This is a genomic window from Paractinoplanes toevensis (assembly GCF_018332695.1).
GTDB classification, from domain to species: Bacteria; Actinomycetota; Actinomycetes; order Mycobacteriales; family Micromonosporaceae; genus Actinoplanes; species Actinoplanes toevensis.
The window spans coordinates 1-55,263 of the sequence record NZ_BOQN01000017.1; the positions used below are offsets into that span (position 1 = coordinate 1).

54 protein-coding genes and 1 pseudogene (1 of these 55 only partly in view) are annotated in these 55,263 nt (G+C 71.3%); 37 read left to right on the forward strand and 18 right to left on the reverse strand.

The features are described 5' to 3' along the window. Positions 1-1,894: AAA family ATPase (locus Ato02nite_RS07120; protein WP_213005592.1), on the reverse strand; the 1,894-nt coding region annotated here is incomplete at its 3' end. A 406-nt stretch (positions 1,895-2,300) separates the two neighbouring features. Here Ato02nite_RS07120 and Ato02nite_RS07125 point away from each other — a divergent pair. The 4 genes from Ato02nite_RS07125 to Ato02nite_RS07140 are packed head-to-tail and all read left to right on the forward strand — an operon-like array spanning position 2,301 to position 6,551. Continuing rightward, positions 2,301-3,092, forward strand: a complete 792-nt coding sequence (locus Ato02nite_RS07125; RefSeq protein ID WP_213005593.1) for a 2-amino-3,7-dideoxy-D-threo-hept-6-ulosonate synthase — start codon at positions 2,301-2,303, stop codon at positions 3,090-3,092. After that, the gene (locus Ato02nite_RS07130) at positions 3,089-4,183 is read left to right on the forward strand and encodes a 3-dehydroquinate synthase II (protein WP_213005594.1); all 1,095 of its coding nucleotides are present in this window, start codon (positions 3,089-3,091) and stop codon (positions 4,181-4,183) included. The genes Ato02nite_RS07125 and Ato02nite_RS07130 overlap by 4 nt, the downstream gene beginning before the upstream one ends. Beyond that, entirely contained in the window at positions 4,173-5,444 is a 1,272-nt protein-coding gene (locus Ato02nite_RS07135; protein WP_213005595.1) for an AMP-binding protein, read from the forward strand. The genes Ato02nite_RS07130 and Ato02nite_RS07135 overlap by 11 nt, the downstream gene beginning before the upstream one ends. Before the next feature lie 12 nt (positions 5,445-5,456). Further along, entirely contained in the window at positions 5,457-6,551 is a 1,095-nt protein-coding gene (locus Ato02nite_RS07140) for an FAD-dependent monooxygenase (protein ID WP_213005596.1), read from the forward strand. On the opposite strand, the gene Ato02nite_RS53205 is transcribed toward Ato02nite_RS07140, so the two are convergent. Beyond that, entirely contained in the window at positions 6,473-6,778 is a 306-nt protein-coding gene (locus Ato02nite_RS53205; RefSeq protein ID WP_438873023.1) for a response regulator transcription factor, read from the reverse strand. The two genes, Ato02nite_RS07140 and Ato02nite_RS53205, sit on opposite strands and share 79 nt — an antisense overlap. Before the next feature lie 132 nt (positions 6,779-6,910). On the opposite strand from Ato02nite_RS53205, the gene Ato02nite_RS07150 reads away from it, so the two are divergent. Continuing rightward, positions 6,911-9,526, forward strand: a complete 2,616-nt coding sequence (locus tag Ato02nite_RS07150) for an EAL domain-containing protein (RefSeq protein ID WP_213005597.1) — start codon at positions 6,911-6,913, stop codon at positions 9,524-9,526. On the opposite strand, the gene Ato02nite_RS07155 is transcribed toward Ato02nite_RS07150, so the two are convergent. Further along, the gene (locus tag Ato02nite_RS07155; RefSeq protein WP_307853601.1) at positions 9,519-10,757 is read right to left on the reverse strand and encodes an NAD(P)-binding domain-containing protein; all 1,239 of its coding nucleotides are present in this window, start codon (positions 10,755-10,757) and stop codon (positions 9,519-9,521) included. The two genes, Ato02nite_RS07150 and Ato02nite_RS07155, sit on opposite strands and share 8 nt — an antisense overlap. Further along, positions 10,754-11,302, reverse strand: a complete 549-nt coding sequence (locus tag Ato02nite_RS07160) for an OsmC family protein (protein WP_213005598.1) — start codon at positions 11,300-11,302, stop codon at positions 10,754-10,756. Before Ato02nite_RS07160 ends, Ato02nite_RS07155 begins: the two co-directional genes overlap by 4 nt. A 94-nt stretch (positions 11,303-11,396) precedes the next feature. Between Ato02nite_RS07160 and metX the strand changes: the two genes are divergently transcribed. Genes metX through Ato02nite_RS07180 form a run of 4 tightly spaced genes read left to right on the forward strand, consistent with a single transcriptional unit; the run spans position 11,397 to position 14,785 of the window. After that, the gene (gene metX / locus Ato02nite_RS07165; RefSeq protein WP_213005599.1) at positions 11,397-12,578 is read left to right on the forward strand and encodes a homoserine O-acetyltransferase MetX; all 1,182 of its coding nucleotides are present in this window, start codon (positions 11,397-11,399) and stop codon (positions 12,576-12,578) included. Further along, the gene (locus Ato02nite_RS07170) at positions 12,571-13,863 is read left to right on the forward strand and encodes an O-acetylhomoserine aminocarboxypropyltransferase/cysteine synthase family protein (protein ID WP_213005600.1); all 1,293 of its coding nucleotides are present in this window, start codon (positions 12,571-12,573) and stop codon (positions 13,861-13,863) included. Before metX ends, Ato02nite_RS07170 begins: the two co-directional genes overlap by 8 nt. Beyond that, complete coding sequence (locus tag Ato02nite_RS07175; RefSeq protein WP_213005601.1) at positions 13,860-14,348, forward strand: CoA-binding protein; 489 nt, start codon at positions 13,860-13,862, stop codon at positions 14,346-14,348. The genes Ato02nite_RS07170 and Ato02nite_RS07175 overlap by 4 nt, the downstream gene beginning before the upstream one ends. Beyond that, a complete protein-coding gene (locus tag Ato02nite_RS07180) occupies positions 14,345-14,785 on the forward strand; it encodes a cupin domain-containing protein (RefSeq protein WP_213005602.1) in 441 nt (146 codons plus the stop codon). Before Ato02nite_RS07175 ends, Ato02nite_RS07180 begins: the two co-directional genes overlap by 4 nt. 156 nt (positions 14,786-14,941) lie before the next feature. On the opposite strand, the gene Ato02nite_RS07185 is transcribed toward Ato02nite_RS07180, so the two are convergent. Continuing rightward, a complete protein-coding gene (locus tag Ato02nite_RS07185) occupies positions 14,942-16,045 on the reverse strand; it encodes a RuBisCO large subunit C-terminal-like domain-containing protein (RefSeq protein WP_213005603.1) in 1,104 nt (367 codons plus the stop codon). A 123-nt stretch (positions 16,046-16,168) separates the two neighbouring features. On the opposite strand from Ato02nite_RS07185, the gene thiM reads away from it, so the two are divergent. The 7 genes and pseudogenes from thiM to Ato02nite_RS07220 all read left to right on the forward strand — a co-directional run bounded on the left by thiM (position 16,169) and on the right by Ato02nite_RS07220 (position 21,292). Continuing rightward, positions 16,169-16,954, forward strand: a complete 786-nt coding sequence (thiM, locus tag Ato02nite_RS07190; RefSeq protein ID WP_213005604.1) for a hydroxyethylthiazole kinase — start codon at positions 16,169-16,171, stop codon at positions 16,952-16,954. Continuing rightward, the gene (locus Ato02nite_RS07195; RefSeq protein WP_213005605.1) at positions 16,951-18,276 is read left to right on the forward strand and encodes an LLM class flavin-dependent oxidoreductase; all 1,326 of its coding nucleotides are present in this window, start codon (positions 16,951-16,953) and stop codon (positions 18,274-18,276) included. The genes thiM and Ato02nite_RS07195 overlap by 4 nt, the downstream gene beginning before the upstream one ends. Then, the gene (locus Ato02nite_RS07200; protein ID WP_213005606.1) at positions 18,273-19,034 is read left to right on the forward strand and encodes a sulfurtransferase; all 762 of its coding nucleotides are present in this window, start codon (positions 18,273-18,275) and stop codon (positions 19,032-19,034) included. Before Ato02nite_RS07195 ends, Ato02nite_RS07200 begins: the two co-directional genes overlap by 4 nt. Beyond that, positions 19,031-19,714 (forward strand): GntR family transcriptional regulator, encoded by a 684-nt coding sequence (locus Ato02nite_RS07205; RefSeq protein ID WP_213005607.1) that lies wholly within the window; start codon positions 19,031-19,033, stop codon positions 19,712-19,714. The genes Ato02nite_RS07200 and Ato02nite_RS07205 overlap by 4 nt, the downstream gene beginning before the upstream one ends. An 88-nt stretch (positions 19,715-19,802) precedes the next feature. Continuing rightward, a complete protein-coding gene (locus Ato02nite_RS07210) occupies positions 19,803-20,285 on the forward strand; it encodes an NADPH-dependent FMN reductase (RefSeq protein ID WP_213005608.1) in 483 nt (160 codons plus the stop codon). Positions 20,286-20,415: 130 nt separating this feature from the next. Then, positions 20,416-20,883: pseudogene (locus tag Ato02nite_RS07215) on the forward strand (DUF8225 domain-containing protein); the annotation flags it as partial. A gap of 88 nt (positions 20,884-20,971) precedes the next feature. Next, positions 20,972-21,292 (forward strand): hypothetical protein, encoded by a 321-nt coding sequence (locus Ato02nite_RS07220; RefSeq protein ID WP_213005610.1) that lies wholly within the window; start codon positions 20,972-20,974, stop codon positions 21,290-21,292. Positions 21,293-21,393: 101 nt separating this feature from the next. Here Ato02nite_RS07220 and Ato02nite_RS07225 read toward each other — a convergent pair whose 3' ends face one another. The 3 genes from Ato02nite_RS07225 to Ato02nite_RS07235 form a co-directional block, all read right to left on the reverse strand. Continuing rightward, positions 21,394-22,023: a hypothetical protein gene (locus tag Ato02nite_RS07225; RefSeq protein WP_213005611.1), complete on the reverse strand. Its 630-nt coding sequence runs from the start codon at positions 22,021-22,023 to the stop codon at positions 21,394-21,396. An 833-nt stretch (positions 22,024-22,856) separates the two neighbouring features. Beyond that, on the reverse strand, positions 22,857-23,384 hold the full coding sequence (gene msrA / locus Ato02nite_RS07230; protein ID WP_213005612.1) for a peptide-methionine (S)-S-oxide reductase MsrA: 528 nt from the start codon (positions 23,382-23,384) through the stop codon (positions 22,857-22,859). Positions 23,385-23,401: 17 nt separating this feature from the next. Beyond that, on the reverse strand, positions 23,402-23,611 hold the full coding sequence (locus Ato02nite_RS07235; RefSeq protein WP_213005613.1) for a dodecin: 210 nt from the start codon (positions 23,609-23,611) through the stop codon (positions 23,402-23,404). Positions 23,612-23,767: 156 nt separating this feature from the next. Here Ato02nite_RS07235 and Ato02nite_RS07240 point away from each other — a divergent pair, with 156 nt between their 5' ends. Continuing rightward, positions 23,768-25,276 (forward strand): glycoside hydrolase family 5 protein, encoded by a 1,509-nt coding sequence (locus tag Ato02nite_RS07240; protein ID WP_246606233.1) that lies wholly within the window; start codon positions 23,768-23,770, stop codon positions 25,274-25,276. Here Ato02nite_RS07240 and Ato02nite_RS07245 read toward each other — a convergent pair. After that, positions 25,266-27,677, reverse strand: a complete 2,412-nt coding sequence (locus Ato02nite_RS07245; protein ID WP_213005614.1) for a GH116 family glycosyl hydrolase — start codon at positions 27,675-27,677, stop codon at positions 25,266-25,268. The two genes, Ato02nite_RS07240 and Ato02nite_RS07245, sit on opposite strands and share 11 nt — an antisense overlap. 80 nt (positions 27,678-27,757) lie before the next feature. Between Ato02nite_RS07245 and Ato02nite_RS07250 the strand changes: the two genes are divergently transcribed. From Ato02nite_RS07250 to Ato02nite_RS07295, 10 genes are all read left to right on the forward strand, one after another. Beyond that, positions 27,758-28,720, forward strand: coding sequence for a LacI family DNA-binding transcriptional regulator (locus Ato02nite_RS07250; protein ID WP_213005615.1), 963 nt, complete (start codon positions 27,758-27,760; stop codon positions 28,718-28,720). A gap of 139 nt (positions 28,721-28,859) precedes the next feature. Then, the gene (locus tag Ato02nite_RS07255) at positions 28,860-30,173 is read left to right on the forward strand and encodes an ABC transporter substrate-binding protein (protein WP_213005616.1); all 1,314 of its coding nucleotides are present in this window, start codon (positions 28,860-28,862) and stop codon (positions 30,171-30,173) included. A gap of 13 nt (positions 30,174-30,186) precedes the next feature. After that, on the forward strand, positions 30,187-31,107 hold the full coding sequence (locus Ato02nite_RS07260; RefSeq protein WP_213005617.1) for a carbohydrate ABC transporter permease: 921 nt from the start codon (positions 30,187-30,189) through the stop codon (positions 31,105-31,107). After that, positions 31,104-31,931, forward strand: a complete 828-nt coding sequence (locus tag Ato02nite_RS07265; protein ID WP_213005618.1) for a carbohydrate ABC transporter permease — start codon at positions 31,104-31,106, stop codon at positions 31,929-31,931. The genes Ato02nite_RS07260 and Ato02nite_RS07265 overlap by 4 nt, the downstream gene beginning before the upstream one ends. Before the next feature lie 8 nt (positions 31,932-31,939). Then, the gene (locus Ato02nite_RS07270) at positions 31,940-32,635 is read left to right on the forward strand and encodes a hypothetical protein (RefSeq protein WP_213005619.1); all 696 of its coding nucleotides are present in this window, start codon (positions 31,940-31,942) and stop codon (positions 32,633-32,635) included. Further along, on the forward strand, positions 32,632-33,570 hold the full coding sequence (locus Ato02nite_RS07275; RefSeq protein WP_213005620.1) for an alpha/beta fold hydrolase: 939 nt from the start codon (positions 32,632-32,634) through the stop codon (positions 33,568-33,570). The genes Ato02nite_RS07270 and Ato02nite_RS07275 overlap by 4 nt, the downstream gene beginning before the upstream one ends. Then, positions 33,564-34,535: a LacI family DNA-binding transcriptional regulator gene (locus tag Ato02nite_RS07280; protein ID WP_213005621.1), complete on the forward strand. Its 972-nt coding sequence runs from the start codon at positions 33,564-33,566 to the stop codon at positions 34,533-34,535. The genes Ato02nite_RS07275 and Ato02nite_RS07280 overlap by 7 nt, the downstream gene beginning before the upstream one ends. Beyond that, positions 34,532-35,977 (forward strand): FGGY-family carbohydrate kinase, encoded by a 1,446-nt coding sequence (locus Ato02nite_RS07285; protein ID WP_213005622.1) that lies wholly within the window; start codon positions 34,532-34,534, stop codon positions 35,975-35,977. Before Ato02nite_RS07280 ends, Ato02nite_RS07285 begins: the two co-directional genes overlap by 4 nt. Further along, positions 35,974-37,590, forward strand: a complete 1,617-nt coding sequence (locus tag Ato02nite_RS07290; protein ID WP_213005623.1) for a fucose isomerase — start codon at positions 35,974-35,976, stop codon at positions 37,588-37,590. Before Ato02nite_RS07285 ends, Ato02nite_RS07290 begins: the two co-directional genes overlap by 4 nt. Before the next feature lie 21 nt (positions 37,591-37,611). Further along, on the forward strand, positions 37,612-37,812 hold the full coding sequence (locus Ato02nite_RS07295) for a hypothetical protein (RefSeq protein WP_213005624.1): 201 nt from the start codon (positions 37,612-37,614) through the stop codon (positions 37,810-37,812). 46 nt (positions 37,813-37,858) lie between these two features. Here the strand turns inward: Ato02nite_RS07295 and Ato02nite_RS07300 are convergent, their stop codons facing one another. The 3 genes from Ato02nite_RS07300 to Ato02nite_RS07310 are packed head-to-tail and all read right to left on the reverse strand — an operon-like array spanning position 37,859 to position 40,829. Then, positions 37,859-38,476, reverse strand: a complete 618-nt coding sequence (locus Ato02nite_RS07300; protein ID WP_213005625.1) for a class F sortase — start codon at positions 38,474-38,476, stop codon at positions 37,859-37,861. After that, entirely contained in the window at positions 38,473-39,276 is an 804-nt protein-coding gene (locus Ato02nite_RS07305) for a GVDTG sorting domain-containing protein (RefSeq protein WP_213005626.1), read from the reverse strand. The genes Ato02nite_RS07300 and Ato02nite_RS07305 overlap by 4 nt, the downstream gene beginning before the upstream one ends. Positions 39,277-39,311: 35 nt before the next feature. Continuing rightward, positions 39,312-40,829 carry a serine/threonine-protein kinase gene (locus Ato02nite_RS07310; RefSeq protein ID WP_213005627.1) on the reverse strand — a complete coding sequence of 506 codons (1,518 nt, stop codon included), beginning with the start codon at positions 40,827-40,829 and terminating at the stop codon, positions 39,312-39,314. A 345-nt stretch (positions 40,830-41,174) separates the two neighbouring features. On the opposite strand from Ato02nite_RS07310, the gene Ato02nite_RS07315 reads away from it, so the two are divergent. The 7 genes from Ato02nite_RS07315 (at position 41,175) to Ato02nite_RS07345 (ending at position 48,573) form a co-directional block, all read left to right on the forward strand. Next, positions 41,175-42,902 (forward strand): ABC transporter family substrate-binding protein, encoded by a 1,728-nt coding sequence (locus Ato02nite_RS07315; RefSeq protein WP_213005628.1) that lies wholly within the window; start codon positions 41,175-41,177, stop codon positions 42,900-42,902. A 65-nt stretch (positions 42,903-42,967) separates the two neighbouring features. Beyond that, positions 42,968-43,951, forward strand: a complete 984-nt coding sequence (locus Ato02nite_RS07320) for an ABC transporter permease (RefSeq protein ID WP_213005629.1) — start codon at positions 42,968-42,970, stop codon at positions 43,949-43,951. Beyond that, positions 43,944-44,840, forward strand: a complete 897-nt coding sequence (locus tag Ato02nite_RS07325; protein WP_213005630.1) for an ABC transporter permease — start codon at positions 43,944-43,946, stop codon at positions 44,838-44,840. The genes Ato02nite_RS07320 and Ato02nite_RS07325 overlap by 8 nt, the downstream gene beginning before the upstream one ends. Further along, positions 44,837-45,850: an ABC transporter ATP-binding protein gene (locus Ato02nite_RS07330; protein ID WP_213005631.1), complete on the forward strand. Its 1,014-nt coding sequence runs from the start codon at positions 44,837-44,839 to the stop codon at positions 45,848-45,850. The genes Ato02nite_RS07325 and Ato02nite_RS07330 overlap by 4 nt, the downstream gene beginning before the upstream one ends. Beyond that, positions 45,847-46,848, forward strand: coding sequence for an ABC transporter ATP-binding protein (locus tag Ato02nite_RS07335; RefSeq protein ID WP_213005632.1), 1,002 nt, complete (start codon positions 45,847-45,849; stop codon positions 46,846-46,848). Before Ato02nite_RS07330 ends, Ato02nite_RS07335 begins: the two co-directional genes overlap by 4 nt. A gap of 155 nt (positions 46,849-47,003) precedes the next feature. Beyond that, a complete protein-coding gene (locus Ato02nite_RS07340; protein WP_213005633.1) occupies positions 47,004-47,207 on the forward strand; it encodes a cold-shock protein in 204 nt (67 codons plus the stop codon). A 67-nt stretch (positions 47,208-47,274) separates the two neighbouring features. Next, on the forward strand, positions 47,275-48,573 hold the full coding sequence (locus Ato02nite_RS07345) for a serine/threonine-protein kinase (RefSeq protein ID WP_246606235.1): 1,299 nt from the start codon (positions 47,275-47,277) through the stop codon (positions 48,571-48,573). Here the strand turns inward: Ato02nite_RS07345 and Ato02nite_RS07350 are convergent. The 3 genes from Ato02nite_RS07350 to Ato02nite_RS52825 form a co-directional block, all read right to left on the reverse strand. Continuing rightward, complete coding sequence (locus Ato02nite_RS07350; protein WP_213005634.1) at positions 48,566-49,102, reverse strand: hypothetical protein; 537 nt, start codon at positions 49,100-49,102, stop codon at positions 48,566-48,568. The two genes, Ato02nite_RS07345 and Ato02nite_RS07350, sit on opposite strands and share 8 nt — an antisense overlap. Positions 49,103-49,187: 85 nt before the next feature. Then, positions 49,188-49,742, reverse strand: coding sequence for an RNA polymerase sigma factor (locus Ato02nite_RS07355; protein ID WP_213005635.1), 555 nt, complete (start codon positions 49,740-49,742; stop codon positions 49,188-49,190). Positions 49,743-49,889: 147 nt separating this feature from the next. Next, complete coding sequence (locus Ato02nite_RS52825) at positions 49,890-50,492, reverse strand: DUF5994 family protein (protein WP_307853598.1); 603 nt, start codon at positions 50,490-50,492, stop codon at positions 49,890-49,892. Positions 50,493-50,506: 14 nt separating this feature from the next. Here Ato02nite_RS52825 and Ato02nite_RS07365 point away from each other — a divergent pair, with 14 nt between their 5' ends. Both Ato02nite_RS07365 and Ato02nite_RS07370 read left to right on the forward strand, forming a co-directional pair. Further along, positions 50,507-50,911 (forward strand): DUF5994 family protein, encoded by a 405-nt coding sequence (locus tag Ato02nite_RS07365; protein WP_213005637.1) that lies wholly within the window; start codon positions 50,507-50,509, stop codon positions 50,909-50,911. Between the two features lie 122 nt (positions 50,912-51,033). Continuing rightward, positions 51,034-51,819 (forward strand): SigB/SigF/SigG family RNA polymerase sigma factor, encoded by a 786-nt coding sequence (locus Ato02nite_RS07370; protein WP_213005638.1) that lies wholly within the window; start codon positions 51,034-51,036, stop codon positions 51,817-51,819. A gap of 15 nt (positions 51,820-51,834) precedes the next feature. Here Ato02nite_RS07370 and Ato02nite_RS07375 read toward each other — a convergent pair whose 3' ends face one another. Next, complete coding sequence (locus Ato02nite_RS07375; RefSeq protein ID WP_213005639.1) at positions 51,835-52,554, reverse strand: GAF and ANTAR domain-containing protein; 720 nt, start codon at positions 52,552-52,554, stop codon at positions 51,835-51,837. A 5-nt stretch (positions 52,555-52,559) separates the two neighbouring features. Further along, positions 52,560-53,297: a GAF and ANTAR domain-containing protein gene (locus tag Ato02nite_RS07380; protein WP_246606237.1), complete on the reverse strand. Its 738-nt coding sequence runs from the start codon at positions 53,295-53,297 to the stop codon at positions 52,560-52,562. A 284-nt stretch (positions 53,298-53,581) separates the two neighbouring features. Between Ato02nite_RS07380 and Ato02nite_RS07385 the strand changes: the two genes are divergently transcribed. Continuing rightward, the gene (locus Ato02nite_RS07385; protein ID WP_213005641.1) at positions 53,582-54,604 is read left to right on the forward strand and encodes a fatty acid desaturase family protein; all 1,023 of its coding nucleotides are present in this window, start codon (positions 53,582-53,584) and stop codon (positions 54,602-54,604) included. A gap of 201 nt (positions 54,605-54,805) precedes the next feature. On the opposite strand, the gene Ato02nite_RS07390 is transcribed toward Ato02nite_RS07385, so the two are convergent. Continuing rightward, positions 54,806-55,263 carry the 3' portion of a nitroreductase gene (locus Ato02nite_RS07390; protein WP_213005642.1) on the reverse strand. It continues 337 nt past the right edge of the window, so the window shows 458 of its 795 coding nt (coding positions 338-795); the start codon falls outside the window, past its right edge — the gene reads right to left on this strand; it ends in the stop codon at positions 54,806-54,808.

Genomic DNA, 55,263 nt, shown 5'->3' on the forward strand with positions numbered 1-55,263 from the left:
CCACCTCGGCCTCGTCGAGCCGGCCCCGGGCGTACAGCAGGGCGGTCTGGAAGTAGTGCCAGAGTGGATCGGCCCAGGCCGAGCCGTACCGGTCGGATTCCCGGCGCCCGGCCCGGATGACCTGCTCGGCCTCGTCGAACCGGTCGAGCGCGGTCAGCGCACCGCCCAGCCAGATCCGCGGATGCTGCTGGGCCGCCGCGCCACCCTCCCGGTCGGCCAGTTCGGTGGCCGCCCGGGCGTGCGCGAGCGAGTCGTCCAGCCGCCCCTCGGTGTAGGCGACCAGGCTGCGCCCGGCCAGGCCGAACACCACGGCGCCGTACTCGCCGCCGGGCCCGCCGAGTTCCTCGGACCGCACGCCCGAGTCGTCCGCCCCAGCCAGGTCGCCGAGGTAGCAGAGGGCGTGTGTGCGGACCGCGTACAGCCGGGCCCGCACCGCGGCGGGAATCCCGTCGAGTCGCAGGGCCGTGTCGGCGTACTCGACCGTCATCGTGTTCAGCCCGCCGTGCTTGCACGCCTCGGCCAGCCCGAGCAGCAGCAGCGCCTCGGTGTCCGGGTCCAGTCCGGCGCCGAGAACCTCGCCGCCGAGCCGCCGGGCCTCCTCCAGCCGGGCGGCCGAGGCGAGCAGGCCGACCGTGTCGGCGATCAGCGCGGGCCGGCCCGGATCGCCGGCATCCACCGCGTCCAGCGCCCGCAGCATGATGTCGGCCGCAGCCCCCGGCGCCACCCGGGCGATCTCCCGGGCCATCGAGCGCACCATCCGGACCGCGTCGCCGGCTCCGGACGGGCCGCTTCTGAGCTGGTGCTCCGCGATCTCCAGGGCCGGGCGGCCGGCGTCGCTGGTGATGGCCGCGACCTCCCGGTGCAGCTGCTCGCGCATCGGCCGGGGCAGCATGCTGTAGACGGCCTGCCGGACCAGGTCGTGGGCGAAGGCCAGCCCACCCAGGGTGTCCTCGACCAGGAAGTCGGCCATCGCCTCGCCGATCAGCGGGTACAGCCGGGTCGGCGGCTGCCCGGCCAGGCGGGCCGCCTCGTCGATGCCGAACGGCCGGCCGAACACCGACGCCGACCGCAGCAGCCAGGCGGCCGGCTCGGACAGCGAGAGGAGCAGTTCCCGGACCGAGTCGACGAAGCTGGACGGCAGGTCGTCGCCGACCACCGAACCGACCCCCCGGGCCACCACCAGCTGGCCGGTCGTGAGCAGGGCCCGCAGCATCTGCTCGGTGCGCAGCGGGTTGCCGAGGCAGGAGGCGGCCAGGGCGACCACGGTGTTGTCCACCGCGGCGCCGACCACGTCCGCGCTGAGCTCGGCGATGACCGACTCGTCGAGGGGGTTCAGCCGGATCGGCGGGGTGCCGTCGCGCAACAGCCACCGCATCAGCTGGTGGCCGGGGGTGTCCCGGTCCTCGGCGGACGGTGGGCGGTGGGCGAACAGCCAGCGCACCGGAGAGGAGGCCAGGGCCGGGATCAGCTCGCGGATGGCCAGCGCACTCAGCTCGTCGGTCCACTGGGCATCGTCGATCACGATCAGCAGCGGGCGTTCCCGGGCCGCCTGCTCCAGCGACACACGCAGCCGCTGCAGGGTGCCGAGCGGATCGGATCGTTCCGGCTCGTGCTCGGTGAGCCAGGCGAACGCGGACGTCTCCGGGGTGCAGTCGCGCAGCGCGCCGGCCAGCGTCAGCAGCGGCGCGGCCTGGTCGAGCCGGAACGCCTCCCGGGTCGCGACCGCGAGGCGCCGCTGGGCGGCCAGCTCGAACACCGACTGCAGCAGCCGCGACTTGCCGATGCCGGGCGGGCCGGTCAGCACGTGCCAGCCACCGGCGCCGGCCGCGGTGTCGTCCAGGATGCCGGTCAGCAGCTCGATCTCCGGGTCCCGCCCGAGAAGGCGCCAGCTCACGCCGGTGGCCCTTCGCCCGGATCGATCGTCATGCGGCGCCCCCATCGAGGTATAGGACGCTGATTGTGCGGGCCGCGAGTGGAACGGGCTAATAGCCGTTCGTGCGGTTCGCTCAGCCATCCGGTCGTGCGGAAATCCCCCGTGGCGGCGCGTATTCCAATCGGGCGCACCTTCCCGGCGAGCAAGCCTACTGGCTAAGTACAAACGGCGGATTCCGTTGTGCACCAACGAGATAACCCGATCTTGGAAACAACTACCTATTTGATCAGGTCAATACGAGTAACGCGGCGCCGACCAGCGCTTTTGCCGAGTTCTGCCTTGTACCCACTCACTCGAGCAGTATGCCGCGGCGTGAGCCGCCGTTAACTTCGGACGGCATCGACCAAAGACTCACGGAGGAGTTGCGATGTACGCGAACGAAGCATTCGGACGGCGGTTGCGCCTCGGCCACCTGGGCCGGCGGGGCAGCTCCGGGCTGCTCCTCGTCCCCCTCGACCACGCCGTGGGCGCCGGTCCGCTGCGCGCCGACGGCGACCTCGACACGCTCGTCGGCCGGCTGGCCGAGCACGGCGCCGACGGCGTGGTGGTGCACAAGGGCGCGGTCCGCCGGATCCGCCCGGCCCGGTTCCGCGACCTGTCGCTGGTGGTCCAGCTCAACGCGAGCACCCGGATGGCGGCCGACCCGGACGCGAAGTTCCCGGTGGCCACCGTCGAGGAGGCGCTCCGGCTCGGCGCGCACGCCGTCAGCGTGCACGTCAACGCGGCGTCCCGGACCGAGGCCGCGCAGATCGCCCACCTGGCCGCCGTCGCCGAGGAGTGCGACCGCTGGTCGGTGCCGCTGCTCGCGATGATGTACGTACGCGGCCCGGCGGTGCGCGACGGCCGGGCCCCGGATCTCGTGGCGCACGCCGTCGCGGTCGCCGCCGAGCTGGGCGCCGACCTGGTCAAGACCGCCCTGCCGGACGACCCGGCGGAGACCGCCCGGATCATCGCGGGCGCCGCGATCCCGGTACTGGCGGCCGGCGGAGATCCGGGGTCGGACCCGGACGCCGTGTTAGGCCGGATGTCGGCGGCCATGCAGGCCGGCGCCGCCGGGGTGGCGGTGGGACGCCTCGTCTTCACCGCCGGCGACCCCGGCGCGATGGTGCGCCGGCTCGCCGCCGTGGTGCACGACCGCACCCCGGTGGCCGTCCGATGAGCGCGGCTCGCGAGTGCTGGCTGGACCTACGGGGAGCGGGTCCGTGGCGGCGCGCGGTCAGCGAGGAGGCCGTCCACCTGCGCTTCGACGCGATTGTGGCGGACGACCCGGCCGACCTGGCCGACCTGCCGCCGACCGTCACCCGGGTGCTCGCCGTCACCGGCGATCTGCCCGGCGACCTGGGCAACGCCGACCTCGTCCTGGTCGACCCGGCGACCCGGGCCACGGTGGACCGGCCCGGCGTGCGCTTCGGCACCCGGGTGGACGTCACCGACGCGGAGAGCCTGGAGCTGGCCTGCGAGCGGGTGCGCCGGGACGAGCTCACGGTGCTGCGCTTCCACGACCCCACGCACATCCCGCTGGAGATCGTGCTGGCCGCGGCGGACGGCGCCGACGGCCGGATCATCACCGAGGTCAGCGGGATCGACGAGGCCTCGGTGCACCTGACCGTGCTGGAGCGCGGGCCGGACGGGGTGCTGCTGCGGCCGGGCGGACCGGGCGACGCCACCAAACTCACCGAGGTGGTGCGGCGCCGCTCGCCCGACCTCGACCTGGTCACCCTCACCGTCACCGGGGTGCGACACTGCGGTTCCGGGGAACGGGCCTGCGTGGACACCTGCTCGTACCTGAACCCGGACGAGGGGATCCTGGTCGGGTCGCGCTCGCGGGGGCTGCTGCTGTGCGTCAGCGAGACGCACCCGCTGCCCTACATGCCGATGCGGCCGTTCCGGGTCAACGCCGGCGCGGTCATGTCGTACACGCTGGCCGACCACGAGCGCACCCGCTACCTGTGCGAGCTGCAGGCCGGGGCGACCGTGCTCGCGGTCCGCGCGGACGGCCGCAGCCGGGCGGTGACCGTCGGCCGGGTCAAGATCGAGACGCGGCCGCTGCTCGCCATCGACGCCGTGGCGCCCTCCGGCGAGCAGCTCAACCTCATCGTCCAGGACGACTGGCACGTGCGGCTGCTCGGGCCGGGCGGCGTGGTGCTCAACTCCACCGAGCTCAAGCCGGGCGACGAGGTGCTCGGCTATCTGCCCGGCCGGGAACGGCACGTCGGCTATCCGATCGACGAGCTCTGCCATGAGCTCTGACCGGCCCCGCATCGGGGACTGGGCCGACTTCGACGCCCTGGCGAAACTTCAGGACTCGCTGCTGCCGGCCGCCCTCGCGGCGGCCGGCGGGTCACCCTTCTACCGGCGGCGGGGCAGTGTGCCGGCGAACGGCGCCGAACTCAAGCGGTACCCGCTGACCAGCAAGGCGGACGTCCGCGACGCCTACCCGTTCGGGATGCTCGCGGTGGACCGGTCGCGGCTGGCCACCTACCACGAGTCCAGTGGCAGCACCGGGACGCCGACCGCCTCCTTCTACACCGAGGGCGACTGGGCCGACCTGATCGACCGGTACACGCGCATGCACATCGGCATCCGGCCGTCCGACACGTTCCTGGTCCGCACCCCGTACGCGCTGATGCTCACCGGGCACGTGGCCCACGCCGGGGCGCGGGCCTGCGGCGCGACCGTGGTGCCGGCCGACAACCGGTCGCTGGCCACCCCGTACGCCAAGGTTGTTCGTCTGATGCACGACCTGGATGTCACCCTGACCTGGTCGCTGCCCACCGATGCCCTGCTCTGGGCGGCCGCGGCGGCCCGGGCCGGCCTGCGGCCCGGCCGCGATTTTCCCGCCCTGCGGGCGCTGCTGGTGGCGGGCGAACCGCTGAGCCCGGCCCGGCGCGCCCGGATCGCGCAGATCTGGCACGCGCCGGTGGTGGAGGAGTACGGCGCGAGCGAGACCGGCGGGCTGGCGGGCGAATGCCCGCACGGAAGCCTGCATCTGTGGGCGGACCGCGCGATCTTCGAGGTGTACGACCCGGCGACCGGCCGGATCGGCACCGACGGTGCCGGGGAGCTGGTGGTCACGCCGCTGTTCCGGGAGGCGATGCCGTTGCTGCGCTACCACCTGGGCGACCGGGTCGAGGTGACCTACCGGGACTGCCCGTGCGGCTGGGCGCTACCGGTCGTCCGGGTGCTCGGCCGCTTCGCGGCCGGTGACGGCCTCACCCAGGTGGCCCTGGAGGACCTGATCTTCCGGCTTCCGGCGGAGTACGGCGTGATGTTCTGGCGAGCCCGGCCCGAACCACCCGGCCTGCACGTGCAGATCGAGGTGGCGGCCCCGCACGCGGACGCGGCGGTGCACGAGCTGACCGCCCTGATCGGCGCCGGGGCCCGGGTGGAGCCCGTGCCACCCGGCACGCTGGTGCCTGCTGACGTGCTCACTGCGACGCCGGAGGTGATGAAGCCGCGCGGCCTGTTCGCCGCCGGCGAGAACTGGGACCGGGCCCTGCGCTACTACTGAAAGGCGGCACCCATGGACCGGATCGCCATCGTGGGCGCGGGGATCGGCGGCCTCACCGCCGCCCTCGCGCTCGCCCGCCGGGACGTCCGAAGCGTGGTGTTCGAGCAGCGCGCCGCGCTCCCGGACGAGGGCTTCGGCATCCAGATCGCCCCGAACGCCGCGGCCGAGCTGCACGACCTGGGCCTGGGCGGGGTGTTCGACACCGCGGCCCGGCCGGCCTGCCGGGAGATCCGCCGCTGGCAGGACAACAGGCTGATCACCCGCACCGACCTGACCCGCTACGACACTCCCTATTACACGATGCGGCGTGGTGCCCTGATCGCGGCGCTGCGGGAGGCGGCGGTCGTCTTCGGACGCCGGTGTGTGTCCGTCACGGACGAGGGTGCCCTCTCCTTCGCGGACGGGACCGGCGAGCGCGCCACCGCCGTGGTCGGTGCCGACGGCCTGCACTCGGCGGTCCGCGGCCTGGTCGTCCGGGACGCGCCCCGGTACAGCGGGTACGTGGCCGCGCGGGCCGTGCTGCCGATGGAGTCCGAGCTGGATCGCGTCGTGGTCTGGCTGGGCCCGCACCGGCACGTGGTCGCCTACCCGGTCGACCGGGGCCACCTCAACCTGGTCATGGTCGGGCGCTCCGGGGACGAGCCGTTCACCGGCTGGCATCCGGCGGTGCGCGAGCTGGTCGACCGGGTCGAGCGGCCCGAGGCGCACCCCCTGGTCGACCGGCCGCCGGCACCGCGCTGGCACCGCGGCCGCGTCGTGCTGCTCGGCGACGCCGCCCACCCGATGCTGCCGTTCATCGCGCAGGGCGCGGCCCAGGCCATCGAGGACGCCGCCACCCTGGCCCGGTGCGCCGGCCGGCCGGACGCGTTCGCCCACTACGAGGCGCTGCGCCGGGAGCGGGTCGGGCGGGTCACCGACCTGTCCCGGGCCGGCGCCCACGTCTACCACCTGCCGGACGGCGACCAGCAGCGGCGCCGGGACGAGGACATGGCTGCGGCGCCACCGGGGTCGCACGACTGGCTCTACGGTCACCGGGTGGCTTCCCTCCTTCCCAGCAGCAACACCAGCTCGACCCGTGATGCCACCCCGAGCTTCCGGAAGATCTGACGGAGGTGGAAGTTGACGGTGTGCGGTGACCGGCCCAGCCGGCCGGCGATCTGCTGGTTGGTCAGCGCCAGGCCGACCAACTGGGCGACCTCCAGCGCGCTCAGCCGGGCCGGGCGGAACGGCGACGGCAGGGCGGTGGTCGCCTGCAGCAGGTGCCGGGCGGACGGGGACAGGCCGGCCAGCCGCGCCCGGACGTCGTCCGTACCGGTGGGATTGGGCTTCTTCATCGGTCCTCCTAGGGGTCGAGACCGATGGTGCGGCCGAACGGACACGCGAACCGGCCAGAATTAGTGCATTGACGGGAACCTCTCGGCCGTAACCTTCGGGGTGGGTCATTCGTTGACGCGTGGATGAGGCCGATGGCAGGCGGGTCCCCCGACCGCCCGGCCGGCGGGCAGCTGAGCCGGCCGGCGATGGCCGCTGCCGCGGTATTCGTCCTGACCGGGCTGCTCAGCCTGCTCCCCACGCCGGCCGCCGCGGGCTTCCTGACCGCCTGTTCGGCCGTCTTCGCCGTGGTGATGGTGCGCGCCGTCGTCGCCGGCCGGGCCGCCGGACCGCGCCTCCGCTCCCTGGCACTGGCCGGTGGTGTCCTGCTCACCGCGGCGGCCGGGGCGGCCAGTGGCGTCGCCGCGCTCGTCGCGCCGCACGTGCTGGTCGGCGGGGGTGTGCCGCTGCCGGCCGAGATCCCGCTGGTCAGCCTGTTCTTCGTGGCGGCGCTCTACCTTCCGGCGATCCTGCGCCCGCACCAGCGCCGGGACCTGCTGGCCCGGCTCCGCCTCGGGCTGGACATCCTGGGCATCGCGGCCTGCCTGATCTACCTGCCGTGGCTGTTCCTGTTCACCGCCGACGTCCGGCGCGGCGCGACGATCACCGCCCTGGTCTTCGGCGCCGGGGCCACCGCGACCGTGGCGGTGGCCGGTGTGCACGCGATCCGGAACCGGGCGGCGCTGCAATGGTGTGCGCCCGGCGCGGCGCTGTCCCTGGTCGGGCTGGTCGCCCTGGTCGCCGGCCTGGACTTCCCGGGTCATCCGAACGCGCCGATCGCGGCGGTGGCGGCAGCCCTCGCGATCAATGTGGCCGCCGGGCTGATGTGGTACGGCGCGATCCGGGTCCGCCCGGACGCCGGCCCGGTCCCACCGGCCGGCAGCGAACCGTCGGCCGGCGTTCCGCTGCTCACCCTGCCGATGCTCGGGGCCGCCCTGGTCACCGTCTACCACCTGATCAACGGCGGCGGGCTGGACGCGGTGTCGATCGGGCTGGGCACCACCGCGATCACGGCGGTCGCGGCCCGCGAGTGGGTGGCCGCGGTCGCCCTGCGCCGGCACGCCGACCACCTCACCGACCAGGGCAACCGGCTGCGCAACCTGATGTTCGGGGCCGCCGACGTGGCGATGGTGCTCGACGCCGACCTGGCGGTGCGCTGGCAGTCGCCGGCCGCGGCCCGCCAGTTCGGGCTCTCCGATCAGGACGTTCTCGGCCGGACGGTGTCGGTGCTGGCGCATCCGGACCAGGCCGACGAGGTGCACGCCTACCTGACCGCGCGGATGGCCGGGCCGGGCGGCGGGGAATGCCTGCCGGTGCGGCTGCGCGACGGTTTCGGCCGGTGGCGGGCGACCGAGTGGACGACCTCCGGCGCCGACCCGGCCGAACCCGGCCACAACCTGGTCGTGCACGTGCGCGACGTCAGCGAGCTGCGCGACCTCGAACAGGCGCTGCGGGTGGCGACCCACCTGGACGGGCAGACCGGCCTGGTCAATCTCCCGGGCCTGCGCCGCGCCGCCGAGCTGATCCCGGACGCGGGCGCGGTGATCGTCATCGAGCTGGGCGGGCTGACCGCGATCGGCGACGTGCACGGGTCCGACCTCGCCGAGGTGGTCGTGGTCGAGGCGGCCCGCCGGTTGCGGTCCGGGGTGGGCGGCGCGGACGTGGCGGCCCGGCTGGGTGAGACCCGGTTCGCGCTGCTGACCCGCTGCGGTGCGGTCCGCGCCCACCTGCTGACCAGCCGGCTGCTCAACGCGCTGACCGCGCCGTACCCGACGGCCGGCACGGTCTCGCACCTGTCGGCGTGGGCCGGGATGGTCGACTTCGACGCGGCCGACGGCATCGACGAGACTCTCCGCCGAGCGGTGCTCGCGCTGCGCTCGGTGCGGTCCGGACCGCCCGGCACCGTCGAGTGGTACGACGAGCGGATGGAGGTTCGCCTGCTGCGGCGCTCCACCCTCGAACAGGACCTGCCCGGCGCGGTCACCCGGGGTGAGCTGGAGCTGAACTTCCAGCCGATCGTCGAGCTGGCGACCGGGCGGCCGGTGGGCGTCGAGGCGCTGCCGTCCTGGCGGCACCCCACTCTCGGGCCGGTGCCGGCCGCCGAACTGCTCGCGCTGGCCGAGGACCTGGGCCTGCTCCCGCCGGTCGCCGAGTGGGCGCTGCGCTCGTCGGGCCGGCTCCTGGCCGGCTGGCGGCGGCAGCACGAGTCGCTCTGGCTGGCGCTGGACGTGCGGCCGCGGGCGCTGGCCGACCCGGCCTTCCAGGCGAGCCTGCACAGCGTCCTGGAGCTCGATCAGATCCCGCCGTCGGCGCTGGTGTTCGAGGTGGCCGAGGTGGACCTCCCGGCCGTCGAGGACCTGCCGGTCCTGCTCGGCCGGCTGCGGGCGCAGGGCATGCGGACCGCGCTGGACCACTTCGGCGCGGGCCCGACCTCGCTGAGCCGGCTGCGGATCCTGCCGATCGACCTGCTGAAGATCGACCGGGAGGTGTTCGGGCAGCCGGCCGACGCGATCATGGACGTGACCGTGACCCTCGGCCGGCGGCTGGGCCTCGAGGTGATCGCGCACGGCCTGCGGTCACCGGCCGATCTCGACACGGTGCGGGCCGCCGGGTGCCGGCTCGGCCAGGGCGACCTGCTCGGCCGGCCGATGCCGGCCGAGCGCCTGGAAGCGCTCCTGGCGGATCACCACGACGTACGCCGCCTCAGCTGACCAGCCGGCCGATCACGTCCCGGGCGTCGTCCTCGATGCCGTTGATGAACGTCGATCGGCGCCGCCGCAGCATCGGCAGGCCGAGCGCGAAGAGCCCGGGAGCGTCGACCACCCCGCCCTCGTGACGCAGCCGGCCCTTGCCGTCGAGGACCGGGACGTCGAGCCAGCTGTAGTCCGGCCGGTAGCCGGTGGCCCAGACGATCGAACCGATCTCGCCGGTCCGCAGGTCGAGCTTCAGCCGCGACGAGGCCGGCACGTCGGTGGGCGGGAACTCCTCCGGCGGGCCCACCTCGGCCTCCCGCCCGCTCGTGCGGGCCCACTCGTCGAACGTGGCCAGCAGGCGTTTCATCTTCAGGTCGGCGAGCGAGCAGACGTTGCGCAGGCCGCCGGAGAACAGGGCGACGCCGTCGCGCACCATGGCGAACCGGCCGACCAGCTCGACGCCGAGGCCGGTAAGCGCGTTCAGGTCGAGCGTGCTGCGCTCGGGCGTGCCGACCAGTTGCGGCGAGGGCAGCTTGCGAGCCCGGCTGAGGTCGTCGACCTCGTCGTAGCGCTGGTCCCACACCCCGGAGGCGTCCATCCACCAGAGCACGTCGCGCTTGCGGTAGAGGCGCGGCAGCCGCACGTGCTCACCCACCGCGAGGGTCACCGCCCGGCCGGATCGTTGCAGCTCGGCGGCCAGTTGGACGCCGGTCGCGGACGCACCGACGACCAGCACACCGCCGTCCGGGAGACCGTCGGGACCGCGGTAGTCGAGCGGGGTCACCTGGGTGACCGCCGACGGCACCCCGGCGCTCAGGTCGGGCACCGTCGCCAGGTTGCAGGCGCCGCTGGCCAGCACGACCGACCGGCACCGCAGTTCGCCCTGGTCGGTCGACACGTGGTAGCCGTCGCCGTCGGGCCGCACCGAGGTCACCGTGGTGCGGGTGCGGACCGGGGCCCGGGTGGCGAGGGCGAAGCGCTCGATGAACTCGACCACCTCGCCCATCGTCATGTAACCGTCCGGGTCGGGACCGGTGTAGTCCTGCCCGGGCAGCCGGCTCTGCCAGTTGGGCGTGAGCAGCCGCAGGGAGTCCCAGCGCTCGCGCCGCCACGAGTTGGCCACCTCGCCCCGCTCGAGGACGACGTGGTCGACCGAGCGGTCGCTGAGGAAGTGACTGGCCGCCAGGCCGGCATGCCCGGCACCGATGACGACCGTGGAGACGCGTTCTATGGCTCGGCCCCGCCTCAGGCCACTTCGACCGTGACGGAGGTCGGGTTGGTCAGCGCGTCGTAGACGGCCGAGCGCTTCTGCGACTGCGCGACCAGGGCCTCGATCTCCTCCTTCGACGCGTCGGCGTCGATGTTGAAGGTGACCTTGACGTCGTTGAAGCCGTTGCGGACATCGCTGTCGACACCCAGGATGCCCCGGATGTCGTGGTTGCCCTCAACCGTCGACTCGACCGAGCGCAGCTGGATGCCGCGGTTCTGCGCGACCGAGGCGACGCCCGCGGTCAGGCAGCTGGCCAGGCCGACCAGAAGGTATTCGATCGGAGTGATGCCGTGGTCCTCGGCCGCGAACACCTCGGGGTGGTCGGCGGTGAAGGTGGTCTCGCTCTTGTGCGACTGCTCGGCTCCGAGACCGAAGAAGTTCTTGATGGTCGCGGTGCTGTGCACCCCGTTCTCCCACTTGGCCGAGGCCTTCCAGGTGAACTGGGCGGCCTCCGGCGCACCCCTGAGGACCTCGCGCGCGTCGAGCAACGCCTGCACGTTGACTCCGTTGTCCACCGTCGTCATGATCTATCCCTTTCGTCAGTAATCCTAGTAAACCCATGGGGAATCTCGACAACCATACTGGCCTGCCCAGACGCTGCCTAGTTATAGTCCCCGCATGGCAGGTTCCGTAGGCAGCGTCGACACCCGTTTCCTCGATCTGCCCGCTCCGCTGGCTCTCGACTGCGGGCGCGAGCTGCGCTCGGTCCGGGTCGCCTACGAGACCTACGGCACCCTGTCGCCGGAGAGAGACAACGTCATCCTCGTCTGCCACGCGCTCAGTGGCGATGCCCATGCGGCCGGTCTTTCGAGCACACCGGCCGAGGCGGGCACCCGCGACGGGTTCGCGGCGGAGAGCCGCGACGGCGCGGCCGGCAAGGCGCTGGGCTGGTGGGACGGCATGATCGGGCCGGGCAAGGCGTTCGACACCGACCATTTCTACGTCGTCTCGACCAACCTGCTGGGCGGCTGCCGCGGCACGACCGGGCCGTCCTCGATCAACCCCGAGACCGGCCGGCCGTACGGGTCGGACTTCCCGGTCGTCACGGTGGCCGACATGGTCCGGTGCGAGCGGGCGTTCCTCGACGTGCTCGGCATCGAGCGGCTCGCGGCGGTGGCCGGCGGCTCGCTCGGCGGCATGCAGGCCCTGCAGTGGGCGGTGTCCTACCCCGATCAGGTCGACGCGATCGTGGTGATCGCCTCCACCCATGGCCTGCACCCGCAGGGGGTGGCCTGGAACTCGATCGCCCGCGAGTCGATCATGCGGGACCCGGCCTGGCAGGACGGGCACTACTACGGCACCGGGAGCACACCGGACGCCGGTATGGGCGTGGCCCGGATGGTCGGGCACATCACCTATCTCTCCGGGCCGGCCCTCGAGGACCGCTTCGCCCGGCGGCTGCAGTTCGCCGACGACATCCGATACACGCTGCGCGAGCCCGAGTTCGAGGTCGAAAGCTACCTGCGATACCAGGCGAACTCGTTCGTGAAACGGTTCGACGCCAACACGTACCTGTATTTGTCTCGTGCTCTGACGTATTTCGACGTGGCCCGCGGGCACAAGTCCCTCGCCGAGGCGTTCGCCGAGGTCGAGGCACGGACGCTGCTGATCGCGTTCAGTTCCGACTGGCTCTATCCACCGGCCGCGTCGGCCGAGATCGAGGAGGCGCTCCGGGAGGCCGGCAAGCCGGTCGAGTACCACCTGATCGACGCACCCTACGGACACGACTGTTTCCTCCTGGAGGAGGCGCGACAGACACCGATCGTCCGCCGATTCCTGAACGAAGGCGACCATGAGTAAAGAGCACGAATTCGGTTTCGAGACCCGCCAGCTGCACGCCGGTCAGCGGCCCGAGCCGAACACCGGCGCCCGCGCGGTGCCGATCTTCCAGACCACCAGTTACGTGTTCGAGGACCCGGAGTCGGCCGCCGCCTACTTCAACCTCCAGGAGTACGGCAACACCTACTCCCGGATCATGAACCCGACCGTGGCGGTGTTCGAGGAGCGGGTGGCCAACCTGGAGGGCGGCTCCGGCGGGGTGGCGTTCGCGAGCGGCATCGCGGCCCAGGCGGCGGCGCTGTTCACGCTGCTCGAACCGGGCGATCACGTGGTCGCATCGTCGGCGCTCTACGGCGGCACCGTCAACCAGCTCAAGCACCTGCTGCGCAAGATGAACGTCGAGCTGACCTGGGTCGACCCGGACGATCCGGAGCTGTGGCGCAAGGCCGTCAAGGCGAACACGAAGGCGTTCTTCGGCGAGACGATCGGCAACCCCGGCGGCAACGTGCTCGACATCGAGACGATCGCCGGCATCGCGCACGAACACGAGCTGCCGCTGATCGTGGACAACACGTTCGCCACGCCCTACCTGTGCCGGCCGATCGAGTGGGGCGCCGACATCGTGATCCACTCGGCGACCAAGTTCATCGGCGGGCACGGCACCAGCATCGGCGGCGTGGTGGTCGAGGCCGGCACGTTCAACTGGTCCAACGGCCGCTTCCCGGTGGTCGCCGACCCCTCCCCCGCCTATCACGGCCTGCAGTTCCACGAGACCTTCGGAACGTACGGCTACCTGATGAAGTTGCGCGCCGAGACGCTGCGCGACCTCGGCGGCACCCTCGCGCCGCTGAACGCGTTCCTGTTCCTGCAGGGCCTGGAGACCCTGTCCCTGCGCATGGAACGGCACGTTTCCAACGCCCTTCGCGTCGCGACCTTCCTCGCCGAGCACCCGCTGGTCACCCGGGTGGGCTACCCGGGCCTGCCGGACAGCGGCTACCGGCCGCTGGTGGAGAAATACCTGCCGCTCGGGGCCGGCGCGGTGTTCTCGTTCGACCTCGACGGCGGCCGCGACGCCGGCCAGGACCTCATCCGCGGGGTGACCCTCTGGTCGCACCTGGCCAACATCGGTGACGCCAAGAGCCTGATCATCCACCCCGCCAGCACGACGCACCGCCAGCTCAGCGAGGAGGAGCTGCGGGCCGCCGGGGTCGGCCCCGGGACGGTACGACTGTCGGTCGGCACCGAATCGGTGGAGGATCTGATCTGGGACCTCTCCCAGGCACTGGAGAAGGTGGCGGCCAAATGACCGAGCTCGACCTGGAGCAATATCAGGACGTCACGCAGATCCAGCGCGTGCTCAACAACGCGAAGACGATCGCGATCGTCGGCCTGTCCAACAACCCGCTGCGGGCGAGCTACTTCGTCGGCTACTACCTGAAGCGGCACGGTTATCACGTCATCCCGGTCAACCCGCGCGAGCCGGAGATCCTCGGCGAGACCAGCTATCCGAGCCTGCGCGACGTGCCGGTGCCGGTCGACGTGGTCAACGTGTTCCGCGCGCCGAGCGCCCTGCCGGAGATCGCCCGCGACGCGGTGGCGATCGGGGCGGGCACGCTGTGGTGCCAGTTCGGCGTGATCAACGCCGAGGGCGCGCGGATCGCCACCGACGGCGGCCTGACCGTGATCATGGACCGCTGCCTCAAGATCGAGCACGCCCGCTACGTGGGCCGCATGCACTGGCTCGGCTTCAACACCCAGCGCATCACCTCGGTCCGCACCGGCCTCCAGTGAACAAGCGGGGGCAGCGCGAGCCCTTCGTCTGGGAGGGTGGCGAGGTCCTCGCCTACAAGGAGCAGGACGGCACACACCGGTCGGTGACCCGTCAGGTGCTCAGTGACGCCGAGCACGGCCAGGGCACGTCGCTGCGCTACTTCGAGGTCGGGCCGGGCGGGCACACCACCCTCGAACGGCACGAGCACACCCACGTGGTCGTGCCGATCCGGGGGCACGGCAGCGCCCTGATCGTCGACCGGATCGTGCCCGTCGCGCCGCACGACGTCGTGTTCGTGCCGAGCTGGGGCTGGCACCAGTTCCGCGCACCCGACGACCAGCCGTTCGGCTTCCTGTGCGCGGTGGTCGTCGACCGCGACCGCCCGGCGCTGCCGACCGCCGAGGAACTCGCCGAGCTGCGCCGCGACCCCGAAATCGCGGCGTTCATCCGCGTCTAGAACGCTTTCGCGATGAAGGTCACGGCCTTTTTCAGTACGGGCGACAACGTCCACAACCGCACCATCACCCGACCGCCCAGCCCGCGCGACCGACGCGCGACACCGGCACGTGCCGCGCCTTTCGCGCGATCGGGCCGGCTTCCTCGATACGCTGAGCTACGAACGCTCGGCGGGCTGCGCGGCTGAGGCCGCCGCCACCAGGCGCTCGGCGGCTCCCCTCGGGTCGTTGCCGCGCCGCAGGTCGCCGCCGACTAGGAAGAGCGTGTCCGGTCCGTACGCGGCCAGCAGTTCGGGAGCGCGCGCGATCGACATGCCGCCACCCGGCGTCGGCAGGGCCGGCGCCAGGCCGTGCAGCGGCCGCCGGGCCGCGTCGGCGATGGCCAGGCACTGCTCGCGGCTGAGGCTGAACCGGCCGCCCCAGCTCGGGAAGATCGTGGCGTCCGCGCCGGCCAGCCGCAGCAGGGTGCCGAAGAGGACGTCCGGCGCGATGCCGTGGCTCGCGGTGGCGGTGAAGCCGCCCAGGAACGACGGATGCGCGAGCACGATGCCGCCGGGGAAGATCTCGGCGGCGTGGGCCAGGGCGCCGAAGCCGGCGATGCCGGGCATGACGAGTACGCCGTGGGCGCCCGCGCCGCGAGCGAATTCCACCTGCTCGGCGAAGCGGGCCGCCGATCCGTTGACCACCGGCAGGTAGACGGAGTGCGGGTTGCCCCGCCGCACCGCCTCGGCCAAGCGCGGCACCCGTTCGGCGAACGGCGCCCACGGCTGGTTCGCCAGTCCCTGGTCCTCCTTCACGACGTGCAGCCCGCCGGCCGCCACCTCGTGGGCCAGCGTGGCGAGCTGTTCGACGGTCATGCCCACCGGCTTCAGGGCGGTGGCGAGCAGCGCGCCCTCCGGTGCACCGGTCAACGCCCGGATCCCGGCGATGCCGAGCCGCGGTCCGGCGAGTGCCCCGGCCAGCAACGGCGGCAGCGTGACGTCGACCAGCCGTACGCCGTCCTGCAGCGAGACGTTGCCGAGCAGCAGGACCAGGAGCTGGCCGAGCTCGCCCCCGGCGAGGTCGGCGGGATAGTCGACGGTGGCCAGGGCCGGTTTCCCGGGCCGCTCGATGACGGTACGTACGTGGCCGAGCGAATCCCGCACCGCGTTGGCCGGTGCGAGCTCGGTGGGCAGCTCGTGGCTCTGCTCGACGGCGACGAGCCCGGCCCGCGGCGCGGGGTCCGGCCCGCTGATCTCGTAAACCGCGGTGATCGGCCCCATATCCTATTGGCCCAAAGGGAGAAGTGGGATAGAGATGATGGTCACCAGCCGAAACTACTCTGTATACAGCAAAATACAGAATGCGGCCCGACGGGCGGGACGCCTGGATCGGGAGCGATGACCATGAGCACGGCAGGCTGGAAGGATGACGCCGTCCGCGAGGGCTGGGCGCAGATCGCCGGCAAGGGCCCCTTCGTGTACGGGCTGACCAACTACATCGCGGCCAACCTGAGCGCCAACGTCCTGCTGGCCGCGGGCGCGGGCCCGGCCATCGGCGCGGCGTCGGACTGGGTCACCACGTTCCCGGCCGGCGCGAGCGCGGTGTGGATCAACACGGCCGCCCTGATGAGCAGCGACGAGGAGTCGCTGCGCACGGTGGCCCGCACCGCGCACGAGGCCGGCACGCCATGGGTCCTAGACCCGGTGGCGGTGGGCGCGGGCGCCGCCGGCTACGACGAATTCGTCCGCTCCCTGCTGGAGTTCCGGCCCGCGGTGATCCGGGGCAACGCCAGTGAGCTGGTCGCGCTGGCCGGCGGCGAGGCCACCGGCAAGGGCGTGGAGACGACCGTCTCGTCGGCCGACGCGGTCGCCGCGGTGAGCGCGTTCGCCGCCCGGATCGGCGCGGTCGTGGCGGTCAGCGGCCCGGTCGACTACATCTCGGACGGCACCCGCACGGTCGAGGTGCCGGGCGGCGACGTGCGGCTGACCCGGGTGACCGGGGCCGGCTGCGCGCTCGGCGCGCTCACCGCCGCCGCGGTCTTCGCCACCGGCGACGCCTTCCAGGGCGCTGTCGTCTCGCACGCGGCCTACGCCGAGGCGGCCGAGCGCGCGGGCGCCCGCACCCGCGGCACCGGCGAGTTCGCGGTAGCTCTCGTCGACGAGTTGTCCCTTCTGGGGGACACCGAATGATCCTCGCCGCCTTCCTGAACGCCGGCGTGCAGGGCACCGCGGGCTGGCGGCACCCCGACGCGTCGCCGGCCTTCCTGACCGCCGCCCACTACGTACGGATCGCGAAGGTTCTGGAAGAGGGCCGGTTCCACTTCGCGTTCGTGCCGGACGCGCTCAGCGTCCCGCGCAGTCTCGGCAACTCGTTCGCGACCGCGGTGAAGTGGGGCTCGGGCACGCCCCGGCTCGATCCGGTGCCGGTGATCAGCGTGATGGCGGCGGCGACCACCCACCTGGGCGTGGCCGCGACCGTCTCCACCGGCTATCACGAGCCCTACAACGTGGCCCGCGAGTTCGCCACGATCGACCACCTGACCGGCGGCCGGTCGGGGTGGAACGTGGTGACCAGCTTCCAGGACGCCGAGGCGCAGAACTTCGGCCAGCCGGCGCTGCCGCCCCGGCCGCAGCGCTACGCGCGGGCCGAGGAGTTCCTGGAGGTCGCCACCCGGCTGTGGGACAGCTGGGCGGACGACGCGATCGTCGCCGACAAGGAGTCCGGGGTGTTCGGCCACCCGGAGGACGTCGAGGCGATCGACCACGACGGCGAGCACTTCCGGGTGCAGGGCCCGCTCAGCGTGCCCCGGCCACCGCAGGGCTACCCGGTGATCATCCAGGCCGGGGCCAGTGAGTCCGGCCGCGACTTCGCCGCCCGCTGGGCCGACGTCATCTTCTGCAGCCACGAGTCCCTGGAGTCGGCGATCGCGTTCTACGCCGACGTGAAGGCCCGCGCGGCCGCGCACGGCCGCGACCCCGGCCAGGTGAAGATCCTCCCCGCCGCCACCCCGGTGATCGGCACCGACACGCCGGACGCGCTGGCCAAGCACGAGGCGTTCGCCGGCCTGGTGTCGGTCGAGGCGGGTCTGTCCCGGCTCGCCTACCACGTCAACGTGGACCTGACGGCCTACGACGTGGACGGGCCGCTGCCGCCGCTCGAGGAGGTCGGCGTCGAGGGGCACTACCGCGAGGTGGTCGAGTTCGCCGAGCGGGAGAAGCTGACCGTCGGGCAGATCGGCCGCTGGTACGGCGCCCGCACCGAGGGCAGCCTGGTCGGCTCGGCGGCCGGCATCGCCGACACGATGGAGCAGTGGGTGGACGCCCGCGCCGCCGACGGCTTCATCATCCAGGCCACCCACGTGCCCGGCTCGTTCGACGAGTTCGTCGCCGAGGTCGTGCCCGAGCTCCAGCGCCGCCGGCTGTTCCGAACGGAGTACGAGGACGGCACCCTGCGCGACAACCTCGGCCTGACCCGTCCGCACCGCGGCGAGTGGAAGGCCCGCCGCGCATGACCACGCCGCCGGTGGTCGATGCGGCCTGGCTGCACGACCACCTCGCCGAGGTGGTCGTGCTGGACGCGTCCATCGAACGCACGGCGGACGGTTTCGGTTCCGGCTTCGACGCGTACGCCGAGGCGCACCTCCCGGGAGCACGGTTCGCCGACCTGTTCACCGCCTTCTCCGACCCGCACGCGGCATACCCCTTCACGATGCCGCCGGTCGCCCACCTCACCGAGGCCGCCCGGGCCGCCGGGGTGCACGACGGAACGCCGGTGGTCGTCTACGACCGCAACGGCGGGGCGTGGGCCGCGCGGGTGTGGTGGCTGCTGCGGGTGCACGGCTTCGACGCGGTGAGCGTGCTCGACGGCGGCCTCGGCGCCTGGACCGGTCCCCTGGAATCGGGGCCACCCACCCCTGCCGCGCCCGGCGAGCTGACCCTGCGGGCACCCGGCCCGGTCACCGCCGATCTCGCCGACGTCGAGGCCGGCGAGAACCAGCTGGTCTGCGCCCTGCGCCGGTCGAGCTTCGAGAACGAGCACATCCCCGGGAGCACCAACCTGCCCTACCCCGAGCTGCTCCGCCCGGACGGCACCCTCGATCTCGGGCTCGTCCGTTCGCGCGCCGCCGCGCTCGGCCTGTCAGAATCGGCGATCGTCTACTGCGGTGGCGGGATCAACGCGGCCGGGCTGGTGCTGGCGCTCGAGGCGGCCGGCCTGCCCGCCCCGCGGCTGTACGACGGCTCACTCAACGAATGGCGCGAACGCGGATGACAGTGAACGCACGGGACACGATCTACCGGACCCTCCTGGAACGGCTCACGCACGGCCACTACGACGCCGAGGCGCCGCTGCTCCCCCAGGTGCTCAGCGACGAGTTCCAGGTCTCCCGCACCCCGGTCCGGGAGGCGCTCGCCCTCCTCGAACAGGACGGCCTGCTGGTCTCGGGCAAGCGCGGCTTCGAGATCCGCCGGCGCACCGACGAGGAGATCCTGGAGATCTTCGAGACCCGGGCCATCCTGGAGTCCTCCGCCGCCTACGCGGCCGCGACCCGGGCCACCCCGATCGACCTGGCCCGCCTGGCCGACCTGCACGAACGGTCCCAGGCCACGGTGGACCCGGCCGAGGTGCGCCGGATCTTCAACCACTTCCACGACGCGGTCCGCAACGCCGCCCACAACCGCACGATCACCGGCCTGCTGCACACGATCGAGGCCCAGGTGAAGGTCTCCGCACCGTGGACCACGTCGGTCGGCGGCGCCCGCGACTTCGGTCCCAGCTACGCCGAGCACGCCACGCTGCTCGACGCCATCCGGGCCGGCGACGCCGTGGCGGCCCGCACCGCGAGCCTCACCCACAGCGCCCACGACCGGGACACCCGGGTCAGCCAGCTCATCGTGCGGATGGCCGAGGACCTCAGCGGCCCCGACTCCACCGCGGCCGGCTGGCTGTAACCGTAAGTAGTTGCACCTTCGACGGATGGCAGTCTTCAGTGAATCCCACCAGGATGGGCAGGAGATTGTTACGTCGAGGAGGGCGCTCATGACTGATGTGGTCGTCGTCTGTGGTCACCCGCAACCGGAGTCGAGGACATTGCGGCTGGCCACGGCGTTAGGGGAGCGCATAGCGAAGAGCCGGGGCGACGCGACGTTCGTTACGGTCGATGTCTCGGCGCTGGGCCCGGGCCTGATGACACCGGACGACGGCGCCACCGGCGAGGCGCTGATGGAGGTGCAGGACGCCACCCTGCTGATCGTGGCGACGCCGACCTACCGCGGCACCTACTCCGGTGCGCTCAAGGTGCTGCTCGACCAGCTGCCGGCCAACGCGCTCGCCGGGGTGCTGGCCGTCCCGGTGGTCACCGCCGACATCCAGCCGCAGGCCAACAATGCCGAGGCGTTCCTCGCCCGGCTGCTGCGCGAACTGGGCGCCGACGTGGTCGACTTCGGCCTCACCGCGATCGGGCCGGAGCTGGCCGACCCGGTGGCGGTCGCCGATCAGTACACCGCGGCCCTCATCGCATGACGCTGCTGGAGACGCCGGGCGGCGTCCGCGATCTGGACACGGTCCGGCGCGCCGGCTGGTCGGCACTGCTGTCGTCCTGGTTCGACGACCTGGTGGCGCGCACCGCCGGTGATGTCGTGCCGAGCACGTCCGGTTCTTCAACCCGCTGCGCATCACGCCGCCCGGGCCGCTCGCCGAACGCCGGATCAGCTGGGACGCCTTTCCCCGGCCGGTCCGGGTGCGCCACCCCGGCGATCCGGCCGGTGCCCGCCGCGACGCCGACGAGTTACGCAGCCTCGGCGACTACTACGGCGTGACCTTCTACGCCGTACGCGATGGGGAAGCGCAGGAGATCGTCCTGCGCTATCGCCCGCAGGACGAGTACTGCGAGTGGTTCGTGGACCGTGACCCCGACACCGGCGACATGCGGCGCATCGAGTTCACCGCGGAGGGCCACGAATACTGGCGATTCCTCGCCGACGGCACCGCGGCGTTCGCGAGTCGACCGTGCCACCGGAGGAGCGGGTCGACGGCGACCGGGAGCTGCTGCTGCGGCTCTACCGGGAGTTGGTCGGACCCCAGGTCCGCGAGAAAGACCTCTATTTCGGTACGGACATAGCGTTCCGCGGGACGCCCGGCGGCCCGCTACGGCTCTATCGGCGTCAGGGGGGCCTACAACCCGCAGCCAGCTGGCCGAGGTGATGACGATGTCGCTGTTCGGCGCGGCCGCCGACCTCGGCGAGGGCCCGCCGCCCCCGATCCCGGGCGACCAGCGCTGCTGCGCCGCCGACGACAACCCCGACGTGCTCACTCTGGTCGGCATCGACGCCGGCTGCCCGCCAGGCTGGCACGCCGCGTTCGAGGAGGCAGCCCCGCCGACCACCACGGCCGGCCCTCTGCCCTCGGGGGCCGCCAGATCTCGGGCCGCCACCGCCGCCGTCTCGCCGGGCGCCGTCGCCGCCGAAGCGTCGGCCGTCGCCGTGGGCTCGCGGCGGCGCAGCGTGCGGCGGCCGGGTCTGACCGCGTGAGCCCCGGCGTCTCCGGCGAGCCGCTGCTCGATCTCGACGACATCCAGGCTCACGTGCTGCCCGGCTTCGGCCACGAGCACCAGCGCCTGCTCGGTTGGCGGCTACCCGGCGACGGACCGGCGACCCACGCGCCGCCTGACAACCAGACCGCGACCCACCCGCCGCCAGACGACAAGACCGCGACCCACGCGCTTCCCGGCGACAGGCCCGCGGTCGACGCGCTGCCTGACGACGGGCCGGCGCGGGCGGCTCGTGCGCTGCTCGCGATGATCGCCGATCGGGTGACCTCGGCGCGGCAAGGCCTGGCCTACCGCGCGGTGCGCCGCCAGGTCCGCCGCGGCCTTGCCGGGCCCGGCGAGCTGGCCGGACCGCCGGCCCTCGCCGTGGCTCTCTCGCCGCGGACATTTCGGGTGTTGGGTCACGACGACATGGCCGCGATCGACGAGGCCTTCGCGGTCGGCATGGCCCGGCGCAGCTACCTGCGCGACCCGCCGGGCAGCGAGTGGTCGGCCGGCGGCCCGGGCCGCGAGATCGACATCCTGGTGGTGCTGGCGAGCGACGATCTCGCGCAGCTCACGGCGGCAGCCGATGATCTCGCGCAGCGCACGGCGGCGGCGGCGGCCGGCGATCTTGCGCAGCGCAGCGGCGCCGCCTGCGCGGTGGGCGCGCGGGCCGGCTGCGAACTCGTCCATGATCAGACGGCGCGGCGGCTGGCCGGCGATGTGGAGCACTTCGGCTTCCGGGACGGGATCTCGCAGCCGGCCCTGCGCGGGGTGATCGACGAGGACGGCACCCCGCTCGTTCCGCGGCGCCCGATGCCGCCGATGCCGGACCACCGTGAATACGCCGCGCCGGGCGACGTACTGATCTGGCCGGGTCAGTTCCTGTTCGGCCTGCCCCGGCCGAGCGAGACCGCGCCCACCCGCCCCGCCCCGGCGCGGGCGACGCCCCGGCCTGGCGCGGAACGGCTCGCTGCTGGTCTACCGCATGCTGGAGCAGGACGTGCCGGGCTTCCGGGCCGACACCGAGCGGATGGCCGCCGAGCTGGGCATCGACCCGGCCGAGGTCCGGGCCCAGCTGGTGGGCCGCCGGCCGGACGGCCGGCCCCTGATGCGACCGGACGACACGACGGCGGCGGAGCTCAACCACTTCGGCTACGACACCGATGTGCCCGACGTCCCGGACGGGCCGCGCGGTGCGAGCGCCGACCCCGACGGCCTGCGCTGCCCGCTCGCCGCGCACATTCGCAAGGTCAACCCCCGCGATCAGGAGACGGACAAGGGCCCACCGGCGGCGACGCTGACCTTCGCGATTCTCCGGCGGGGCATCCCGTACGACCGCGGTCTGCTCTTTCTCTGTTTTCAGACCGATATCACCCAGCAGTTCGAGCTGCTCGCCCAGCGGTGGGCCAGCAATCCCGAGCGGCCCCGGCAGGGCCTCGACAACGGCGTGGACCTGATCATCGGCCGGGTCCGCCCGGGCGGCGAACGCCGGGCGCGGCTCCTCGCGGGCGGGGTGTCGACGATGGCCGACTACGTCCGCCCGCGAGGTGGCGCCTATCTGTTCACACCGTCGCTGTCGGCGCTCCGGACGCTGGCCGGCGCGGCAGCTTCCAGTCCGGCCGCGGGAAGTGACACGTGTAGCCGTCCGGGATCCGCTCCAGATAGTCCTGGTGCTCCGGCTCGGCCTCCCAGAACGCCCCGGCCGCCGTCACCTCGGTGACGACCTTGCCCGGCCACAGCCCGGACGCCTCGACGTCGGCGATGGTGTCCTCGGCGACCCGCTTCTGCTCGTCGGTCTCGTAGAAGATCGCCGAGCGGTAGCTGGTGCCGATGTCGTTGCCCTGCCGGTTCATCGTGGTCGGGTCGTGGATCTGAAAGAAGAATTCCAGCAGATCACGGTACGACGTGAGGGCCGGGTCGAAGGTGATCTCGATGGCCTCGGCGTGGCCCTCGTGGTTGCGATAGGTCGCGTTCTGCACGTGGCCGCCGGTGTAGCCGACTCGCGTCGACACCACCCCGGGGCGCCGGCGGATGAGGTCCTGCATCCCCCAGAAGCAGCCGCCGGCCAGAATTGCCTTCTCCGTGGCCATGTTGCACTCCCCATTCGTCAGTCCTCGACGCGGAACCCGATCTTCAACCGGACCTGGTAGTAGGCGACGTCGCCGTCCACCACCTGTCCGCGGATCTCCTGGGTCTCGAACCATTCGATGTTACGCACGGTCTCGGCCGCCTTGCGAATGCCTGTCCGGATGGCGTCGTCGACGCTGGTCGGACTGCTGCCCACGATCTCGCTGAGCCGGTACACGTGGTTTGCCATGACAGCCTCCTCCGCTCGGGGTTCGTTCTGCCTATCACACCGGATGGCGACCGACCCGCACCCGATTCGCAATTAACAGACCTTTTGTGGGGCTTCCCGCGGCCGACAGGACTACTCGCCCCTGCTCGGAACTTCCGCACGAAGGACTGCCCACATATGCATCTCTCCCCCGGTCTCCGGAAGGGGTCCGTCCCCGCCGTCCTCGCGGCCCTGCTCCTGACGGGTGGCCCGGCCGAGGCAGCCGCCAAGGCCACCACCAGCACGAAGGCGACCAGCACGAAGGCGACGACCACCACGAAGGCGGCCGCCGCCACGACGACTCTCGCCGGGCGGCTCGCCGCCGCGCAGAGCGCCAAGCAGATCAACTACTACCCGTCGGCGGCGGGCTGGACGAAGATGTGGACCGCGTTCGACGCCGCGACCATCGACGCCGACCTGGCCAAGGCGCAGAACATGGGCGCGACCAGCGTCCGCGCCATGGTGTTCCCGTCGGTGTTCGGCTACCCGGCGCCGAAGGCCGAGTACACCGCCAAGCTCGCCCAGTTCGTCGCGCTGGCCGCCGGCCATGGCCTGACCGTGAAGCTCACCCTGTTCGACTGGTGGGGCGACTACTCCGACATCACCGGCAGCAGCGCCTGGGCGTCCGCGATCCTCACGCCGTACCGGAACGACCCCCGGATCATCTCGATCGACCTGCAGAACGAGCTCGACCCGGGCAACGCGGCCGCGCTGGCCTGGGCCAAGCGACTGGTCCCGGCGGTGCGGGCGGCGGCGCCGGCCATCCCGGTCACCGTCTCGGTGAACTCGCTCGCGAACCTGACGAAGATCAAAGCGGCGCTGCCGCTCGATTACTACGACTTCCATCTGTACGGCTACTCGGAACGCGCCCTGTCGACGATCAAGCAGGCCAAGGCCGCGGTCGGGTCGTCCCCGCTGGTGATCGGTGAGACGGGCACCAGCACCCTGACGGTCACCGAGGGCGAGCAGGCCGCGTTCCTGGCCCGCGTCTTCCAGGCCGCCGCGGCGGCGGGCGTGGGTTCGGTCGCACCGTGGACGCTGTACGACTTCGCCGCGGGCGCTATCCCGGACTCGGCGGTCGCCAAGATCCCGGCCGAGTACCACTACGGGCTGTACCGCACCGACGGCACCGCGAAGCCGGCCGCCGCGGCGGTCAAGGCGGCCTGGACGGGTACGGCGTACCCGGCAAGCCTCTTGGATGCCGGTTTTGAGAACACCGCCGTGCAGACGCCGTGGCGCTCGTTCATGCCCGAGCTGGGCGTGCCGGTCCGCACCCAGGCGGTCGCCCGCTCCGGGAGGTGGTCGGTCAGCCTCTCCAACACGGGCAGGACCGCGGCCGGCATCCCGGCCTACCGGGTCTCGCCGATCACGCCGGTGATCCCGGGCCAGAAGTGGCACGCCGAGGTGTGGGCCCGTGGCAACGCCGCCACCGGCACCACTCAGATCGCGCTGAGCTGGTTCGACGCGAACGACAAATGGCTGGGCGGCAACTCGTCGGCGACGCTGGCCGCCGGCACGACCGGCTGGACGAAGCTGACCGTCGACCAGGCCGCCCCGGCCGGCGCGGCGAGCCTGCAGGTGCACCTCAAGTCGGGTGCGAACACCGGCGCCGTCTGGTTCGACGACGTCGCGATCGTCACGCAATGACGACCTTGCCGTCCGGGTCGACCGTGAGGGTCCCCCAGGACGTGCCGGCCACGTAGGGATAGCGGCCGGGACGCACGCCGTCGGTGTGTGTCCCGGCCGTCGCGTCGTGCCGGACGCCGGTCCACGCGGTCAGCAGGGACCAGCCGGCCATCGCGCGCACGTAGTGGTCGCCGCACTCGACCTCGTTGAACGGGTTGCGGCGGGTGCCGTCGTAACGGGCGCGCACACCACGGACGATGGCCAGGCCCTCCTCGTCGAGACCTTCGTGGAAGCAGTGCGCGGCGACCTGGTACTCGACGCCGGTCCACACCTCGTCGCAGTAGCGCAGCGGGACGGCCGGGCGCCCGCCGTGCGGCCAGGTGCAGACGACCAGGCCGGTCTCGGCGCCGTCGGCGAACTCGCGGTAGCCGTGCGGCTCGAACCCGGTACGCAGGTTGTATTTGACGATCGACCGCAGGGCCTGGCGGATCCTGGCGGACGGCAGGAGATGGCCGAGACCGAGCTCGTGCGCCCACCACTGACCCAGGAGCTGGTCGGACAGGCAGCCCGCGCCGAAGTCGTACGCCTCGCCGGTGTTGGGCTGGGCGTAGAACTCGCCGTTCCACAGCAGCTCGTCGTAGGCCGCGGAGGCCCGCGCGAACGTTGCCGCCCACGGGTCCGGTTCGCTCAGCCGACCCGACATTTCCGACATCGCCCGGAGTGCGGCCAGCCACAACGCGCCGACGAACATGTTCGGGCCATGCAGGGAGATGTCGTAGGTGACCGGCTGATCCCCGCGAAGGACGCCATCCCCATCCGCCCATTTGTCCGAAATATGTGCCATGAGGGACAGCAAGGACGGCCACTGCGCACGAAGCCAGTCAAGACCGGAACCATCCAGAACCGAACGGTACGTCTTGAGCACCGCACCCAGCATGCCGTCCAGCGCCGGCCGCTCCGGCCCGCCGATCGGCACTCCGTGCAGCTGCGGCAGGTAGAGCGGGACCACCACCCGGTGCGGGATCGACCCGTCCGCGGCCTGGATGCCGAACTCGGTCTCCCGCATGTCCCGCCCGACCGGCGGAAACAGCCGGGACAGCGCCTGCTCGTAGTTCAGGACGTGGTTGCAGTTGAGTGGGCAGGATCCGCCCGCGTCCCCGTTCCAGTTCCGGGTCGAGGCGCCGAGCGCTCCCTCGAAGGCGAAGGTGCGCCCGTCCGCGGTCCGGAACACGCTTGGCGAACGCGCCAGGGCGGGCTGCGCCGCGATCGTCTCCCGCAGCGGCTCCGGCAGATCGCTGCCCGCCACCGCCTCGGCCCACGCCCGGGAATCCCGGTCGAGCCGGTCCCGATCGGCCAGGTAGGCGTCGAGCACGTCGAGAGCACCGCCGAACCGGGTCGCGTAGTGGTTGCCCACCCAGAACCGGGTGGGCCCGTAGTGGTGCTGCGGCCCGAACCGGTCGAAGTCGGCATACCTGTTCGGGAACCACCAGGCGTGCACGATGTCGATCGTGGTGGACTCCCCCGGAGCCAGAGCGAAGGCGGCCGCCACCCCGGCGTCCCAGGTCTGCCCGGCCGGGCTCGGCCCGACCGGCGCCCGCATCGGCGATGCCCCGCCGGCCAGCGCGGCCCGCAACCCGCCCTCGGACCAGTCGCCGAGCTGGGTCGGCGCGACGAGCCGCAGCGTCTCGGCGAAGCGCAGCACGGCATCGGCGTCCTGGGCCCGCGGCAGCACGGCGGCGGGCGCATCGGTCCAGAGCAGCATCTCCCCGGCGGCCGGATCGTCCTCGGCGAGACCCGGGTGGTCCATCAGCACGCCACTCTGTCCCGGCCGGCGCACCGGCCGGTTGACGTTGCCGCCGTACCCCGCGCCGCGGGTGCCGCTGATCGGGGTGACCCCGTCCCAGCCGACCGCGTTCTGCAACGCCCCGACCAGGAACCCGTGCCGGAACTCGGCGCTGTCGTTGCGGATCGTGAAGCGGTACCGGACCAGCGGCAGCGCGCTGGCGTCGGCGTCGAGCGGCACGAACGGCGTGTGCGCCGCCAGCTCGACGGCCACCGGAAGCGCCGGATCGTGGTAACCGACCCGGGCGTACGGGTAGTCGGCCTCGAAGGTCGTGTCGGCCACGAACGGCCAGCGCCACTCCCGGCCCGCGTCCGGCACGCCGGCGTCGGAGACGTTCGCGGCCGGGTGCGGGTGCGGGGCGATCGGCGCGGCGCGCAGCAGCCGTACGACGTCGGCCGGCGGCTCGAGCGACGACACCCGCAGCGCGAAGAAGCCGTCCGGCAGCAGCGCGTCGTGGTTGGGCACCCCGAGCAGCTGCCACTGCCGCAGCGCACCGTCGCCGCACAGCGCCACGTGCCCGGTGCCGAGCCCGCCGAGCGGGAACGCCACCGCGCGCCGAGCGTCTCCGGTGTACCGCATGCATTGCCTCCGTTGAAATCGATTTCAAGGAACGTAGATCGAAGCCCGCTGCCTGTCAAGAAGCCATAGAGTGTCGCTTCATGGCCACGATCTACGAGGTTGCGGCGCTCGCCGGCGTCTCACCCGCGACCGTCTCGCGCGTCTTCAACGGCAACACCGTGTCGCCCGAGAAGACGCGGGCCGTGCTCGACGCCGCCGGGAAACTGGCCTTCACGCCCAACAAGACCGCCCGCCGCCTGCGCAAACAGAGCTCCGAGGTGGTGGCGCTGCTGATCCCCGACATCGAGAACCCGTTCTTCACCGCGCTCGCCCGCGGCGTCGAGGACCGGGCCAGCGAGTCGGGCTTCTCGGTGGTGCTGTGCAACACCGACGACGACCCGGTCAAGGAGACGAACTACCTGCAGATCGCCGCGTCCGAGCAGATGGCCGGGGTGATCCTGGCGCCCGCCTCGGACGAGGCCGACCTGGGCGCGATCGCCTCGCTCGGCCGCCCGGTGGTGGCCGTCGACCGCACCACGCCGTACCCGGTCGACGCGGTCAAGGTGGACAACCGGGCGGCCGGTATCGCCGCCACCACGGCACTGTTCGACGCCGGGCACCGCCGGATCGCCTGCATCGCCGGCCCGGTCGGGATCGAGTCGACCGAGGACCGGTTCCTGGGCTGGCGGCAGGTGATGACCGCCCGCAAGTCCGTGGTCCCGGGCGACTTCCTGCAGCACGCGAACTTCCGCGCGGACGGCGGCTACCAGGCGATGCGGCAGCTCCTGGCCCTGCCGGAGCCGCCGGACGCGGTGCTGACCACGAACAACCTGATGGGCGTGGGCGCCCTCCAGGCGATCGTCGAGGCCGGCGTGGACCCGGCCCGGTTCGGCCTCGCCGTGGTCGGCGAGTTGCCGTTCCTGTTCCTCACCCCGCCGGCCGTGGTGCAGGTCCGGCTACCGGCCCGCCACCTCGGCGTCACCGCCGCCACGATGCTGCTCGAGCGCATCGGCGGAGACACTCAGGCGGCCCGCACGATTGTGCTGCGCGCCGAGCTGGCGTAATCGATACCGGCTGAAAGTTTCCTGTTCAGACCCATCCTGAGGACTCTGTTAACGAGTTCTTGACGAAATCGATTTCTTGGACTTCACTGTGCCCACCGCACCGCCTCCCAACCGCTCCCAACTCGAGAGGGACGCAGGCATGAAGACCCCACTCCGCAAAATCGCGCTGCTGTGCGCCGCCGCGCTGGCAGTCATACCGTCGGCCGCATGCTCCAACGACGACTCCGATTCGTCGGCGGGCGACAAGGCACTCGACATCGTCTACTGGAACTACGGGCCGGCCGCCGAGTCCGGCAACAAGGCCACGGCCGACGCCTTCATGGCCGCCAATCCCGGCACCAAGGTGACGCTCACCCCCGTCACCGGCGAGAACTGGGGCACGTACTACGCGAACGTGGCGACGCTGATCGCCTCCGGCAAGCGCCCCGACGTCATGGTCATCTCGGGCGAGGGCGCCCAGTTCGTGCACGCCAACAACCTGGTCAAGCCGATCAACGACTACCTCGACAAGGACGCCGACGCGAAGACCCTCACCGGGGACATCGCGCCGGGCCTGATCGACGGCTTCACCGTCAAGGGCGACGTCATCACCCTGACGTACGGCTGGAACGACATGGTCGTCTACTACAACACCGCGGTCTTCAAGAAGGCCGGGCTCGAACCGCCGAAGGCCGACTGGACCTGGGCCGACTTCGAGGCCACCGCCAAGAAGCTCACCAAGGACACCAACGGCGACGGCAAGACCGATCAGTACGGCTTCACCTGGGCCAGCAACGAGATCTTCCCCGGCATCATGCCCTGGGTGGCCAACGCCGGCGGCAACCTGACCAGCGACGACGTGTGCTCGGCCACCGCCGACACGCCCCAGGTCAACAAGGCCGTCGCATACCTTGAGAACCTCATCAAGACCGGCGTCTCCCCCGCGCCGATGCCGATGAGCGACGTGTTCACCCGCTTCCAGAACGGTCAGATCGCGATGTTCGGCGCCGGGCGCTGGCCGATCGCCACGTTCCTGCCGAAGTTCAAGGACTTCGACATCCAGCTGTACCCGAAGGGCGACACCTACAAGACCGTCTTCGGCGGCGCCGGTTACCCGATCCTCAAGTCGTCGAAGAACCCCGATCTCGCCTGGGAGTACCAGAAGTTCACGGTCAGCACCGACATCGAGAAGCAGTACGTCGGGACCGCCGACAAGCCGGGCGACTCGATCCCGTCGCGGCGCTCGCTGGCCCAGACCATCTCGAAGGTCGGGGTGCCGCCGGCGAACTCCGATCTGTACTACGACTCGATCGACAAGTACCCGACGCTCGTGCCGTACCCGGCGCCCGCCAAGTACAGCGCCTTCGAGTCCACCGTCCTGCGCCACCTGCAGCTGATCTTCGCCGGTGAGAAGAGTGTCTCCGACGGTCTCAAGGACATGCAGGCTGAACTGAGCAGCATCGTCACCTGCTGAAATGGCTACCGTTATGACTCAAGATGTGGTTCCCCCGGCCGTCCACGGCCGGGGGAAACCCCCCAGAAAAGACGGCCTCGCCGCGCTGGCGTTCCTCTCCCCCGCGATCGTCACGTTCCTGGTCTTCGTCCTGGCCCCCACGGCCGGCGTGCTCTACCTGAGCTTCTACGACTGGAACCTGCTCAGTGACGGCACGTTCGTCGGCACCGACAATTTCGACCGGCTCGTCCACGACGAACGACTGCTTCATGTGTACGGCTCCACGGCGTACATGGCCCTGGCCATCCTCGCGGTGAACGTCGTTGTCGGCCTGCTGCTCGCCGTACTCCTGGAAACCCGGATGCCGCGATGGCTGCGCGGCTTCTTCCGGCTCTCGTTCCTCTTCCCCTTCGTGGTTTCGGCGTCAGCCGTCGCCCTGATCTGGCGGTTCCTGCTCAACAAGGACCTCGGCCTGGTCAACTACGTGCTCGGGGTGATCGGCCTCGACCGGATCGACTGGCTCGGGTCGTCGGCCTGGGCGCCGGTGTCGGTGATCGTGGTGAACTCGTGGAAGACCATCGGGTTCTCGATCCTGGTCTACATCGCCGGCCTGCAGGCCATCCCGGACGTGCTGCGGGAGGCCGCGATCGTCGACGGCGCCAACGCCTGGACCCGCTTCTGGCGGATCACCTTCCCGATGCTGTCGCCGACCATCTTCTTCCTGGTCGTCATCAACACCATCAACTCGTTCCAGATCTTCGCCGAGCCGCGGGTGCTCACCCAGGGCGGGCCGGGCGACGCCAGCCGCACCATCGTGGAGTACCTCTACGACCGGGCGTTCGGCGACTTCGACCTCGGCTACGCCTCGGCCATCGGCATCACGTTCATGCTGGTCCTGATCGCGCTCACGGCGATCCAGTTCCGGCTCTCCCGGAGATGGACGTTCTACGAATGAGCCGCATTCTCGCCCGGGTGGCCACGTTCGCGATCCTCGTCCTCGCCGCCCTCGCCATCACCGCGCCGTTCCTGTGGATCTTCCGAGGTGCGTTCTCGGCCTCGGACGCAGAGCTCTACAAGCTGCCGCCGACGTTCAGCCCGGACAACCTGACCGCCGCCAACTTCGGCAAGGTCACCGACCAGGTGCCGTACTTCCGGTTCTTCGTCAACTCGATCATCGTGTCCACCACGATCACGGCCGCCCAGATCGTCACCTGCGCGACCGCCGGTTACGCGTTCGCCCGGCTGCGCTTCCGCGGCAAGGGGATGCTGTTCGCGATCGTCATCGGCTCCCTGATGATCCCGATCCAGGTGACCATCGTGCCGCTGTTCCTGGTCATGTCGAAGCTGGGGCTGACCAACACACTGTGGTCGCTGATCCTGCCCGGCATCTTCAGTGGATTCGGCATCTTCCTGCTGCGGCAGCACTTCCTGGCCCTGCCGTACGAACTGGAGGAGGCCGCGAAGATCGACGGGGCCGGCCATTTCCGGACGTTCGCCCGGGTCATCCTGCCGCTCTCCGGCCCGTCGATCGCGACCCTCGGCATCCTGTGCTTCACGTACTGGTGGAACGACCTGCTGCTGCCACTCGTCATGATCAGCGACACCGACCGGCAGACCCTCCCGGTGGGCCTGGTGCTGCTGGCCGGCCGCTTCTCCACCGGCTCCCTCGGCACCATCGCGGCCGGCATCGCCATGGCGATCGTGCCCGTCCTGGTCGTGTTCATCGCGGCCCAGCGCTACATCGTGCAGTCGATCGCCTCAAGCGGTCTGAAGCTCTAGGAATCATCATGGAAAACTCCACCCTGCCCGCGCTCACCTGGTCCGGGGCCACCGCCGTCTGGCACGAACTCCCCCGCTCCCTGGCCGCCGGCGCGGCAACCCTGCTCGCGGCGGCGCCGCTGGCCGCGGCGCTGTGGTCCGGCGCACCGCGCTGGGTCGCAGCCGCCGCCGTGCTGCCGCTACTGCTGGCCCTGACCGGCGTGGCGTCGTTCGCCGCCCAGATCAGCCGCGAGGACGGCCCGTCGCCGGCCGCGCTGCGCCGGGTGGACCCGGTTCTCGCCCTGTTGTTGTCGGTCGCCGGTCTGGCCCTGATCGCCCCGTGGGGCGTGGTGCCGGCCGCGGCCGTCCTGATCGTCGGGCCGTACGCCCTCGCTTACGGTGCGGTGCGTGGCAGGCGCGGCCCGGCGGCGCTACGCGGCGGGGTCATCCTCGCCGCGTACCGCCCCGCCTGGGCCCTGACCCTGACCGGCCTGACGATCATCGCCACCTTCGCGGCGGCGGCTTCGGCCGGCGTCCTCGCCCTGGTGGCGGCCCCGCTGCTGCTGACCATTGCCTGCCGCCAGACCACGGTGCTGCTGAGCGAGATCGACGCCCGGCAGAGCCGGCCCGAGCCGGCGGCACAGACAGCGAACGTTCATCAGACCGCGAACGCTTATCAGGCAGCTGACACCCGTCGGGCATCCATGCGGGCCGGTGCCCGGTGATCCGCGAACCGCTGACCTCCCACCTCCCCGACGGCCCGCTGGACGTGGCGGCCGTGCGCGCCGTCGACGACCGGCTGCGGGCGCAGAACCCAGCTCCGGCACCCGCCACCCCGCCCGAGGTCGTCCAGGCGGACGGCGTCGAGCTGCGGGTGCACGGCGGTGCGAGCGACGGCCGCGCCTGCGTGCTGTGGATACACGGCGGCGGCATGTTCCTCGGCGCGGCTCGTTACGACGACCTGTTCTGTTCGGACTTGGCCGCCGCGCTCGGCACCCCGGTCGTCGCGGTCGACTACCGCCTCGCGCCCGAGCACCCGCACCCCGCCCCGCTGCACGACTGCCGCACGGCCCTGGCCTGGTGCGCCGAGCGCTATCAGCGGGTCGTGGTGGCCGGGGCGAGCGCGGGCGGCGGCCTGGCCGCGGCCCTGTGCCTGCTCACCCGAGACGAAGCCCGGAACGCAGCCCGGAACGCAGCCCGAAACGCAGCGCGGGACGAAGCCCGGAATGCAGCCCGGGACGAGGGCGGCCCGGCCATCGCCGCCGCCCACCTCTACTACCCGATGCTCGACGACCGGCACGACGCGAGCGGTCACGAGGACACGCCGGTGTGGAACCGGCGCCTGGACGAGCTGGCGTGGGCCGCCTACCTCGGTGGCCGCCCGGCCGACAGCTACGCCGCCCCCGGGCGGGAGGCCGACCTGGACGGCCTCCCGCCCACCTACCTGGACATCGGCGAGCGGGACCTGTTCCGCGACGAGGGCGCCGACTACGCGCGGCGGCTGGCCGACGCCGAGGTGCCGACCCTGTTCGAGCTGGTTCCGGGCGCGGTGCACGCGTTCGAGCTGTACGACCCGGACGCCGGGATCAGCCGGGCGGCGCGGGAACGCCGCCGGACCGCGCTGCGAAGCTCACTGCGCGAGGACTTCCGCACGTGGTGACCATCTACGACGTGGCGGCCCGGGCCGGCGTCTCGGCCACGACCGTCAGCCGCGTCCTCAACGGCGCCAAGGTGTCCGCCGCGTCGGAACGGCTGGTCCGGGCGGCCGCCGCCGAACTCGACTTCGTCCCGAACCGCACCGCCCGCCGCCTGCGTGGCCAGCACTCGGCGGTGATCGGCCTGATCATCCCGGACATCGAGAACCCGTTCTTCACCGCGCTGGCCCGCGGCGTGGAGAACCGGGCCCGGGCGGCCGGCTACTCGGTGGTGCTGTGCAACACCGACGAGGACCCGGAGCGCGAGGCCACGTACATCGGCATCGCCCTGGCCGAGCACATGGCCGGGGTGATCCTGGCCCCGGCCGACGACGCCAGCGACGTGAGCCGGCTGGTCGCCCACCACCGCCCGGTGGTGGCGGTGGACCGCAGCCTGGCCCGCGCCGACGTGGACGCGGTCACCGTGGACAACCGGGCCGGCGGTCACTCCGCCGCCGAGTCGCTGTTCGCGGCCGGTTTCACCCGGGTCGCCTGCATCACCGGGCCCAGCTCGGTGGAGACCGCCCAGCTGCGGATGGCGGGCTGGCGGCAGGCCGCGGCCCGGCACTCCGGCCAGGGCTACCTGGAGGATCTGCTGCGCTACGCCGACTACCGGGTGGACGGTGGCCGGCAGGCGATGGCCGACCTGCTGTCCCTGTCCGAGCCGCCGGACGCGGCGGTGGTGGCCAACAATCTGATGGCCGCCGGTGCCCTGGACGCCCTGCACGATGCCGGGCTGACCCCGCCCGGTTTCGGCCTGGCGGTGTTCGGCGATCTGCCGTTCGCGTCGTTCGGGCGGCGCGGCATCCGGGTCGTGGACGTGCCGGCCCGGGAGCTCGGCGAGGCCGCGGCCACGCTGCTGCTGGAGCGCATCGACGGCGACGCCGGACCGGCCAAGACCGTGGTCCTGCGCACCCGGGAGCAGCGATGAGCCACTTCCTGGGCGTCGACATCGGCACGTCGAGCAGCAAGGGCGTCCTGGTCAGGGCGGACGGCACGGTTCTCCGGCAGGCCGTGCGCGAGCATGCCGTCGGTCGCCCGCACCCCGGTCACGTCGAGATGGACGCCGAGATCTGGTGGCAGGAGTTCCTCTCCCTCGCCGGGGAGCTGACCACCGGCGTCACGGTCACCGCGGTCGGGGTCAGCGGCATGGGCCCCTGCGTCCTGCTCACCGACAAAACCGGCAAACCTTTGAGACCGGCCATCCTGTACGGGGTGGACACCCGCGCCACCGAGCAGATCGAGGAACTCACCGCCCTCCTGGGTGGCGCCGACACGATCCGTTCGACATGCGGGTCGGCGCTGTCCTCCCAGGCGGTCGGCCCGAAGCTCACCTGGCTGGCGAAGCACGAGCCGGCGACGTTCAGCGCCGCGAGCCGCCTGTTCATGCCGGCGTCCTGGCTGGCATACCGGCTGACCGGCGCTTACGTGCTCGACTACCACTCGGCCAGCCAGTGCACGCCGATGTTCGACACGCACGCACTGGCCTGGCACCGGCCGTGGGCCGACCAGATCGCCCCGGATCTGGAACTGCCGCCGCTGGCCTGGCCCGGCGACGTGGCCGGAACCACGGCGCGGGCCATCGCCGGCATCCCGGCCGGCACCCCGGTCATCACCGGCACGATCGACGCGTGGACCGAGGCGGTCAGCGTCGGCGCCCAGAACCCCGGCGACCTGATGCTGATGTACGGCACCACGATGTTCCTGATCGCGACCGGCACCGAGATCGTGACCAGCCCCGCGATGTGGGGCACGGTCGGTGCCTTCCCCGGCACCCGCAACCTGGCCGGCGGCATGGCCACCTCGGGCGCGATCACCGCCTGGCTGCGCGATCTCACCGGCGCTGACTACCCCGATCTGCTGGCCGAGGCGGAGGCATCCGGCCCGGGCGCACGGGGGCTGCTCATGCTGCCGTACCTGGCCGGCGAGCGCACGCCGCTGATGGACCCGGACGCCCGGGGCATCATTGCCGGCCTGACCCTCGACCACACCCGCGGCGACCTCTATCGCGCGGCCCTGGAGGCGACCGCCCTCGGGGTGCGGCACAACGTCGAGGCGATGCCCCCGGTCCGGCGCGTCGTCGCGGTCGGCGGCGGCACCCGGGGCGGCTCGTGGACCCGGATCGTCTCCGACGTGACCGGCCTCGCCCAGGTGGTGCCGCGGGTGACCATCGGCGCCTCCTACGGCGCCGCGTTTCTGGCCGCCGGGCCCGACGCCGACATCGCCACCTGGAATCCCGCCGCCGAGATCGTCGAGCCGGACCCGGCCGTGAAAGCCGGCTACGACGAGCTCTACGCCCTCTACCGCGACCTCTATCCGGCCACCCGATCCATCGCGCACACCCTCGCTACTCGCCAACGGAGGACCCCATGAGCACGTACACCCTCCCGGCCGCGCCCTTCCGCCCGGCCGCCGAACCGCGTACCGCATATCTGATCGCCTCCGGCGATCTGCGCCCGGCCGCCAACGAGGCCGGCTGGCCCACCCAGCAGCGGATGGAGGCCGACGTGACCGCCGCCCTGGCCGAACTCGGCTGGTCGGTGCGCCGCGCCCACGACGGTTTCATCTCCAGTCAGCGGATGGGCCTGGAGGTGTTCAAGCAGATCCCGCCGGACGCCCCGCTGATCGTGGCCGAGGCGGTCTGGCAGTACAGCCACCACGTACTCGCCGGCCTGCGCACCCACCGCGGCCCGATCCTCACCGTGGCGAACTTCGCCGGCGACTGGCCCGGCCTGGTCGGCCTGCTCGGCCTCAACGCGGGCATGGCCAAGATGGGCGTGCCCTACTCGACGATCTGGTCGGTCGACTTCACCGACGACTGGTTCAAGGCCGGCCTGCGCAGCTGGGTCTCCACCGGCACGATCTCGCACGACACGTCCCACGTCGCTGATCTGCCCCCGCTTCCGGACAGCCCCGAGGCGTCGCTCGGCCGGGCCCTGGCCGCCCAGCTCCTGGCCGACAAGGCGATCATCGGCGTCTTCGACGAGGGCTGCATGGGCATGTACAACGCCATCATCGACGACGAGCTGCTCAACCCGCTCGGCATCTACAAGGAGCGGCTCTCGCAGAGCGCCCTGTGGGCCGAGATGCAGCGGGTCCCCGACGCCGAGGCCGACGCCATCGGGGACTGGCTCACGGCCAAAGGCATGAAATTCCGATTGGGTACGGATGAGGCCACCGAACTCACCGAGGCGCAACTGCGCTGGCAGTACAAGATGTACATCGCCGCGCTGCGGATCAGCGACGACTTCGGCCTGGACGCCGTCGGCATCCAGTACCAGCAGGGCCTCAAGGATCTCTCCCCCGCGTCGGACCTGGCCGAGGGCCTGCTCAACAACGCCGACCGCCCACCGGTCACCTCCCGTGACGGCGCCCGCGTGCTGTGGGAGGGCACCCCGCTCCCGCACTTCAACGAGGCCGACGAGGGCGTGGCGGTCGACGCCCTGATCACCAACCGGATCTGGACCGCGATGGGCCTGGACCCGGCCACCACCCTGCACGACGTGCGCTGGGGCGAGGACTTCGACGGCGAGTTCGTCTGGGTGTGGGAGATCTCCGGCTCGGTGCCGCCGTCCCACTTCGCCACCGGTTACGCCGAGGCGGAGGGCCGGCGGCAGGATCCGGTCTACTTCCCGCTGGGCGGCTCGACCATCAAGGGCATCTGCAAGCCCGGCGAGGTGGTGTGGAGCCGGGTGTTCGTCCAGGGCGGCGCCCTGCACGCCGACCTGGGCCGGGCGAGCGCGGTGTCGCTGCCGGCCGAGGAGTCCGAGCGCCGCTCGCAGGCGACCACCCCGGCCTGGCCGATCATGCACGCCGTCCTGCACGGCGTGACCCGCGACCAGTTCATGGCCCGCCATCGGGCCAACCACCTCAACGTGGCCTACGCCCCCGACGCCGCCACCGCCGACAAGGCCCTGCTGGCAAAGGCAGCGCTGCTGACCGAACTGGGCGTCCAGGTCCACCTGATCGGTGACGTGCGGATCTAGACGTGCTCGACCGGCGACCTGGTGGAAGCCCGGTTCGCTCCGTGGCACGACGTCCTGCGGGCTGAAGAAGAACGACGGGATGTTCGCCGCCTCGGCCGGCTCGGTCAGACCGGACTGACCGGCGCCGTGCACCTGTTCGTCGACGAGTTGTTCGCCCCGAACCGGCTGTCCCGCTGGCTACCGCACGCCACCCCGGCCGGCCGCGGGGAACTGGCCGCCTGACCTCGCCGCCGCGGGCGGGCCGCCGCCGCGGGCGGGCCGCGGCCGATCAGTGCAGGTCGGCGTACGCGACGATGTTGTCGACGTAGTGGCCGGAGCGCCGGTCGAAGTCGCCGCCGCAGGTGATCAGGCGCAGGCCGGCGTGGTCGATCGGGCCGTAGACGGCGTCGGACGGGAAGTGGTCCTTGGCGTACCGGTCGACGTGGGTGATCGCGAAAACCGCGACCGTGCCGTCCTGCCGGGTCACCCGCACCTGGTCGCCGGCCCGCAGCGCGGCGAGCCGGGCGAAGGTGCCGTCGGCGCCGTGGTAGTCCACGTGTCCGGCCAGGACCGCGGGGCCGAGCGAGCCCGGGGTGGGCGCCTTCGTGTACCACCCGACGGTTCGCGCGTCGGTGGGCACCGCCATGGTGCCGTCCGGCTCCAGGCCGAGCCCGACCACCGTCTCGGAGACGTGCAACGCGGGGATCTCGACGCGGGTCGGCGGTGAGGTCGGCAGCAGGCGGCCCCTGGTGAGAACGTCGTCGCCGTCGAGGGAGGCCGGCGGCGGCGAGGTCAGCGGAGGCTCGCCGACGGGGCCGTCGTGCCGGCCGATCGCGATGGCGGCGACGCCGGCGATCGCCAGGGCCACGACCCCGGCCGTCGTCAGCAGGCGGAGCCGAATGGTCATCGCTGCGCCCGGGGGAGCACGAAGGTGCGACGCCGGCCGATCACCACCGCTCCGAGGGCGGCCAGCAGCGCGAGGCCGCCGGCGCCGTACCAGAGGTCGGCAGCGTGCCGGGTGCTTCCGTCGCCGGTGGACACCCCGCCGACCGGCACCGAGCCCACGGCGGCACCGCTGACCATGCCGCACAGGGCCGGATCGGTGGTCTCCTCCGGGATACCGCTCAGCCCGGCCGACTTGGCCAGGGTGGACTCGCCCAGCGCGGCCGTGTCGTACTTCCCGTTGCCGTCGGCGTCGATACCGTGCTGCACGATGTGCAGGTCCTTGAGGTGGTCGATGGTGCCGGGCGGCAGGTCGGCGCCCGCGATGGTCCGGTCGTAGCTGAGGTTGCCCTTCGCGTCGGCGACGGGCATCCGGTCGACCGCGAGACCGCTCGCCTTCGCGGTGTCGCCCTTGGTGGTCAGCGAGACGAAGATGTCGCCGTAGACCGGCATGCCCTCCTCGGTGCTGACATAGCCGTTGCCGTCCTTGTCGGCCGACATGTCGGGGCAGTGGAAGTCCATCCCGGCGGTGGAGCCGTGCAGGTGCTGAGCGTGCGGCGAGTTCGGGACCAGGCCGCTGGAGCGGATGCTGACCTTCAGGTCGCCGTCGTCCGTGGCGGTCAGGGTGGCCGTTCCGCTCGCCCCCGATTTGTTGAGTTCGAGCAGCTTGACGTGCACGCTTTCGTCGGCCAGCGCGGCGGCCGGGGTGGCCAGCAACAGCGCGGCGACGGCCGGGACGGTCAGCAGGATTCGGCTCAGCTTCATATGGGGGATTCGGAGCGACATGATCGGCGGATAGGTCACGGCGCCGACGCGAAGAGATCCATCAGTTGCCGCTGCTGTCCGAGACCGCTGGTCCAGTCGGGGTCGCCGGCGGTCCACCGCAGCAGGTAGGAGCGGCTGCCGCTGACCGCGGCCAGCAGCCGCCGCACGTGCACGGTGGTGTCCGAATCGGGCCGGTAGGTGTACTCCCAGTCGGCGGCTCCCCGCTTGAACAGCAGGACGCCCATGCTGATCCGCCGGTAGCCGGGTAGGGCACCCGCCGCCAGTTCCGCTTTCTCCCGGTTCTGCCAGTACGCGAGGGGCTGCCGGGTGACCACAGCGATCATGTTCACGGTGAAGGCCCGCCGGCCGGCCGGGTCGCCGAAACAGACCTCGTTGCCGGTGGTCGAGCGCTGCCAGCCGGCCGGCAGCGCGAGCGAGAAGCCGGTGGGATCGCGGAACCAGATCCAGCCCTTCGGCAGGCCGGCCGGCACGCCGGTGGTCGCCGCGACGACCGGTTCGGCGTCGACCCCGAAGCCGCACCTGTCGGCCGGGGCGACCGACGGGGCAACGGACGGGCCGCTCGGCCGGAGGATGGCCGACGGTTGCGGCGGGGGCCGGTGCGCACCGGCGGCGTAGGCACCGGCACCACCGGTGGCCAGCAGCGCGGCGGCGATACCGGCGACCACGTACCGGCGGCCGGGGGGCCGCCGGGACGGCGGCGGGGGAACGGCCGCGCGGCCCCGCCACGGTGGATTGTGCCCGGCGACGACCGCCCGCAGCACCGACTCCGTCTCGGCGGCGTGCGGCCGGTCCGCCGGGTCCTTGGCGAGCAGGCCGAGGATGATCCCGGACAGCGGCCCGGCCCGGCGGGGCGGATCGGGTGGATCGTCGAGCAGGGCCCGCAGTGACGCGTCGACATCTCCCCGGGCGAACGGGGCGCGACCTTCGACCGCGGCGTACAGGGTGGCGCCGAGCGAGAACAGGTCGGCCGGCGGGCCGGCCACGGCCGGCCCGAGTCGCTCCGGCGCGATGTAGTGCGGCGAGCCCAGCCGCGGGTCGACACCGCCGTCCTGCTCCCCGATCGTGGCCAGTCCGAAGTCGCTCAGCACGACCCGGCCGTCCGGGCCGAGCAGCACGTTGTGCGGCTTCACGTCGCGGTGCAGCACCCCGGCGGAGTGCGCGGCCCGCAGGGCCGCCAGCACCTGGACACCGATCCGGGCCACCTCCCGGGGCGCCCGCGGCCCGTCGGTGCGGACGACCTCGTGCAGCGAGCGTGAGTTGACGTACTCCATGACGATCCAGGAACGGTCGTGTTGCCAGACCACGTCGAAGACCTGCACCACACCGGGGTGGTCGAGCCGGGCCGCGGCCCGGGCCTCCCGCATCGTCTGGGCGGCCAGCAGCGCGGTGGACGCCACCGTTATCTCCTTGACCGCCACATCCCGGAGCAGCAGTTGGTCGTGCGCCCGCCAGACCCGGCCCATCCCGCCCGTACCGATCATCTCCAGTAGCCGGTACCGCCCGCCCAGCAGGTGGTGGGTCGTATCCGTCATCGGCTCACCCGCTCCCTCTCCGGGAAGATTCGGAGCGGAGCGAGCCGCGGATAGGCGTCCGGTCGGGCGAGTTGGACGGCCGATGCCCGCCGGTGGACATTCGGGCCACATCCGGGTCGTATCGGACTCGTTGATCACACGACGTCGGGGTGGGCGAGCTGGCTGCGGCCGGTGCAAATGGTGTAAGCAGCTCGTTAAATTGATCTAGATCAAATAACGAGATAGTCACAAGTGGATACGGGGACCTAGGCGTCCCACCACTGTGTGCAGTCAGATGTGCTCACACCGCAGTACCCGCAACGGCGACCTTCTGATCGATGGCGCCCCGGCATGCCCGGAGGAAATATGACTTTCCGTTCGAAGGGGATCGCTGTCGCGGTCGCTTCGCTGCTCGCGATAACCGCTTGCGCCGGCAGCGAAGGCACCCCGACCGAAGAACTGCTCGGCTTCGACTCCTGCGCGAAGACCCCGCTGACCTGTAATACCGGCGAGACCAAGGCCGGCGGGACGATGGTCTACTACGAAGAGCAGGACATCGCCACCTGGAACACGGTCGGCGCCGACGGCGGGCACTACGCCACCTCGGTGATGATGGGCGGGCTCATCCCCAACGTCTACTACGGCGCGCCGGACACCAAGCCCGGCCTCAACACCGACCTGGTGGTCGAGGAGCCGAAGGTAACGAACACCAACCCGCAGACCATCGTCTACAAGATCAAGCCCGAGGCCGTGTGGAGTGACGGCACGCCGATCACCGCGGACGACTTCGACTACGCGTTCCGGGCCCGTAACACCCGCGACTGCCCGGACTGCGGCACCTCGAGCAGCTCCGGCTACGACATCCTGGCCAGTGTGGTCGGTACGGACGGCGGCAAGACCGTGACCGCCACGTTCCAGCCCGGCAAGGTGTTCCCGGACTGGAAGTCGCTCTTCGGCGAGCTCTACCCGGCGCACATCGCGAAGGCGGCCGGCGACGACAAGACCCCGGCCGGTCTGGCCAAGTCCTGGACCGCGTTCGGGAAGACCCAGCCGACCTGGTCCGGCGGGCCGTTCATGATCGAGAGCTACGCCCAGGGCCAGCAGCTGGTGGAGGTGCCCAACCCGAAGTGGTGGGGCAAGAAGCCGTCGCTGGAGAAGATCATCTTCAAGATCGTGACCGACCAGTCGTCGTTCGTGCCGGCGCTGCAGAACGGCGAGATCAACGCCGGTGACCCGCAGCCCAACCTCGACATGGTCACCCAGGTGCAGAACCTGCAGGGCGTCAACTACCGGGTCGCCGGTGGGCTTTCGTGGGAGCACATCGACCTCAACCTGCAGAACAAGTTCCTGAAGGACAAGGCGCTGCGCGAGGCCATCTTCAAGGCGATCGACGTGCAGGGCATCATCAGTCGCACGGTCGGCACCTTCTGGAAAGAAGCCAAGCCGCTGATGAACCACAACTTCACCCCGGAGAGCCCGTACTACAAGGACGTGGTGAGCGACACCGGCGCCGGCAAGGCGGACGTCGAGGGCGCGAAGCAGGTCCTGACCGCCGCGGGTTACACCGGGGTCGGCACGGCGCTCAAGACGCCCAAGGGCGAGGCGGTCACGCTGCGGTTCCGGCACACCGAGGGCAACGTCAACCGGGCGGCCACGGCCGAGCTGGTGCAGGCGACGCTCAAGCAGCTCGGCATCAACATGACCATCCAGACCACCAACACGCTCGGCGCCACCCTCGACTCCGGCGACTTCGACATGATCGTCTACGCCTGGGTGAACACCCCGTTCTTCTTCCAGGGCGCCGAGCAGCTCTGGGGCAAGGACAGCGACAGCAACTACGGCCACTGGGTCAACCCGGAGGCCGACGCGGTGCTCAAGTCGGGTGTCCAGGCGGGCCTCGACGAGGCCAAGGGCGCCGACCTGCTCAACCAGGCCAACGCGTTGATGGCCAAGGACTACTACGTCCTGCCGCTGTTCCAGCGGGCCAACTTCATGGTGTCCAAGTCCGACTACGTGAACATCCGGCCGAACTCCACGTCGACCGGACCGACCTTCAACACCGAAGAGTGGGGCCTCAAGGCAACCGCCAACTAGGCGCCCGTAGTGCCGCCGGGTGCGGGATTCCCGCACCCGGCGGCCTGCTTCGATGGAGAAACCCCATGTTCGCGTACGTCGTGCGGCGGCTCATCGCCGCGATCCCGGTCCTGATCATCGCTTCCTTCCTTGCGTACGCCCTGGTGGCACTCTCGGGTGACCCACTCGAGCCGCTGAAGCTGCGCAACCCGCCCGCACCACCCCGGACCATCGAGCTGGAGACCCAGCGCCTCGGCCTGGACGACAACATCTTCGCCCGGTACGGCCACTGGCTGTGGGGCGTGCTGCACGGCAACTTCGGCGAGTCCGTGCAGAGCTCCTACGACATCGGCGCCAACCTGGCCCGTTCCTCGGTGGTGACGCTGCGGCTCGTGTTCGTCGCGATGCTGCTGGCGCTGGTCCTGGCCGTGCTCACCGGCGTGCTCAGCGCGGTCCGGCAGTACTCCAAGTTCGACTACACCACCACGTTCCTCGGCTTCGTCTTCCTCGCCATGCCGTCGTTCTGGATCGCCATCGTGCTCAAGGACTTCGCGGTCCGCTACAACAAGGCCACCGGCACCACGGTCTTCTACACGATCGGCGAGACGTCCCAGAACTACGAGAACCTGTCGGCGTTCGGGAAGTTCGCCGACGTCGCCGGGCACCTGGTGCTGCCGACGATCTCGCTGGCCCTCATCTCGTACGCGGCGTGGAGCCGCTACCAGCGGGCCGCGATGCTCGAGGTGCTCAACTCGGACTACGTCCGCCTCGCCCGGGCCAAGGGCCTGACCTGGCGCAAGGTGCTGGTCAAGCACGTGCTGCGGACCGCCCTGATCCCGCTGGTCACGGTGACCGCACTGGACATCGCCGCGATCCTCGGCGGTGCCGTGATCACCGAGACCGTCTTCAACTGGAACGGCCTCGGCCGCATGCTGCTCACCGGCGTCAGCCGGGCCGACACCAACGCGGTGGCCGGCTGGCTGCTGCTGGCCGGGCTCGTCGTCATCGCCTTCAACGTCATCGCCGATGTGCTGTACGCGGTGCTGGACCCGAGGATCCGCCATGACTAGCACCCTGCCGGTAACGCCGCCATCCGTCGTGCGCGAGCGCACCCAGTCCGAGATGGTGCTGCGCCGGTTCCGGCGGCACCGGGCCGCGGTGACCAGCCTGATCCTGTTCCTGCTGGTGGTGCTGTTCGCCTACGTCGGCCCGCTGCTGTGGACGTACACCTTCACCGACATCACCGACGACCTCTCCCAGCCGCCCTCGCTGACCCATCCGTTCGGCACCGATCTGATCGGGCACGACACGATGGCCCAGGTGATGCGCGGGACCCAGCAGTCGCTGAAGATCGCGCTCGCGATCGCCCTGATCGGCACGGTGCTCGGCTCCCTGTGGGGCGCGATCGCCGGCCTCTACCGCGGCCGGTGGGACTTCCTGATGATGCGCATCGTCGATGTCATCCTCACCCTGCCGACCATCGCGGTCGCCGCCGCGGTGGCCGCCCAGGGCGTCGGCGGGAGCCAGTGGTGGTCGATCGCGATCATCCTCGGCGCGCTGACCTGGCCGTACGTCTCACGGGTGGTTCGTGGGGTGGTTCTTTCCCTGCGGGAGCAGGAGTTCATCGAGGCGGCGCGGGCGCTCGGGGCGGGCAACGCCCGGATCATCCTGCGGCACCTGCTGCCCAACGCCCTCGGCGCGATCACCGTCACCGCCACCCTGACCATCGCCACCGGCATCCTCGGCGAGGCGGCGCTGTCCTTCCTCGGCGTCGGCGTGCAGGCCCCGGACACCTCGCTCGGCCTGCTCGTGTCGATCAACCGGGACGCGGTGAACACCCGGCCGTGGCTGTTCTACTTCCCCGGCCTGTTCATCATCCTGATCGCGCTGACCATCAACTTCATCGGCGACGGCCTGCGGGACGCGTTCGACCCCAAGCAGACGAGGGTACGGCCATGACAGCGCCTTCCGAGGTTCTCCTCGAGGTCGACGACCTCACCGTCGGGTTCCCCACCGAGGACGGCACCGTCCAGGCCGTCCGCGGCGTCTCCTACGAGGTTCGCCGGGGCGATGCCGTCGGCATCGTCGGCGAGTCCGGTTCCGGCAAGTCGGTGACCTCCCTCGCCGTGATGGGCCTGCTCCCCCGCAACGCGCGGATCACCGGCTCGATCCGCCTGCTCGGCGAGGAACTGCTGGGCCAAAGCGACGACGAGATGTCGAAGATCCGCGGCAACAAGGTCGCGATGATCTTCCAGGACCCGCTGACCTCGCTCAATCCGGTCTACACCGTCGGCACCCAGATAGCCGAGGCGATCCGGGCGCACCACGCCGTCGGTCAGGCGCGGGCGCTGCAGCAGGCGGCCGAACTGCTCGAGGTCGTCGGCATCCCGAACCCGAAACTGCGGGTCGACAGCTATCCGCACGAGATGTCCGGCGGCATGCGGCAGCGGGTCGTCATCGCGATCGCGATGGCGAACGACCCCGACCTGATCATCGCGGACGAGCCGACCACCGCGCTCGACGTGACCGTGCAGGCGCAGGTGCTGGAGGCGCTGGAGGCAGCCCGCAAGGAGACCGGCGCCGCGCTCGTCCTGATCACCCACGACCTGGGGGTCATCGCCGGGCACGCCGACCGGGTCAACGTGATGTACGCGGGCAAACTCGTCGAGACCGGCACCGTGGACGAGATCTTCTATCAGCCGCGGATGCCTTACACGCTGGGCCTGCTGGGCAGCCTGCCGCGCATCGACGAGTCCGGCCGGCCCCGGCTGATCCCGATCACCGGGACCCCGCCGTCGCTGCTCAACCTGCCGCCCGGCTGCCCGTTCGGGCCGCGCTGCCCGAAGCGCCGGGAGCTCTGCGAGGAGTCCGAGCCGGCTCTGACCGCCACCACCAACCCGCGCCACCAGGCCGCCTGCCACTTCCACTCCGAGCTCGCCTCGGCCACCGCCGAAGAGGTTTTCTCGTGACCCCGATCGTCTCCGTACGCGGGCTGGTCAAGCATTTCCCGGTCCGGTCCCGCGGCATCCTCCGGCGCCAGGTCGGCGACGTGCACGCGGTGTGCGACATCAACTTCGACATCTTCTCGCACGAGACGCTCGGCCTGGTCGGCGAGTCCGGCTGCGGCAAGACCACCACCGGGCGCCTGCTGCTCAACCTGGTGCCGGCCACGGCCGGCGAGATCCGCTTCCAGGACCGCGACATCGTGCCGCTGTCCCGCGGCCAGATGCGGCCGCTGCGGCGCGAGATGCAGATCGTCTTCCAGGACCCGTACGCGTCGCTGGACCCGCGGATGACGGTCAACGAGGTCATCGCCGAGCCGCTGCGCATCCACGGCCTCTACCGCCGGGACAAGGTGCGCGATCTGCTCAAGATGGTCGGCCTGAGCCCGGAGCACGGCAACCGGTACGCGCACGAGTTCTCCGGCGGTCAGCGCCAGCGCATCGGCGTGGCCCGAGCCCTGGCCCTGCAACCGAAGCTGCTGGTGCTGGACGAGCCGGTGTCGGCCCTGGACGTCTCGATCCAGGCCGGCGTCATCAACCTCCTCGAGGACCTGCAGGACGAGCTGGGCCTGTCCTATCTGTTCATCTCGCACGACCTGTCGGTGGTGCGGCACATCGCCGACCGGGTGGCGGTGATGTATCTGGGGCGGATCGTGGAGACGGCGCCGGTGGAGGACCTTTTCCGCAATGCCGCTCACCCGTACACCCAGGCCCTGATCTCGGCGATTCCGTTGCCCGACCCGAAAAAGGAACGGACCCGGAAACGAATAATTCTCGCCGGTGACGTACCGAGCCCGGTCACCCCGCCCAGCGGTTGCCGTTTCCGGACCCGATGCCCGAAGTTCGCCGGGCAACTCACCGATGACGAACGCGAGAAATGCAGCACCGAAATTCCCGCGCTCGCCGAGCGTGGCCAGGGTCATCAGACCGCCTGTCACTATGCCGAAGCGCTGACCCTCATTTAGCTCGTGCTAGCCTTAGGCCGTTGCAGTTTTGATTTCCTGAGACGTTCAGACGCCTGATGGGTCATCTTCGACCTGTCAGGCGTTTTCACTTTCGAAATCGATGCGGCGGCGCGCGGTTCCGCACAGTGCGGTCCCGCAAAAATCAAGGAGAAATAGTGGCTTCCGGTACCGTCAAGTGGTTCAACGGTGACAAGGGCTTCGGATTCATCACGCCGGACGGCGGTGGCGCCGACGTGTTCGCACACTTCTCGGCCATCGCGACCTCGGGCTTCCGCACCCTCGAGGAGAACCAGCGGGTCGAGTTCGACGTGGCCCAGGGCGCCAAGGGCCCGCAGGCGGAGAACATCCGCCCGGTCTGATCCAGCGGCTTGGTGACGGCCGGTCGCTCGACCGGCCGGCACGGCGCCGGCACTCTATGCTCGATCCGTGGTGACCTCTCCGGTCCGGATCGGGTCGTACCGCATCGAGCGGTTGCTCGGCATCGGTTCCTTCGCGACCGTTTGGCTGGGATACGACGCGGCGCTCGGCGCCCGTGTGGCGATCAAGGTGCTGGCCGAGAACTGGAGCCACGACCTGCGCATCCGGGAGCGCTTCCTGGATGAAGCCCGCATGCTCTGGCAATTGAACGACGAACGCATCGTCTCGGTGCACGCCCTCGGTGAGTTACCCGACGGGCGGCCGTACTCGGTGATGGGCTGGGCGGACGGCGGCAGCCTCCGCGATCGACTGGCCCGCGGACCGATCCCGACCCGGCAGGCCACACCGCTGTTGCGAGCCATCTGCGATGGCGTCGCGGTGCTGCACGATCACGGCATCATCCATCGTGACCTGACGCCGGGAAACATCCTGTTCCGCTCCCGGCGCGAGGGCGTCGAGCAGGTCCTGGTCGCCGATCTGGGGCTGGCCAAAGCGCTCGCCACCGCCTCCGGCATGACCGCCCGGGCGGGAACGCCCGGCTACATGGCACCCGAGCAGGACGAACCGCTGGCGATCGTCGACCGGCGCACCGACGTCTACGGCCTGGGCCAGCTCGGGATACGGCTGCTCGGTGCACCGGTGCGCCGTAAACCGGACGGGCCGGTGCGGCTCCGCCCCGGCGTGCCGCGCAAGGTCGCCGAGGTGCTCCGGACCGCCACGTCGCAGCGGCCGGCCGGCCGCTACCGGGATGCCCGGGCGATGGCGGCGGCCCTGGACCGGGCCACCGCCACGAAGCCCATCGCCCGCGCGGCCCGGGTGACGATGGTGTTCGCGTCGGCGGCCGCGGTGTCCGTGCTCGCGTCCGACACGGTGGGCCGCCGTTTCTCGCCGGAGTCGGGGACGGCGGTGGACCCGACCGGCCGGATCTCCGTACGCCTCCCGGCGGGCTGGCAGGCCCAGGCCGGCCGATGGTCCGGGCCGGCGCTGCTGATCTCCCCCGACCCGGCCCGCTGGCGCACCGACGACGCCGTCCGGGGCGCGTTCCTCTGGTTCACCCGCGACGGCGGCTCACCGGACGGTTTCGTCGCCCGCATTCCGCACGCCGACTGCACGCCGGAACCGGTGCGGCACAGCCGGCTGGCCGGCATCGACTGGGTGATCGCCGCCTACCTCTGCCCGGGCCGGCGCGGCCCGCTGGTCGAGGCGGCCGCCACCGGGCTGGTGTACGTGCAGATCGCACCACCGGCGAACAACCCGTCGGCTTTCGTCGACACGCTGCTCGCCGGGGTGCGGGTGCGGTCTAACTGATGACCACGACCTCGATCGTGTACGTCTGCTCGTCCCGCGGGATGGTGACGGTGACCGTTCCCGGCCGGAGGAAACGGATGTCCTCCACGCCGCCCTCGTAGCTCTTCGACCGCAGCGACTCGGGGGTCGCGGTCACCAGTCCCGGCCCGGTGCCCTGCAGGCGCAGGACCCCACCGGTGTGGAAGCACATCGACTTGACCAGGTCCAGCACGGTGTTGTTCAGGTCCAGGTCGTACCGGACGGCGCCCAGGCAGCTGCCGGTCGACCTGGTCGAGGTCGGCTTCGGCCGGGTCGTGGTGCGGCCCGGTTCGACCGTACGGGTCTTGGGCGGCGCCGCCGGTCTCGTGGTGGTGACCGCCGGGCTCACGGCCTCGGCCGACGCGCTGGGCGGCGCCGTCGGGGTCCGGGGGGTGGCCGCCTCCGCGGGCCGTGGTGACACCGCCGGGCCGCCGCAGGCGGCCAGTGGAATCGCGGCGATCAGGGCGAGTGCACCGGTGGCCGCGATCCGGCGGAATTTCGAGTGACACATAACGACTCTCTTTCGTCGACTTCTTGCTCGGTCACTCTGTTGGTCACGCCGGCACCCCCTTTTGTTCGCGGTTTCGCAAGGTCATTTACCGGTAGTCGCTCAGCCGGAGACGAAGGCGCCGCCGGGCCTCGTGGATCCGCGACTTCACGGTTCCCTCCGGCACGTCGAGCAGCGCGGCGATGTCGGCGTATCCGAGGCCGAGGACGTCCCGCAGGGTGGCCGCCTCCGCGTACTCCGCGGGCAGCTCGTCGAGGGCGTCCAGCAGGTCCAGCCGGGTGCCGGCGACGACGCTGGTCCGTCGCGGGTCGGGCGGGTCGGGCAGCGGCGCGCCACCCGCCTCGCCGTCGTAACGGCGGCGCATGGCCTGGTAGGTCGACCGCGCCCGGTTGGCGGTGAGGCCGTACAGCCAGGTCCGGAACGTGGAGCGGCCCTGGAAGCTCGCGATGCCGCGGGTCACCGCCCACAGCGCGTCCTGGCACGCCTCCTCCGCGTCCTCGCGGTTCGGCAGGAAGCGCGCACACAGCCGGAGGGTTTCCGGCCGGATCGCGGCCAGGAGAGCGTTCAGCGCGAGCGGATCACCCGCGGCCGCTCCGCGTGCCAGTGTCTCGATATCGACTTCGACAATTGCCGGATGCGCCATTCACCGAGCATGCGCGCAATTGTCAAAGCCGGCGATTCGGCGGCATGCCACATAAGAAGATCAGGCGCGCGGCGGAACGCGAAGGACGAGCAGAGCGGTGTCGTCGCCGGCCCAGCCGCCGTGCTGGGCGGCCGGCGCGGCGGCGGGCTAGGACCCGGCCCGCTGCGCGGGAATGGGGCCTGGCGCGACGCGCAGGCTGAACGAATCACCACCGGCGCAGCGCACGATCATCAGCGACGGGGACAGATCGGAGCAGTAACCGACGCTGATCGTCCGGCCGCCCACGACGACCTGGTGCGGGCGGGCCGACCAGCCCGCGGCGCTGAGCAGCAGCCGAGACACCGGACCGCGCGCCTCCTGGAGGATCGGCAGCATCACGGGCAGTTCCACGCTCGGATCGGCCGACTCCGGACACCAACTGCCGTCGAGCAATGTCTGGTGGAACCAGACGGGCTCGAACCGCACACGGGGCGACGCGAGCAAGGGGGGTGAAGCCATGAAGAGGTTCCCATCGTCGGGGACCAACGCGGGCGCGGGGCCCAACCCGGGGAAGGGGCGAGGACGAGGTCCACCGAGGCCGGTGATGACACGCGCCGGCGGCGGAGCCGCCGGTCGCCACCCACGGTACGCGCAGGCCGCCGGGGAAGCGCGTAGGATGGGGCTACACCGGCATCTCGACTTTCTCCGACGAGCGCATCGCGCCCGCCCCTGAGGGCGGACGTCGTCGAGCGAGAGGCTTCCTGATGACATCGACCACTACTGACATGCGTCTGCGGCTGGATCCGAATTCCTCCCGGACCACCGTCCTCGACGGGGCCTGGTGGCCCCGGTCGAAGAACGCGGCCGACGAACTCCCCCGGCTGGTCGACGCCCTGGGCGACGCCCGCGGCGAGATCACCCACATGCTGCTGAACGCCGCCGAGTGGGACCTCCCGCATGCCCGGCGGGCCGCCACCGGTTCCCGCCGGGTGAACCTCGGGTGGTACACCTCCCAGCCGGCCGGGTTGATCACCGTGGTGAGCGAATTCGGGCGCGACCGATTCGACCTGCTGGTAGTCCCGCCGGACGCGAGCCCGGCCTCGGCCGACGCCGCGCTGACCGCCGCGGCCGACAGCAACAACAAGCGGCGCGCGCCCGAATTGCTCGCCGGCATCGAGCACGTTTCCTGAGTTCTCGCGACTGATCGGCTCCAGCGGGTCCGGACGGGTCTAGTGTTGGTCGTGCCGGCCCCGGACGGGGCCTGCTGCCCCAGACCTCGGCATGGCGATGCTTCCTTTCTCAAGGGGGATCCATGCTCGAGTCGACTGGTCATCGCGCCTTCGAGTCAACCTCGCCGGGCGAACTTCTGACGGCCCTGGCTGCTCTGCCCGCCGGGCACCCGGCGCGCCCGGCCCTGCGGGATCGGGCCATCGAGGCGTGGTTGCCCCTGGCCCGGCGCCTCGCCGCCCGATATTGCCGCCGCGGCGAACACGTCGATGACCTCGTCCAGACCGCCATCGTGGGCCTGATCAATGCGGTCGACCGGTTCGACCCCGGCCGCGGAGTCGACTTCGCCGGCTACGCCATCCCGACCGTCGTCGGCGAGATCAAGCGCTACTTCCGCGATCGGACCTGGGCGATCCGGGTACCGCGCCGGCTCCAGGAGCTGCGACTCGCGATCACCGCGGCCAACGGCGAGCTGACCCAGACGCTGGGCCGGTCGCCGACCGTGACCGACGTCGCCGCGCACCTGGGTGTCAGCGAGGAGACCGTGCTGGAGGGCATCGAGGGTGCCCTCCTCTACACCGCGACGTCGTTGTCCGCGCCGGTCAGCCACGACGGCCGGCACGAGCTGGGCGACACTCTCGGCGACGAGGACCACGAGTACGACCTGGTGGAGGCCCGGGTTGCGCTCGGCCCCGCGATGGCGGCGGTCCTCGACGAGCGGGAACGGACGATCCTGACCCTGCGCTTCTACGGCAACCTCAGCCAGGCCGAGATCGCCGGGCGAGTGGGAATCTCCCAGATGCACGTGTCCCGCCTGGTCGCGCGCTCACTCCGCCGGCTTCGCCACGAGATGGACCCGGAACTGAGCTGAGCCCGATCGCCGGAACTACGTCAGGTCGGCCGCCACGGGCAGATCGGTGACGATGCGGTTGGCGACGTCGCCGAGGCGCCGGTTGTGGCTGCGGGCGTAGTCACGGATCACGACGAACGCCTCATCGGGGGTCATCCCTCGGGTCTGCGCGATGATGCCTTTGGCCTGCTCGATGATGACCCGGCTGTTCAGGGCCTTCTGCAGTTGCTCGGTGAGGACCTCGCCGCGGCGGATGGCGCGTTCCTGAAGCAGTCCGATCACGGCGACGTCGGCCAGCGACTGCACGATGTGGGAGTCCGACTCGTCGAGCTCGACGGCACCGGCGAAGACGCCCATCGCGCCGATCACCTCCTTGCGCAGGCGCAGGGGGAACGCGTGCACCGAGTGGAAGCCGGCCTCGGACGCGCGGGGCGCGAACTTGGTCCATCGGCTCTCGGCAACGGCGAGGTTCACGTTGGTCACCGGGTGGCCGGTGCGGAAGGCGTCCAGGCAGGGACCGTCGTCGTACTGCAGCTGAATGAGCTCCATGAGCCGGGCGTTCTCGTCGGACGCGGCCATGAAGTTGAGCCGGTTGCGGTGGTCGGCGAGCATCAGGCCGACCGCCGCGGTGTCGAAGAACTCCGCTACCCGCGAAGTGAGCATCTGCAGGAACTCGATCACGTCGAACTCGTCGACGAGTGTGTCGGCGACCTCAACGAACACGGACGCGAGCCGTGCGGCGGAAACAGTGGACATCAGGCCTACCGTTTCTCTTCGGACTGGTCGCTGTCGAAGGCCAGCCTACGCGCCACCACGTCGCGTGCGACCTCTCCCAGCGGACGGTTCTCGGCGTAGGAGTGTGCGCGCAGCCGAGCGAGCGCGTCGACCAGGGATATGCCCATCTGCACCGACACCATGCCCTGCGCCTGATACACCTCCGCGCGCTGCCCCATCACCTCGTCGAGGCCCTCGGCCGCCGCGCCCGGGGCCGCCCGTTCCTGCTCGTCGAGCAACGTCGTGACCGCGACGTCGGCGAAGGTCAGCGCCTGGCGGAACTGCCGGGCCGACAGCGCGCCCTCCTCGGCCCGGAACACGTCGAGGACACCGAGACGTGCGGCACCGACCTGCAGCGGGAACGCGAACACCGCCCGCATCCCACAGCCGTGAACGGCCGGCGCGTACCCGGGCCACCGATGCATCGCCGCGCCGGCCAGTTCCGGGACCAGCACCGGCTGGCGGGTGGCGAACGCGTCCAGGCAGGGACCTTCGCCGAGGGTGAACTGAAGTTCCTCGATGGCTTCGTAGGGCGGCTCGGACACCGCGGCCACGCCGCGCATGCCGCCCTCGCCCATCACGCTCACCCCCACTCCCGAGGCGGACAGCGACCGTCCGGCGGCGCTGCACAACCGGCGCAACGCTCCACCGACTCCGGCCCGATCATCGGTACGCGGCGGTTCGTCGGCGATCAGGCGCGCGACCCGCGCGAGCAGTTCATCCACGGTCCGCACCCGGAAAAAGGCCGCAGACCTTTCCAAACACGCGACAGCTCACGGCCGCACCTCTCCTTGACCCGAGGAACCGCCGTGGTCCGGGGCAGCAGCCTGTTGGATATCTCGCGATCCTAATGGCGACCATACGCCGAGGTAGCATGATGCCCGGCCCGGTGGGTGGCAAACATCTGCGTCGTTGGCGGTGTGAACGCGCCCCACGTGGGTACTACTCAGGTCTGCTCGCCCCGGACCCCGGCGACGTTTCCCACTGGCGGCGTCGAGCTGGAGCGTCCATGCAGTCAACCGAGGCGATCGCGCCCCCGCGCGGTAGCGCTTACGCGGAACTATCTCGAACGATCAAGCAGGCCGGGCTCCTGGACCGGCGTCCGGGTTACTACACCGGACAGATCGCCCTGATTCTCGTCCTCTGCGCGGCCGGAGTGGCCGCGTTCCTGGTCATCGGCGACTCGTGGTGGCAGTTGGCCATGGCGGCGTACTTCGCGGTCGTGTCGACCCAGCTGGGGTTCCTCGGCCACGACGCCGGGCACAAGCAGATCTTCCGCTCAGCCCGGGCGAACTATCTGCTCGGCGTCGCGTTCGCGAACCTGGGTGTGGGATTCAGCTACGGCTGGTGGGTGGACAAGCACAGCCGCCACCACGCCCACCCCAACGACGAGGACAAGGACCCGGACATCGGGGCCGGCGCGCTGATCTTCACCACCGGGCAGGCGGAGGCCAGCGGGCCGATCGCCCGGATGTTCTACCGCTACCAGGCGTGGACGTTCTTCCCGTTGCTGCTGCTCGAGTCGCTCAACCTGCGGGTCGCGAGCGTGCGATATCTCCGGAACGAGCGGGACCGGCCGCGGTGGCGCGAGGCGCTGCTCATCGGGGTGCACGTGGTCGCGTACCTGGCGCTGGTCTTTCTGGTTCTCTCGCCCGGCAAGGCGGTCGCGTTCATCGCGATACACCAGGGATTGTTCGGCCTCTATCTCGGCTGCTCCTTCGCGCCCAACCACAAGGGCATGCCCCCGCTCAGCGCCGCCGACGACGCCGACTACCTGCGCCGGCAGGTCCTCACCTCGCGCAACGTGCGTGGCCACTGGCTCACCGACTTCACCCTCGGCGGTCTCAATTACCAGATCGAGCACCACCTGTTCCCGTCGATGCCGCGCGGCAACCTGCGCCACGCTCAGCCCGTCGTCCAGGCCTTCTGCCGCGACCACCAGGTGTCCTACCTGGAGACCGGCCTGATCCCGTCGTACGCGCAGGCGTTGCGGCACCTCGACACGATCGGCCGCTATCCCGTCAAGTCCTAGACACCCGGGTCGCCCGCCGTCCAATGACGTCCGGTCGGCGGCCCGGGCCGGTCTGCGGGTCGGCGTCGGCACGACTGCCCGGTGAGCCGGTTCCCCCTCGAAACCAGCGCACCGGGCGAGCCGCGTACCGGAAAATGGCTCGGGTGGGATCAGGCGGCGGCCATCATGTGCAGCCCCTGGACCGGCAGGTAAAGGCGCAGGTCAGTACCGTTCGATGATCTGGTCGGCCGGCCGGCGAAAGGTGTGCGGCACGCCGGCACCGGCGGGACCGGCCGTTCCGAGGCGGAGGATCAGGCAGGGAAAGCCGGTGTCGGCGATCATCGCGCGCAACGCCCGGCGGGTGGCGACGGTCTCGATCAGGACGCTGTCCGGCGTGACCGAGACATCGTGTCCGGTGGCGGTGAGCCAGCCGGCGGAGAGTGCTTCGCCGGCCCGGAGCCAGTCGAACGGTTCGTCGTGCGCGGCGTGCAGCAGGACGGTGTCCGCGTCGCCTGCCTGGTCGGCCCGCAGTTCGTAGAGCCGGGTGTCCTCGGTCATGACAGCGGTGGTGATCGCCGTCAGGGCGGCCCGGTCCACCGGGGTGCCGTCGGCCGGGGACCGGACGACGGCGCCCCGGGCCGGGATCGCGCGGAGCAGCCTCGCGGCGGGAAGGTCGGCCG

Excerpts from the sequence above, each read along its gene's own strand:
- Ato02nite_RS07125 (WP_213005593.1), top strand. The coding sequence starts at position 2,301 with ATGTACGCGAACGAAGCATTCGGACGGCGGTTGCGCCTCGGCCACCTG.
- Ato02nite_RS07130 (WP_213005594.1), top strand. The coding sequence starts at position 3,089 with ATGAGCGCGGCTCGCGAGTGCTGGCTGGACCTACGGGGAGCGGGTCCG.
- Ato02nite_RS07135 (WP_213005595.1), top strand. The coding sequence starts at position 4,173 with ATGAGCTCTGACCGGCCCCGCATCGGGGACTGGGCCGACTTCGACGCC.
- Ato02nite_RS07140 (WP_213005596.1), top strand. The coding sequence starts at position 5,457 with ATGGACCGGATCGCCATCGTGGGCGCGGGGATCGGCGGCCTCACCGCC.
- Ato02nite_RS53205 (WP_438873023.1), bottom strand. The coding sequence starts at position 6,778 with ATGAAGAAGCCCAATCCCACCGGTACGGACGACGTCCGGGCGCGGCTG.
- Ato02nite_RS07150 (WP_213005597.1), top strand. The coding sequence starts at position 6,911 with ATGGCAGGCGGGTCCCCCGACCGCCCGGCCGGCGGGCAGCTGAGCCGG.
- Ato02nite_RS07160 (WP_213005598.1), bottom strand. The coding sequence starts at position 11,302 with ATGACGACGGTGGACAACGGAGTCAACGTGCAGGCGTTGCTCGACGCG.
- metX (WP_213005599.1), top strand. The coding sequence starts at position 11,397 with ATGGCAGGTTCCGTAGGCAGCGTCGACACCCGTTTCCTCGATCTGCCC.
- Ato02nite_RS07170 (WP_213005600.1), top strand. The coding sequence starts at position 12,571 with ATGAGTAAAGAGCACGAATTCGGTTTCGAGACCCGCCAGCTGCACGCC.
- Ato02nite_RS07175 (WP_213005601.1), top strand. The coding sequence starts at position 13,860 with ATGACCGAGCTCGACCTGGAGCAATATCAGGACGTCACGCAGATCCAG.
- Ato02nite_RS07185 (WP_213005603.1), bottom strand. The coding sequence starts at position 16,045 with ATGGGGCCGATCACCGCGGTTTACGAGATCAGCGGGCCGGACCCCGCG.
- thiM (WP_213005604.1), top strand. The coding sequence starts at position 16,169 with ATGAGCACGGCAGGCTGGAAGGATGACGCCGTCCGCGAGGGCTGGGCG.
- Ato02nite_RS07195 (WP_213005605.1), top strand. The coding sequence starts at position 16,951 with ATGATCCTCGCCGCCTTCCTGAACGCCGGCGTGCAGGGCACCGCGGGC.
- Ato02nite_RS07200 (WP_213005606.1), top strand. The coding sequence starts at position 18,273 with ATGACCACGCCGCCGGTGGTCGATGCGGCCTGGCTGCACGACCACCTC.
- Ato02nite_RS07205 (WP_213005607.1), top strand. The coding sequence starts at position 19,031 with ATGACAGTGAACGCACGGGACACGATCTACCGGACCCTCCTGGAACGG.
- Ato02nite_RS07210 (WP_213005608.1), top strand. The coding sequence starts at position 19,803 with ATGACTGATGTGGTCGTCGTCTGTGGTCACCCGCAACCGGAGTCGAGG.
- Ato02nite_RS07220 (WP_213005610.1), top strand. The coding sequence starts at position 20,972 with ATGTCGCTGTTCGGCGCGGCCGCCGACCTCGGCGAGGGCCCGCCGCCC.
- msrA (WP_213005612.1), bottom strand. The coding sequence starts at position 23,384 with ATGGCCACGGAGAAGGCAATTCTGGCCGGCGGCTGCTTCTGGGGGATG.
- Ato02nite_RS07235 (WP_213005613.1), bottom strand. The coding sequence starts at position 23,611 with ATGGCAAACCACGTGTACCGGCTCAGCGAGATCGTGGGCAGCAGTCCG.
- Ato02nite_RS07240 (WP_246606233.1), top strand. The coding sequence starts at position 23,768 with ATGCATCTCTCCCCCGGTCTCCGGAAGGGGTCCGTCCCCGCCGTCCTC.
- Ato02nite_RS07245 (WP_213005614.1), bottom strand. The coding sequence starts at position 27,677 with ATGCGGTACACCGGAGACGCTCGGCGCGCGGTGGCGTTCCCGCTCGGC.
- Ato02nite_RS07250 (WP_213005615.1), top strand. The coding sequence starts at position 27,758 with ATGGCCACGATCTACGAGGTTGCGGCGCTCGCCGGCGTCTCACCCGCG.
- Ato02nite_RS07255 (WP_213005616.1), top strand. The coding sequence starts at position 28,860 with ATGAAGACCCCACTCCGCAAAATCGCGCTGCTGTGCGCCGCCGCGCTG.
- Ato02nite_RS07260 (WP_213005617.1), top strand. The coding sequence starts at position 30,187 with ATGACTCAAGATGTGGTTCCCCCGGCCGTCCACGGCCGGGGGAAACCC.
- Ato02nite_RS07265 (WP_213005618.1), top strand. The coding sequence starts at position 31,104 with ATGAGCCGCATTCTCGCCCGGGTGGCCACGTTCGCGATCCTCGTCCTC.
- Ato02nite_RS07270 (WP_213005619.1), top strand. The coding sequence starts at position 31,940 with ATGGAAAACTCCACCCTGCCCGCGCTCACCTGGTCCGGGGCCACCGCC.
- Ato02nite_RS07285 (WP_213005622.1), top strand. The coding sequence starts at position 34,532 with ATGAGCCACTTCCTGGGCGTCGACATCGGCACGTCGAGCAGCAAGGGC.
- Ato02nite_RS07290 (WP_213005623.1), top strand. The coding sequence starts at position 35,974 with ATGAGCACGTACACCCTCCCGGCCGCGCCCTTCCGCCCGGCCGCCGAA.
- Ato02nite_RS07300 (WP_213005625.1), bottom strand. The coding sequence starts at position 38,476 with ATGACCATTCGGCTCCGCCTGCTGACGACGGCCGGGGTCGTGGCCCTG.
- Ato02nite_RS07305 (WP_213005626.1), bottom strand. The coding sequence starts at position 39,276 with ATGAAGCTGAGCCGAATCCTGCTGACCGTCCCGGCCGTCGCCGCGCTG.
- Ato02nite_RS07310 (WP_213005627.1), bottom strand. The coding sequence starts at position 40,829 with ATGACGGATACGACCCACCACCTGCTGGGCGGGCGGTACCGGCTACTG.
- Ato02nite_RS07315 (WP_213005628.1), top strand. The coding sequence starts at position 41,175 with ATGACTTTCCGTTCGAAGGGGATCGCTGTCGCGGTCGCTTCGCTGCTC.
- Ato02nite_RS07320 (WP_213005629.1), top strand. The coding sequence starts at position 42,968 with ATGTTCGCGTACGTCGTGCGGCGGCTCATCGCCGCGATCCCGGTCCTG.
- Ato02nite_RS07325 (WP_213005630.1), top strand. The coding sequence starts at position 43,944 with ATGACTAGCACCCTGCCGGTAACGCCGCCATCCGTCGTGCGCGAGCGC.
- Ato02nite_RS07330 (WP_213005631.1), top strand. The coding sequence starts at position 44,837 with ATGACAGCGCCTTCCGAGGTTCTCCTCGAGGTCGACGACCTCACCGTC.
- Ato02nite_RS07350 (WP_213005634.1), bottom strand. The coding sequence starts at position 49,102 with ATGTGTCACTCGAAATTCCGCCGGATCGCGGCCACCGGTGCACTCGCC.
- Ato02nite_RS07355 (WP_213005635.1), bottom strand. The coding sequence starts at position 49,742 with ATGGCGCATCCGGCAATTGTCGAAGTCGATATCGAGACACTGGCACGC.
- Ato02nite_RS52825 (WP_307853598.1), bottom strand. The coding sequence starts at position 50,492 with ATGTCATCAGGAAGCCTCTCGCTCGACGACGTCCGCCCTCAGGGGCGG.
- Ato02nite_RS07365 (WP_213005637.1), top strand. The coding sequence starts at position 50,507 with ATGCGTCTGCGGCTGGATCCGAATTCCTCCCGGACCACCGTCCTCGAC.
- Ato02nite_RS07370 (WP_213005638.1), top strand. The coding sequence starts at position 51,034 with ATGCTCGAGTCGACTGGTCATCGCGCCTTCGAGTCAACCTCGCCGGGC.
- Ato02nite_RS07375 (WP_213005639.1), bottom strand. The coding sequence starts at position 52,554 with ATGTCCACTGTTTCCGCCGCACGGCTCGCGTCCGTGTTCGTTGAGGTC.
- Ato02nite_RS07385 (WP_213005641.1), top strand. The coding sequence starts at position 53,582 with ATGCAGTCAACCGAGGCGATCGCGCCCCCGCGCGGTAGCGCTTACGCG.